The organism is Solirubrobacter deserti, assembly GCF_027587175.1.
Taxonomy (GTDB): Bacteria; Actinomycetota; Thermoleophilia; order Solirubrobacterales; family Solirubrobacteraceae; genus Solirubrobacter; species Solirubrobacter deserti.
Window position 1 is genome coordinate 1 of record NZ_JAPCID010000060.1, and the last position, 43,437, is coordinate 43,437.

The 43,437-nt window shown below is 72.5% G+C and carries 50 protein-coding genes and 1 pseudogene; 25 read left to right on the forward strand and 26 right to left on the reverse strand.

Translation table 11 applies throughout. The features are described 5' to 3' along the window. The 6 genes from OJ962_RS28920 to OJ962_RS28945 form a co-directional block, all read right to left on the reverse strand. Positions 1–484: hypothetical protein (locus OJ962_RS28920; protein ID WP_270006779.1), on the reverse strand; the 484-nt coding region annotated here is incomplete at its 3' end. A 104-nt stretch (positions 485–588) separates the two neighbouring features. After that, on the reverse strand, positions 589–1,053 hold the full coding sequence (locus OJ962_RS28925; protein ID WP_407697550.1) for a PIN domain-containing protein: 465 nt from the start codon (positions 1,051–1,053) through the stop codon (positions 589–591). Beyond that, positions 981–1,238 (reverse strand): type II toxin-antitoxin system Phd/YefM family antitoxin, encoded by a 258-nt coding sequence (locus tag OJ962_RS28930; protein WP_202953507.1) that lies wholly within the window; start codon positions 1,236–1,238, stop codon positions 981–983. Before OJ962_RS28930 ends, OJ962_RS28925 begins: the two co-directional genes overlap by 73 nt. A gap of 169 nt (positions 1,239–1,407) precedes the next feature. Then, complete coding sequence (locus tag OJ962_RS28935; protein ID WP_202953508.1) at positions 1,408–1,938, reverse strand: hypothetical protein; 531 nt, start codon at positions 1,936–1,938, stop codon at positions 1,408–1,410. 27 nt (positions 1,939–1,965) lie between these two features. Next, positions 1,966–2,265, reverse strand: a complete 300-nt coding sequence (locus tag OJ962_RS28940; RefSeq protein WP_202953509.1) for a winged helix-turn-helix domain-containing protein — start codon at positions 2,263–2,265, stop codon at positions 1,966–1,968. Then, positions 2,265–2,717 (reverse strand): hypothetical protein, encoded by a 453-nt coding sequence (locus tag OJ962_RS28945; protein ID WP_202953510.1) that lies wholly within the window; start codon positions 2,715–2,717, stop codon positions 2,265–2,267. Before OJ962_RS28945 ends, OJ962_RS28940 begins: the two co-directional genes overlap by 1 nt. A 235-nt stretch (positions 2,718–2,952) precedes the next feature. Between OJ962_RS28945 and OJ962_RS28950 the strand changes: the two genes are divergently transcribed. The 3 genes from OJ962_RS28950 (at position 2,953) to OJ962_RS28960 (ending at position 5,318) form a co-directional block, all read left to right on the forward strand. Further along, entirely contained in the window at positions 2,953–3,327 is a 375-nt protein-coding gene (locus OJ962_RS28950; RefSeq protein WP_202953511.1) for an RNHCP domain-containing protein, read from the forward strand. A 163-nt stretch (positions 3,328–3,490) separates the two neighbouring features. Continuing rightward, entirely contained in the window at positions 3,491–4,558 is a 1,068-nt protein-coding gene (locus OJ962_RS28955; protein ID WP_270006781.1) for a calcium-binding protein, read from the forward strand. 61 nt (positions 4,559–4,619) lie between these two features. Beyond that, the gene (locus OJ962_RS28960; RefSeq protein WP_202953513.1) at positions 4,620–5,318 is read left to right on the forward strand and encodes a dihydrofolate reductase family protein; all 699 of its coding nucleotides are present in this window, start codon (positions 4,620–4,622) and stop codon (positions 5,316–5,318) included. On the opposite strand, the gene OJ962_RS28965 is transcribed toward OJ962_RS28960, so the two are convergent. The 6 genes from OJ962_RS28965 to OJ962_RS28990 are packed head-to-tail and all read right to left on the reverse strand — an operon-like array spanning position 5,315 to position 13,001. Beyond that, a complete protein-coding gene (locus OJ962_RS28965; protein ID WP_202953514.1) occupies positions 5,315–6,499 on the reverse strand; it encodes an RNA polymerase sigma factor in 1,185 nt (394 codons plus the stop codon). The two genes, OJ962_RS28960 and OJ962_RS28965, sit on opposite strands and share 4 nt — an antisense overlap. Beyond that, positions 6,481–6,819, reverse strand: coding sequence for a YciI family protein (locus OJ962_RS28970; protein WP_202953515.1), 339 nt, complete (start codon positions 6,817–6,819; stop codon positions 6,481–6,483). Before OJ962_RS28970 ends, OJ962_RS28965 begins: the two co-directional genes overlap by 19 nt. A gap of 10 nt (positions 6,820–6,829) precedes the next feature. Further along, positions 6,830–8,398 (reverse strand): hypothetical protein, encoded by a 1,569-nt coding sequence (locus tag OJ962_RS28975; protein ID WP_202953516.1) that lies wholly within the window; start codon positions 8,396–8,398, stop codon positions 6,830–6,832. Continuing rightward, positions 8,395–10,815 carry an MMPL family transporter gene (locus tag OJ962_RS28980; RefSeq protein WP_202953517.1) on the reverse strand — a complete coding sequence of 807 codons (2,421 nt, stop codon included), beginning with the start codon at positions 10,813–10,815 and terminating at the stop codon, positions 8,395–8,397. Before OJ962_RS28980 ends, OJ962_RS28975 begins: the two co-directional genes overlap by 4 nt. Positions 10,816–10,851: 36 nt before the next feature. Then, the gene (locus OJ962_RS28985) at positions 10,852–12,183 is read right to left on the reverse strand and encodes a S8 family peptidase (RefSeq protein ID WP_202953518.1); all 1,332 of its coding nucleotides are present in this window, start codon (positions 12,181–12,183) and stop codon (positions 10,852–10,854) included. A gap of 41 nt (positions 12,184–12,224) precedes the next feature. After that, complete coding sequence (locus OJ962_RS28990; RefSeq protein ID WP_202953519.1) at positions 12,225–13,001, reverse strand: siderophore-interacting protein; 777 nt, start codon at positions 12,999–13,001, stop codon at positions 12,225–12,227. 23 nt (positions 13,002–13,024) lie between these two features. Between OJ962_RS28990 and OJ962_RS28995 the strand changes: the two genes are divergently transcribed. Then, positions 13,025–14,251: a PP2C family protein-serine/threonine phosphatase gene (locus OJ962_RS28995; RefSeq protein WP_202953520.1), complete on the forward strand. Its 1,227-nt coding sequence runs from the start codon at positions 13,025–13,027 to the stop codon at positions 14,249–14,251. Here the strand turns inward: OJ962_RS28995 and OJ962_RS29000 are convergent. Next, positions 14,229–14,558, reverse strand: coding sequence for a MarR family winged helix-turn-helix transcriptional regulator (locus OJ962_RS29000; RefSeq protein ID WP_202953521.1), 330 nt, complete (start codon positions 14,556–14,558; stop codon positions 14,229–14,231). The genes OJ962_RS28995 and OJ962_RS29000 overlap by 23 nt on opposite strands. A 70-nt stretch (positions 14,559–14,628) precedes the next feature. Between OJ962_RS29000 and OJ962_RS29005 the strand changes: the two genes are divergently transcribed. From OJ962_RS29005 to OJ962_RS29020, 4 genes are all read left to right on the forward strand, one after another. After that, positions 14,629–14,949 (forward strand): STAS domain-containing protein, encoded by a 321-nt coding sequence (locus OJ962_RS29005; RefSeq protein ID WP_202953522.1) that lies wholly within the window; start codon positions 14,629–14,631, stop codon positions 14,947–14,949. Positions 14,950–15,005: 56 nt separating this feature from the next. After that, entirely contained in the window at positions 15,006–15,644 is a 639-nt protein-coding gene (locus OJ962_RS29010; protein WP_202953523.1) for a hypothetical protein, read from the forward strand. A gap of 126 nt (positions 15,645–15,770) precedes the next feature. Further along, positions 15,771–16,085 (forward strand): hypothetical protein, encoded by a 315-nt coding sequence (locus tag OJ962_RS29015; protein ID WP_202953524.1) that lies wholly within the window; start codon positions 15,771–15,773, stop codon positions 16,083–16,085. Continuing rightward, positions 16,082–16,591 (forward strand): hypothetical protein, encoded by a 510-nt coding sequence (locus OJ962_RS29020; RefSeq protein ID WP_202953525.1) that lies wholly within the window; start codon positions 16,082–16,084, stop codon positions 16,589–16,591. Before OJ962_RS29015 ends, OJ962_RS29020 begins: the two co-directional genes overlap by 4 nt. Positions 16,592–16,795: 204 nt before the next feature. Here OJ962_RS29020 and OJ962_RS29025 read toward each other — a convergent pair whose 3' ends face one another. The 3 genes from OJ962_RS29025 to OJ962_RS29035 all read right to left on the reverse strand — a co-directional run bounded on the left by OJ962_RS29025 (position 16,796) and on the right by OJ962_RS29035 (position 18,387). Continuing rightward, positions 16,796–17,224, reverse strand: a complete 429-nt coding sequence (locus OJ962_RS29025) for a sensor domain-containing diguanylate cyclase (protein WP_270006782.1) — start codon at positions 17,222–17,224, stop codon at positions 16,796–16,798. 225 nt (positions 17,225–17,449) lie between these two features. Further along, positions 17,450–17,752 carry a hypothetical protein gene (locus OJ962_RS29030; RefSeq protein ID WP_202953527.1) on the reverse strand — a complete coding sequence of 101 codons (303 nt, stop codon included), beginning with the start codon at positions 17,750–17,752 and terminating at the stop codon, positions 17,450–17,452. Next, positions 17,749–18,387, reverse strand: coding sequence for an AzlC family ABC transporter permease (locus tag OJ962_RS29035; RefSeq protein WP_270006783.1), 639 nt, complete (start codon positions 18,385–18,387; stop codon positions 17,749–17,751). Before OJ962_RS29035 ends, OJ962_RS29030 begins: the two co-directional genes overlap by 4 nt. Positions 18,388–18,479: 92 nt before the next feature. Here OJ962_RS29035 and OJ962_RS29040 point away from each other — a divergent pair, with 92 nt between their 5' ends. Together OJ962_RS29040 and OJ962_RS29045 are read left to right on the forward strand one after the other, a co-directional pair. Beyond that, a complete protein-coding gene (locus OJ962_RS29040) occupies positions 18,480–18,914 on the forward strand; it encodes an Lrp/AsnC family transcriptional regulator (protein WP_202953529.1) in 435 nt (144 codons plus the stop codon). Next, positions 18,911–19,315, forward strand: a complete 405-nt coding sequence (locus tag OJ962_RS29045; RefSeq protein ID WP_202953530.1) for a GNAT family acetyltransferase — start codon at positions 18,911–18,913, stop codon at positions 19,313–19,315. The genes OJ962_RS29040 and OJ962_RS29045 overlap by 4 nt, the downstream gene beginning before the upstream one ends. Positions 19,316–19,514: 199 nt before the next feature. Here OJ962_RS29045 and OJ962_RS29050 read toward each other — a convergent pair whose 3' ends face one another. Beyond that, positions 19,515–19,865 carry a hypothetical protein gene (locus OJ962_RS29050; RefSeq protein ID WP_202953532.1) on the reverse strand — a complete coding sequence of 117 codons (351 nt, stop codon included), beginning with the start codon at positions 19,863–19,865 and terminating at the stop codon, positions 19,515–19,517. Between the two features lie 6 nt (positions 19,866–19,871). Then, positions 19,872–20,399: a TetR/AcrR family transcriptional regulator gene (locus OJ962_RS29055; RefSeq protein ID WP_202953533.1), complete on the reverse strand. Its 528-nt coding sequence runs from the start codon at positions 20,397–20,399 to the stop codon at positions 19,872–19,874. Positions 20,400–20,465: 66 nt separating this feature from the next. Between OJ962_RS29055 and OJ962_RS29060 the strand changes: the two genes are divergently transcribed. Further along, on the forward strand, positions 20,466–21,881 hold the full coding sequence (locus OJ962_RS29060) for an MFS transporter (RefSeq protein WP_202953534.1): 1,416 nt from the start codon (positions 20,466–20,468) through the stop codon (positions 21,879–21,881). Here the strand turns inward: OJ962_RS29060 and OJ962_RS29065 are convergent. Genes OJ962_RS29065 through OJ962_RS29075 form a run of 3 tightly spaced genes read right to left on the reverse strand, consistent with a single transcriptional unit; the run spans position 21,856 to position 25,833 of the window. Beyond that, positions 21,856–23,286 (reverse strand): Nramp family divalent metal transporter, encoded by a 1,431-nt coding sequence (locus OJ962_RS29065; protein WP_202953535.1) that lies wholly within the window; start codon positions 23,284–23,286, stop codon positions 21,856–21,858. The two genes, OJ962_RS29060 and OJ962_RS29065, sit on opposite strands and share 26 nt — an antisense overlap. Further along, positions 23,264–25,012 carry a bifunctional sugar phosphate isomerase/epimerase/4-hydroxyphenylpyruvate dioxygenase family protein gene (locus tag OJ962_RS29070; RefSeq protein ID WP_202953536.1) on the reverse strand — a complete coding sequence of 583 codons (1,749 nt, stop codon included), beginning with the start codon at positions 25,010–25,012 and terminating at the stop codon, positions 23,264–23,266. The genes OJ962_RS29065 and OJ962_RS29070 overlap by 23 nt, the downstream gene beginning before the upstream one ends. Next, positions 25,009–25,833 (reverse strand): shikimate dehydrogenase, encoded by an 825-nt coding sequence (locus tag OJ962_RS29075; protein ID WP_202953537.1) that lies wholly within the window; start codon positions 25,831–25,833, stop codon positions 25,009–25,011. The genes OJ962_RS29070 and OJ962_RS29075 overlap by 4 nt, the downstream gene beginning before the upstream one ends. Before the next feature lie 57 nt (positions 25,834–25,890). Here OJ962_RS29075 and OJ962_RS29080 point away from each other — a divergent pair, with 57 nt between their 5' ends. Genes OJ962_RS29080 through OJ962_RS29095 form a run of 4 tightly spaced genes read left to right on the forward strand, consistent with a single transcriptional unit; the run spans position 25,891 to position 28,650 of the window. Continuing rightward, positions 25,891–26,520, forward strand: a complete 630-nt coding sequence (locus OJ962_RS29080; RefSeq protein WP_202953538.1) for a TetR/AcrR family transcriptional regulator — start codon at positions 25,891–25,893, stop codon at positions 26,518–26,520. A gap of 11 nt (positions 26,521–26,531) precedes the next feature. Next, a complete protein-coding gene (locus OJ962_RS29085) occupies positions 26,532–26,774 on the forward strand; it encodes a hypothetical protein (RefSeq protein WP_202953539.1) in 243 nt (80 codons plus the stop codon). Positions 26,775–26,784: 10 nt separating this feature from the next. Beyond that, the gene (locus tag OJ962_RS29090; RefSeq protein ID WP_202953540.1) at positions 26,785–27,594 is read left to right on the forward strand and encodes a sulfurtransferase; all 810 of its coding nucleotides are present in this window, start codon (positions 26,785–26,787) and stop codon (positions 27,592–27,594) included. A 36-nt stretch (positions 27,595–27,630) separates the two neighbouring features. Further along, positions 27,631–28,650, forward strand: coding sequence for a GGDEF domain-containing protein (locus tag OJ962_RS29095; RefSeq protein WP_202953541.1), 1,020 nt, complete (start codon positions 27,631–27,633; stop codon positions 28,648–28,650). Here the strand turns inward: OJ962_RS29095 and OJ962_RS29100 are convergent. Both OJ962_RS29100 and OJ962_RS29105 read right to left on the reverse strand, forming a co-directional pair. Further along, positions 28,640–29,248, reverse strand: a complete 609-nt coding sequence (locus tag OJ962_RS29100; protein ID WP_270006784.1) for a trimeric intracellular cation channel family protein — start codon at positions 29,246–29,248, stop codon at positions 28,640–28,642. The genes OJ962_RS29095 and OJ962_RS29100 overlap by 11 nt on opposite strands. A gap of 14 nt (positions 29,249–29,262) precedes the next feature. Next, on the reverse strand, positions 29,263–29,982 hold the full coding sequence (locus OJ962_RS29105) for an alpha/beta fold hydrolase (RefSeq protein ID WP_202953542.1): 720 nt from the start codon (positions 29,980–29,982) through the stop codon (positions 29,263–29,265). 75 nt (positions 29,983–30,057) lie between these two features. Here OJ962_RS29105 and OJ962_RS29110 point away from each other — a divergent pair, with 75 nt between their 5' ends. The 3 genes from OJ962_RS29110 to OJ962_RS29120 all read left to right on the forward strand — a co-directional run bounded on the left by OJ962_RS29110 (position 30,058) and on the right by OJ962_RS29120 (position 32,902). Beyond that, positions 30,058–30,711 (forward strand): GntR family transcriptional regulator, encoded by a 654-nt coding sequence (locus OJ962_RS29110; RefSeq protein ID WP_202953543.1) that lies wholly within the window; start codon positions 30,058–30,060, stop codon positions 30,709–30,711. Between the two features lie 28 nt (positions 30,712–30,739). Beyond that, a complete protein-coding gene (locus OJ962_RS29115) occupies positions 30,740–31,378 on the forward strand; it encodes a hypothetical protein (protein WP_202953544.1) in 639 nt (212 codons plus the stop codon). A 105-nt stretch (positions 31,379–31,483) separates the two neighbouring features. Then, the gene (locus tag OJ962_RS29120; RefSeq protein ID WP_202953545.1) at positions 31,484–32,902 is read left to right on the forward strand and encodes an FAD-dependent monooxygenase; all 1,419 of its coding nucleotides are present in this window, start codon (positions 31,484–31,486) and stop codon (positions 32,900–32,902) included. 33 nt (positions 32,903–32,935) lie between these two features. On the opposite strand, the gene OJ962_RS29125 is transcribed toward OJ962_RS29120, so the two are convergent. Continuing rightward, positions 32,936–33,934: a metallophosphoesterase family protein gene (locus OJ962_RS29125; RefSeq protein ID WP_202953546.1), complete on the reverse strand. Its 999-nt coding sequence runs from the start codon at positions 33,932–33,934 to the stop codon at positions 32,936–32,938. 140 nt (positions 33,935–34,074) lie between these two features. On the opposite strand from OJ962_RS29125, the gene OJ962_RS29130 reads away from it, so the two are divergent. Both OJ962_RS29130 and OJ962_RS29135 read left to right on the forward strand, forming a co-directional pair. Further along, positions 34,075–35,064, forward strand: a complete 990-nt coding sequence (locus OJ962_RS29130) for a sugar phosphate isomerase/epimerase family protein (protein ID WP_202953547.1) — start codon at positions 34,075–34,077, stop codon at positions 35,062–35,064. Positions 35,065–35,079: 15 nt separating this feature from the next. Then, positions 35,080–35,943 carry an exodeoxyribonuclease III gene (locus OJ962_RS29135; protein ID WP_202953548.1) on the forward strand — a complete coding sequence of 288 codons (864 nt, stop codon included), beginning with the start codon at positions 35,080–35,082 and terminating at the stop codon, positions 35,941–35,943. On the opposite strand, the gene OJ962_RS29140 is transcribed toward OJ962_RS29135, so the two are convergent. Further along, entirely contained in the window at positions 35,917–36,849 is a 933-nt protein-coding gene (locus OJ962_RS29140; RefSeq protein WP_407697551.1) for an alpha/beta fold hydrolase, read from the reverse strand. The two genes, OJ962_RS29135 and OJ962_RS29140, sit on opposite strands and share 27 nt — an antisense overlap. Here OJ962_RS29140 and OJ962_RS29145 point away from each other — a divergent pair. Genes OJ962_RS29145 through OJ962_RS29160 form a run of 4 tightly spaced genes read left to right on the forward strand, consistent with a single transcriptional unit; the run spans position 36,811 to position 41,841 of the window. After that, a complete protein-coding gene (locus OJ962_RS29145; RefSeq protein ID WP_202953550.1) occupies positions 36,811–37,302 on the forward strand; it encodes a helix-turn-helix domain-containing protein in 492 nt (163 codons plus the stop codon). The two genes, OJ962_RS29140 and OJ962_RS29145, sit on opposite strands and share 39 nt — an antisense overlap. Before the next feature lie 43 nt (positions 37,303–37,345). After that, positions 37,346–38,662, forward strand: a complete 1,317-nt coding sequence (locus OJ962_RS29150; protein ID WP_202953551.1) for a M20/M25/M40 family metallo-hydrolase — start codon at positions 37,346–37,348, stop codon at positions 38,660–38,662. Continuing rightward, positions 38,655–40,304 (forward strand): AbgT family transporter, encoded by a 1,650-nt coding sequence (locus OJ962_RS29155; protein WP_202953552.1) that lies wholly within the window; start codon positions 38,655–38,657, stop codon positions 40,302–40,304. The genes OJ962_RS29150 and OJ962_RS29155 overlap by 8 nt, the downstream gene beginning before the upstream one ends. Positions 40,305–40,308: 4 nt before the next feature. Continuing rightward, positions 40,309–41,841 carry an SLC13 family permease gene (locus OJ962_RS29160; protein ID WP_202953553.1) on the forward strand — a complete coding sequence of 511 codons (1,533 nt, stop codon included), beginning with the start codon at positions 40,309–40,311 and terminating at the stop codon, positions 41,839–41,841. On the opposite strand, the gene OJ962_RS29165 is transcribed toward OJ962_RS29160, so the two are convergent. After that, a complete protein-coding gene (locus OJ962_RS29165; protein ID WP_270006785.1) occupies positions 41,838–42,785 on the reverse strand; it encodes a baeRF11 domain-containing protein in 948 nt (315 codons plus the stop codon). The two genes, OJ962_RS29160 and OJ962_RS29165, sit on opposite strands and share 4 nt — an antisense overlap. A gap of 70 nt (positions 42,786–42,855) precedes the next feature. On the opposite strand from OJ962_RS29165, the pseudogene OJ962_RS29170 reads away from it, so the two are divergent. Then, positions 42,856–43,437 (forward strand): annotated as a pseudogene (locus OJ962_RS29170) (hypothetical protein); the annotation flags it as partial.

The window sequence follows — 43,437 nt, forward strand, 5'->3', positions numbered from 1 at the left end:
TCGCCCGCGTGACGCGCTTGATCATGGCGTCGCAGCGGGCGACATCCCCGTCACGCTCGGCCACCAGCAGATCGACGGAGGGACCGTCGACGCCGTGCTGGCGGGCCAGCGCCAAGGCCCCTTCGGACTCGCCGCAGACGTACAACGTGTCCACCGCGATGGGAATGTCTTCGCGCCGTTGCAGCAGCTCCTCCAGGGGCCGCCCGCCCCACTCGCGCGCCGTCTCGAGGTCTCCGGCGAGTGCGAACAGTCCCGCCGTCTGTGTTCGCGAGCGACCGTCGCCGGTGCCGTAGTGCTCCTCCACGCGCCAGATCGCGTCGGTCGCGGCCTCTTGGAACACCCGGGATGCCTCGGCCGTCTCGTCCAGCCAGCGCAGCCCGCGGGCGAGCATCGCGAGTTTTCGCCACGTGGGGCGTTCAGCGGCGCCCGCGCGTGCCTCGGCGACCGCGGCGGTCAGCTCCTCCGTCGTCAGCGTCCACGCCATATCCGCAACCTAGATCGCGTCGCGCGCCCCGTCATGCCGTTGCGAGGACCGGCGAAACTCCAGTGGCCACCGCGTCCTCCCGACCGCTGCTTTTGCGTGACGAGCTAGTGCCGAGGAGCGACGCGATGCTTGACGGCTGGCAAGTCGTCGAAGGCATGCGAGTCAGTGGTGACCACGACGCGGGCGGTCGCGCGAGCGGTCGCGGCGATCTGGAGGTCGTGTGCTCCACGCGGACGCCCCGAACGGCGTGCGTGGGCGAGCAGGACGGCGTGTTGTCGGGCGATCTCGAGGTCGAAGCTGATGACGTCGAAGGTGGTCAGAATCGCCTCGACCGTTGCGAGACGCGCTGCCTTGCGCTGTTCGTCGGCGAGTTCGACGCCCACGAGCAACTCCGAAGCGGTGATCGCGGCAATCGCGATGTCCGCGTCGTCGGGCAGCACCGATGCGGGGATCGGCGGGCCGCGCTCGATCGCGATCAGCACACCTGTGTCGACGATCAGTCGTTCCACGGGTCCGCGGCGGCGGCGTCTCCCGCGAAGCGACGCAACTCGTCCAGCTCGTCTGCCCATTGATCGTCGGGCGGGTGCTCTGCGAGGATGCGCCGCAAGTCCGCCCCGGTTCCGCGACGGGCCGGTGCGATCGTCGCTACGGCACGTCCGCGGCGAACGACGGTGAAGGTTTCGCCCCGGTGCTCGACAGCGTCCAGGAGATCCGCGAAGCGTTTCGATGCCTCGGTGGCGCTGATCTCACTCACGTATCCGATTATCCGATTCGAGCTCGCGAAGTCAAGGCTCGACGCTCCGACCACTGACCCTTTGCGCGAGAAGCGCAGCGCGGCCTGCGGTGCTGCTCGTGGACGGGAAGCGCATGTCATTGACGCTCGTCGACCACGGCGGCTGCAAGGTCCCGACGCTGCGCGTGGCTCACGTGTCTTGGAGGCGGAAGCTGCGCTTGAAGGATCGGCCCGTCCAACGCAGCGTGCCGATCCGCAGCTGCGACGGACAGCAGTTCGCGTCGCCCGAGCCGTACTTGGGCTCGGTCGTCACGAGGCGCGTGCCGTTGGCTTCGAGCCGGAACGTGGTGTCGCTGAGGCGGCGGAAGACGATCCGCCACTGCGAGCCGCGCCGGCGCAGGACCACCCACGGGGCCGGCGAAGAAACCGTGCAGCACTGGTAGAGCAGCGCGCGGTCGGTCACGCCGTCGCCGTTGAAGTCACCGCAGAGCGAGGTGGAGGGGCGGCGGTAGATGCTGCTCGGCTGGGTGCCGGAGAAGACGCGCCGTAGGCCCCGGTCGGTGTTCAGGGCCCGCTGCAGGCCCGCCTTCAGCGCTGCGGCGTGGCCGGCCGAGCGCGAGCACGTCTCCCACGGCGAGGCGGCGACCGCGGTCTCGGGAGCGGCGGCGCAGAGGGCGAGGCCGATGACGGCGACCGCGGACCGGCGAGGGTGTGCGCGCATGCGCGTGCACTACCCGCTCGCCGCCGATCACACCGTGGAACGGGCGGCCGCGACGAGCCGCTCGAGCGCCGCCGCGTGCCGCTGGAACGCCTCGCGGCCCGCGCTCGTCAGGCGGACGCGCGTGCGGCGCGTGCCGGCCTCCCGGTCCTTGCGCACCTCGACGTAGCCGGCGCCGGCGAGCGCGGAGAGGTGCTTGGACAGCGCCGAGTCGCTGGTCTCGAGGCTGTCGCGCAGAAAAGCGAACTCGACCCACTCGGCCGGCGCCAACAGCGCGACGATCGACAGCCGCGCCGGGACGTGCAGGAACTCGTCGAAGTCGGGGTCCATCAGCGGTCCTGACGGCGCACGGCCGACGCGAACGCCGACCGGGTCAGCCGCGCGAGCCCGACGCTCAGCAATGCGACCGCGGCGGCGGCGAACGTGTTCGGTGCCGGCAGCTCGAGCGCCTCCGCGAGGGCGGGCAGGCCGGCGATGGCAGCGATGAGGGCGACCGACGCGCCGCAAAGCAGCGCCAGTTCGGCTGCGCTGCCGCGGCGCCGGACGGCGGCGCCGCGGGTGTGGACGATCGCCATGCCGACGAGCACCACGGCGGCGCCGAGGCTGACGATCGTGTCCCACGGGTCCGGCAGGTCGCGGGCGGCGACGACGACGAACAGCCCGACGGCCGCCGCGAGCACGGAGCGCCAGGCGAAGCCGTGGCGGACGTACTCGGCACGCGTGCGGGCCTGCATGCGCCGGATGTCGTCGAGGGACGTCTGGGGGTCGTACTGGGTGGCCATGGAATGCCTCCTGGTCCGTGTACTTGCCTGAGAGGAAAGTAGCACGACTTTCCTCAGAGGCAAGTAGGTCCGGCGGCTACCCGTACCGACGACTGTTCATCGGCTCTGTACCGTCCGGCGCGGTGAATGTATGAGAGCCGCCACGGAACAGACCACGTCGCGCCGCCCGGACTGAGTCCGGCCCTCGCGCGACGCCCCGTTTCTGTTCTGCGTTCACCGTTCGGAGGTACCCCCAATGTCGCGCGATCAGCGCAACCGCGGCCGTCGGCGCCTACCCGCCACGTTCCGCTGCCGTAACTGCGGCCTCGACGTCGGCACCTCGGCGCCGGGCACCGCGCACCGCAACCACTGCCCCAGCTGCCTGTGGAGCCTGCACGTCGACGACGACGTGCCGGGCGACCGGGACGCCGACTGCGCCGCCGCGATGGAACCCGTCGGCGTCAGCGCCCGCCGCAACGGCGAATGGGCACTCGTGCACCGCTGCCGTGGTTGCCGGACGGTTCACCTGAACCGCATCGCGGGCGACGACAACGCGCTCGCGCTGATGCAGCTGGCGGTGCGCCCGCTCGCCTCAGCGCCGTTTCCGCTGGAACGGCTCAACCAGCTCTGACCGCCCCCGGGCCGGCGTCACCGACGCCGGCCCAGCGCCGGCTCTCACCTGAGCGCCCGGTGGGGCGGGACATCCGCCCGCGATGGCCGCCGGTGCGGCGGCGTCTTTGAAGCACGACACCCAATCACGACGGCGCGCCATGGCGCGCCGAAGGAGAACTCAAGTGCTTCACAGCAACCATCGCAGGATCCTGCTCGGCCTCGGCGCCATCGCGGCGTTCGCATTGCCGGCCGTCCCGGCCCAGGCGCAGGTATCGGCCTCGGTCTCGTCCGGGGCGAACGTGCGCTGGGTCGGCGGCGACGCCGACAACAACGTGCGCTTCACGCTCAGCGGCAGCTCGATCATCGTCGACGACGTCGTGCCGCTGGCCATCGGCACCGGCTGCGCGCCGGTCGCCGGCGACCCGACCAAGGCCAATTGCGTCGCGCCCAAGGCCGGCAACGACTTCAAGGACGTCGTCGCGCTCGCGGGCCTCGGCAACGACCGCGTCGTCAACTCGTCCGGCGTGCCGATGCAGGGCAATGGCGGTCCGGGCAACGACACCCTGATCGGCGACCTCAAGGCCAAGGACATGCTCACCGGCTCGTCCGGCAACGACGAGCTGCACGGCCTCGGCGGCTTCAACGAGCTCGACGGCGGCACCGGCGACGACCAGTTGCTCGGCGGCGTCAGTCCGGACAAGATGAAGGGCGGGTTCGGCAACGACCAGCTCGACGGCGGCGGCAGCGACGACGTGCTCGACGGCGGCTTCGGCAGCGACGTCATTGACGGTGGTGCGGCCGGGATCAGCGTCAACGAGCGCCATGACCGGGTGCTCTACGGCGACCGCTCCGCGCGCGTCGTGGTCGACCTGACGCGGTTCGACGCGACCCAGGGCGAGGTCGGCGAAGCCGACACCATCCGCGAGATCGAGGACGTGGTCACCGGCAACGGTGGCGACAGCATCCTCGGCAACGAGTTCGCCAACAGCATCGACGCGGGTGCGGGCAACGACAGCGTCCACGGCCGCGATGGCCGTGACCAGATCGTCGGCGGCCTGGGCAGCGACTTCCTGCTGCCGTCCTCGCCGCCGAACCTGGTCATCCCGTTCGGTGCGGTGCCGGACGGCGACGTCGACGTCGTCGACTGCGGCGCCATCGGCCCGAACCCCGCCGATCCGGGCGACGTCGGGTTCCGCGTGCTCAGCGACGGCGACCTGATCCACGACTGCGCGACGGTGTTCAACCAGTAACGCCTACGCGCCACTTTCGGGCCGCCTGTCGATCCTCGGCAGGCGGCTCCGATTCCCTCGCATGTCAAAGGTCATCGCACAGCTCTCGATCTCCCTCGACGGCTTCTACGCCGGCCCGCGCGACGACGAGCCGAACTGGTTCAAGAGCACGGAGGCCGCGGGCTTCTTCCGCGTCACCCGCTGGGTCACCGAGGCCATGGCGTGGCGCGACCGCCAGCACCTGGCCGGCGGCGAGCAGGACGTGCACTCCGAGATCGTCGCGGAGTCCTTCGAGCGGCCCGGCGCGTACGTGATGGGCCGCCGCATGTTCGACGGCGGCGAGCGCCCGTGGGGCGAGGAGCCGCCGTTCCGCAACCCCGTGTTCGTGGTCACCCACCGCGAGCGCGAGCGGCTCGAGCGCCTCGGCGGCACGAGCTTTGAGTTCGTCACCGACGGCCTCGAGTCCGCGATCGAGCAGGCCCGCGCGGCGGCGGGCGGGAAGGAGGTCGCGATCGCCGGCGGCGGCACGATCATCAAGCAGGCGCTCGAGCTCGGCCTGCTGGACGAGATCGAGCTGCACATCGTGCCCGTGATCCTCGGCGCCGGCCAGCGCCTGCTCGACGTCGACCTCGACGTCCGAGAAGGCCTCGAGCTCGTCCCCGAGCGCACCGTCGCCACGCCCGAGGTCACCCACATCCGCTACCGCGTCGAGGGGCGCAAGCCGCTCGTCCTCGACGACCGCGGCGGCAAGTACCCGGGTCTGGGCGAGGAGACGGCCTAACGCAGCGCGGCGGCGCGGGCGGCGAGGTGGGCGCGTTCGGCGTCCTGCGTCGCCGCCGCGGCGGCCCGCTCGAAGGCGTCCGCGGCGCCGGAGCGGTCGCCGGCGCGGGCGAGGAAGTGGCCGCGGACGGCGTCCAGCCGGTGATCCAGCCGCGGGTCGCCGGCGAGCGCGTCGAGGGCGGTGAGCCCAGCCGCGGGGCCGTGCACCTCGCCGACCGCGACCGCGCGGTTGAGCGCGGTGACCGGGTTCGGGTGAACCGCGAGCAAGAGGTCATAGAGCGCGAGGATCTGCGGCCAGTCCGTGCCGGCCGCGTCCGGCGCCTCGGCGTGGACGGCGACGATCGCGGCCTGCAGCGCGTACGGTCCCGGCGGCCGTTGCGCGGTCACCGCGAACTCGGTCAACGCCACGCCCTCGGCGATCAACGCCGCGTCCCACAACGACCGGTCCTGCGCTTCCAGAGGGACCAATGACCCGTCCGGCGCGGTCCGCGCCGACCGGCGTGCATCGTGCAGCAGCATCAGCGCGAGCAGGCCCGCGACCTCGGCGTCGACCGGGCGCATGCGGCGCAGCTCACGCGCCAGCCGGATCGCCTCCGCGGCCAGGTCATCACGGCGCAACTCGGCGCCCGACGATGCCATGTGGCCTTCGTTGAAGATCAGGTACAGCACCTGCGCGACCTCCGCGATCGGCGGGTCCGGCGGGAGCCCGAACTCGACGCCCCGCAGCCGCGCCTTCGCCCGCACGATCCGCTGGGCGATCGTCGCCGGCGTGGTGAGCAGCGCGCGGGCGATCTCCTCCGTCGTCAAGCCGCCGAACGCGCGCAGCGTCAGCGGGATCTGCGCGGACGGGGCCAACGACGGGTGGCAGCAGAGCAGCAGGAGCGCGAGCGTGTCGTCCTCGTCCGCGGCCTCCTCCGCCACGACCGCCTCGCGCACGACCCGCTCCTCCCGCGCCGCCCGCGAGGCGTCCGCGCGCAGCCCGTCCACCAGCCGCCGCGACGCGACCGTCAGCAGCCACCCGAACGGGTGCTCGGGCACGTCTTCCCACTGCAGGTACGCCTCCAGCAGCGCCTCCTGGACCGCGTCCTCGCAGCGGGCGAAGTCACCGTGCCGGCGGATCAGCGTCGCGAGCACCCGCGGCGCGTGCTCGCGAAGCGCCGCGTTCAGTGCATCAGGCGCCACAGCTCGAGCGCGCCGGTGCTCCGGGTCACGCCCGGGTACTCGCGGGCGATCTCGAGCGCCCGCTCGTAGCTCTCGACATCGATCACGAAGTAGGAGCCGACGTGCTCCTTGACCTCGAGGTACGGGCCGTCGGACACGACGGGCGGGCCGTCGGTGCGGCGCACGTTGACGGGCGGCCCGAGCAGCCCGTTCGCCGTGACCAGCTCACCCGACTCGGTGAGCCGCCGGTTGAACTCGTCGACCGCGGCGATCACCTCCCGCCGGTCCGGGTCGCTGTTCCAGAGCTGTTCGTCGCCGTAGATCAAGGCCAGGTAGCGCACCGCCAGAACCCTACGCGAGCGCCGCGCCCAGCTCCTCGATCTCGTCCACGCAGCGGATGCCGAGCGCCTCCAGCGCGGGCCGCGCGTCGACCGGCAGCGGCCCGCCGTCGTCCTCGTTCAACACACCGCCGAAGATCACCGTCACGTCGGGCTCCAGCGCGCGCACCAGCTGCTCACCGAGCGTCAGCGCCCCGCCGTTGTAGGTCGCCACGATCACGGTGTCCGCGTCCTCGTCGGCAGCCGCGCGGGCGAGCTGCTCGGGCGTGATCGAGCTCGGCAGGACGATCACCTGCGCTCCCGCCTGGGGCAGCTCCCGCGCCAGCGCGTCGCGCACGACGTCGTGCACCTCCAGCGCCGCGAGCACGATCCGGCGCCCGTCCAGCCGCGGCAGCGAGCGTCGCGCCCGCTCGGCCACCGTCGCGACCACGCCCTGCTTCCACGTCTCCAGCCCGAGCAGCTCGCGCGGGGCGGGAACGCGGATCGCGCGCTCGAGCTCGACGGCTCCGACCCGGCGCAGCGCGAGCAGCAGCACGACCGGGTCGTCGACCTGCAGACCCTGGCCGGAGAACCACGCGAGCACGCCGTCCCGGAACGCCCGCGCGTACACGACCGCCTCCACCGCGCGCCGCTCCACCCACGCCCAGTCCAGCAGCGGCCCGCCGTGGCGCACCTCCGGCTCCAGGTCGCGCGCGAGCAGCTGCACCTCGAGGATCTCGTCCGCGCTGGGGATGCGCTCGGCCTCGGTGAGTGGCACCGGATTGATGGCGTGCCCGGTGGGCCGGCGCAGCTGGGTGGCGATGTCGATCATCACCGAGGTCGTCAGCGCCTCCAGGTTGCGTCCGCGGTCGCGCCCGTAGGAGACGGTGTCGCCGTAGATCATCGAGCCGAGCGAGTCGCCGTCGCGCAGGTGGTCGAGCGCGAGGCCGACGATCGCGCGGTGCGCCGGGTTCGGCACGAGCCCCCCGTAGCAGTGGGCGAGCCGCGCGCCGAGCAGGTTCTCGACCACGTGCAGCTCCAGCGCCGCCCAGCCGAGATAGCCGCCGTAGTGGCTGAACTGCATCGCGGGTCCGTCGTCCAGGTAGGAGTGCACGAGCCCGCCGCGCAACGCGCGGATGGCCTGCACCGTGGTCTGGGTGAGCGCGACGTCGTCGTAGCCGCCCGGCGGCTCGAACGCGAAGTGCTGACCGAGGTTGCCGATCGTGGTGATCCCGACCGCGAGCGCGGCCTGGGTGTTCTCGAGCCCGGCCGGCGTGCCGATCATGAAGTCGCCGAGGTGCGGCTGCGCGGGCGCGGCGGCGACGCGCGCCCAGTCGTCGGCGTCCAGCACCGGCCCGGTCTCCTTGGCGGCGCCGGAGCGCTCCGCCGCCGGCAGGCTCATCGCCCGCGACAGGCACAACCCGAAGCGGTCCAGGCGGTGCTCGCCGAGCCCGTCGACGATCTCGTCCAGCGCCTCCTCGGTCGCTTCCCACGAGCTGAGCCCGATGTGGGCGTGCCACATCAGCTCACCCGCGTCGCGGCGGTCGCGCTTGTACTCGGTCTCGGTCTCGACGCCGTGCCGAGCGCTGAACGCGGTTCTCACACCGGGACTTGTACCCGCTCCTCGTCGCGCGGTGCCCCGTCGGTCTTGGCGAGCGAGGACGGCCACCAGAACTTGGGGCCGATCAGCAGCGTCGCCGCGGGCACGAGCACGGAGCGCACGAGGAACGTGTCCAGCAGCACGCCGAACGCGACCACGAACCCGATCTCGGTCAGGAAGACGAGCGGCAGCGAGCCGAGCACGGCGAACGTGCCCGCGAGCACGATGCCGGCACTCGTGATCACGCCGCCGGTGACCGCGAGCGCGCGCAGCATCCCCTTGCGCGTGCCGTGCTCCCACGTCTCCTCCCGCGCCCGGGCGGCGAGGAAGATGTTGTAGTCCACGCCGAGCGCGACCAGGAACACGAACCCGAACAGCGGCAGCGACGGGTCTGAGCCGACGAACCCGAAGACGACGTCGAACACGAAGTAGGAGACGCCGAGCGCGGCCGCGTAGGACAGGATCACCGTCCCGATCAGCACGAGCGGGCCGACCACCGCGCGCAGCAGCACCATCAGGATCACGAACACGACGAGCAGCACGATCGGCGGGATCACGAGGCTGTCCCAGGCAGCGGCCTCGCGCACGTCGAACTCGACGGCGGTGGCGCCGCCGACGAGCGCTGCGTCGCCGACCGCCGCGCGGATCGGTTCGATCAGCTCGAACGCCTCGGTCGAGTACGGCGGCGGCTCGAGCGTGGCCTGGATCATCGTGCGACCGCTGTCGTCGCTCGCGACCGGCGGGCTGACCGTCTGCACGCCCGGCACGTCCGCGACCGCCGCGGACACGCGCTCCACGTCGGCGGCGTCCGCGACGATGATGTCCGTCGGCGCGCCCGACCCGGCCGGGAAGCTCTTGGCCAGCAGCTCCTGGCCCTCGATCGACTCGACCTTGGTGCGGTAGCTGTCGTTGGTCGTCAGGTCGGTGGAGAAGAACAGCAGGCCGAGGCACATCACGCCGAGCACGGCGATCGCGCCCAGGAACGTGCGCCGCGGGTTGACCGCGACGCGGTCGCCGACGCGCTTCCAGAAGCCGTGCGTCTCGTCCACGAGGTGCTCGTGCCGGACACGCCGCAGTTCGTACGGGGTGAAGACGCGGCTGTCGAGCCACGAGACGAGCGAAGGCGTCCCGAAGATGCGCCGGATCAGCGTGAGGACCAGCGAAAGCGGCAACAGCAGCGCGACGAGCAGGCACGCGCCCGCGGCCTTGCCGAACGCGGCGACGCTCGACCCGGACAGTTCCTCGCCCGCCGGCCGCGTGTCGGGCGTGTGCGGGACGAAGGGCCAGAACGCGCGCCGCCCGAAGATCAGCAGCAGCGCCGGCAGCAGCGTCAGCATCGACAACGCGGCGCAGAACACGCCGAGCGCGCCCAGTGGACCGAGCCCGCTCGTCCCGTTCACGCGCGCGATCGACAGGCAGAACAGCGCCGCGATCACCGTCGCCGCGCTCGCGAACACCGCCGGGCCGGCCGAGATCAGCGCCGCGCGCATGGCGGCGTACTTGTCGACGCGGTGGTGCATCTCCTCGCGGTAGCGCGCGACGATCAGCAGCGCGTAGTCCGTGCCCGCGCCGAGCACGAGGATCGACATGATCGCGCTTGACTGGCCGTTGATCGTCACGCCGGCCTCGGCCAGCGCGTAGCCGAGCGTCTGCGAGAGGAACTCCGCGAACAGCACCGCCGCGAGCGGGATGAAGAGGAACACCGGCGACCGGTAGATCAGGATCAGCAGCACGATCACCAGCAGCGTCGCCGCGAACAGCAGCGTGCCGTTGATGTTCTCGAAGACGCTGATCGCGTCGGCCGCGTAGCCCGCGCCGCCCGTGATCTTGACCTCGAGCCCGCCGCCCGGGTCCGACACCGTCTCGCGCCAGAAGTCGACCGGGTCCAGGATCGTGCTCGACTCGCCGTCACCGCGCAGGTAGGCGAACACGAGTGCGGCCTTGCCGTCCATCGAGCACACCGGGCCGACGAACGGCGCGTAGCCGGACGGCTGGCCGGGAATCGGCGTCACCGGGGTGCCGCACCCCTCGGCGGGCGGCGGCGCGTCCGGCGGCGGCTCGCCCTGCTGCCCGCCCGCGGCGGCGGTCGCGCCGTCGGCGACCACGCCCGGGAAGCGCTGAGCGGTCAGCGCCTCGACGTCGGTGACGATCTTCTGCCTGTCGGCGGCGGTGAGCCCGCTCTCGCGCCGGTAGAGGATGATCGCCGGCGCGAGCTCGCCGCCCTGCAGCTCCTCCGCCGCGGTCAGCGCCTTGGTCGACTCCGCGTCCCCGGGCAGGAACGAGGTCGACTCGTTCTCCTGCGCGGCCGTGTACTTCTCCGGGATGCCGAGGCCCACCGACGTCCCGATCACGACGAGCCACAGGACGAACACCAACCACGCGGCCCGGGATGTGGCGACGGCGGCGAAGCGCTGGCTCACGCCCCGATCATCGAGGCGTGAGCGGTGCGTGTCAACTCATCGGAACTCGTCGAGCAGGCGCGCGTACGGGAACGGGGCGAGACCGGAAAGCGGTGCGCTCACGTGCAGCTTGTGGGACGCGTCGGCGGCCGAGAGCAGGCCCGCGCGGGTCATGGTGCGGGCGATCATGGCGGCTGCGATCGGCGTGGAGAACGACGTGCCGTCCCATTCCGCCCAGCCCTCGAACGTGATCGACGGGTCGCTCTTGCTCGGCGTGGGGCCGGTCGCGACCTTCGTCGTCTCGCGCGCGAAGGTGGACTGCAGGCCGGCGCCGCGGGCGACGAGGTCCACCCAGTCGCCGTAGTTGCTGAAGGAAGCGGGCGCGAAGACGCCCTCTCGGTCCTCGATCGCGCCGACGGACACGACCGGGCCGAACGCGGCGGGCCAGAACGGGCGCTTGTCTGCGTGGTTGCCGGCGGCCGCGACGACGACGCGGTGCTTGTTCTGCCACGCCTGCATCGCGGTCGCGATCGCCATCGGCGGCTGGTTGCCCTCGGTGTAGCCGCCGAGCGAGAGGTTGACGATGTTGACGTCGGCGGGCAGCTGGCTCATGGCGGTGGCGACGGTGAGGTCGTCGCCGACGCCGTGGGAGTCGAGCACCTTGACGGCGTAGATCGAAGCGGCCGGCGCGACCTGGCGGATCAGGCCGGCGATGAACGTGCCGTGGCCGGACTCGTTGTCGCCGTAGCCGTCGCCCTCGACGTCCCAGACGTCGTCGGAGAGGGGCGCGCGCTGAACGCTGCGCAGCCACTCGTGCTCGAACATGCCGGTGTCCAGGACGGCGATCTTCGCGCCCTTGCCGTCGCCCGGCAGCGCGCCGCGACTGGGCAGCTCCTTCGGCAGGCTCGCGAGCTCGACCGACGAGCCCGGGCCGCCCTGGATGCGCGGCTCGCCCATGAAGTTGATCGCGTCGGTGGAGGTGATCGACTCGCCGACGAAGACGTGGTTGGGCGCCACCCGCGCCGGGCCCTGCGGCCGGTAGGCCGTGGCCGTGCGGACCTTGGCGATCGTGTCGAGGACCTCGCGCGCCGCCGTCTCGGGCTTCTCCGGCGCCTTCTGGAACAGCGTGATCCCGTACGCGCGCGTGTCGGTGCGCTTCCAGCCGCTGCCGGTCAGCACGCGCCCGACGTCGATCGCGTCACCGGGCGCGACGAGGATCTGGCCCGGCCGCAGCAGGAACGAGTTGTTGTCGTCGGCGTTGACGGCGACCTGCTGCGGGTTCCAGTTCGCGGGCAGGCTCGCCGCGAAGGCGTTGGCGGCCAGCGCGGCGCAGGCCGCGGCGAGGATGACGACCCAACCCACGAGGGCACTGACGCGATAGAGGTTCACGCCGCGCAGCCAAACCGATCCGGTTTGGCTGTTCCTTGGGGTTAGCTTGCGGCGACGTCGGCTTCGACGAGGCGGGCCCACTCGGCCTTGTCCTCGCGCCAGCCCTCCTCGGTGCGCTTGAGCTTCCAGTAGCCGGAGATCGACATCGCCGCGGGATCGAGGCCGCGGTCGGCGACGAGGTGCCGGCGCAGGTTGCGGACGCTGCTGGCCTCGCCGTGCACGAAGACGTGGCCGCGGCCGTCGGGAAGGTCGAGCGCGGCGACCGTCTGCGCGAGCAGCTCCGGCTCCTCACCGGGCGGCGCGGAGCGGTGCACGTAGGCGAGGCGCAGGTCGCCCGGCGTGTCCAGCGGCTGCTCCTCCTGCGGCCCGTCGACCTCGATCACGACGTGGACGGGCGTGCCGGGCGCGATGCGCGGGAGTGAAGCGGAGATCGCGGGGATCACGCTCGCGTCGCCGGCGAGCAGGTGCCAGTCGGCGGCGGGATCGGGCGTATACGCGCCGCCGGGGCCGAGCAGGTCGAGCTCGTCGCCGGGCCGGGCGCGCCGGGCCCAAGGGCCGGCGACGCCGACGTCGCCGTGGACCACGAAGTCGATCGTGAGCTGCTGGTGCTTGGCGTCCCACTCGCGGACGGTGTATGTGCGCGTGCGGGTGCGCTCCGGGGCCTGCGGGTCGGGGAGCAGGAGCTTGACGTAGTGGTCGGTGAACTCGCCGGGCGCGAAGCCGTCGAAGGCCGGGCCGCCGAGCACGACGCGCACCATGTGGGGAGTCACGTGCTCCGTGGAGACCACGGAGACGCGCCGGGGAACGCGGGGAGGCATGCCATCGAGGGTACGGTGGACAGGTGAGCGAATGGTCGGCCTTGGAGCTCGTGGGCAGCACCGTCGGGCGCGTGCGGCGGACGCTCGCCCTCGACACGGCCGAGGGCGACCCGGCGCTAGACCGGCTGGCGCGGCTCGCGTCACGCCTGCTGGGGGCGCCGGTCGCGCTCGTGTCGCTCGTGGACGTGGACGAGCAGATCTTCCCGGGGCGGACCGGGGTGGAGCTGCGCTCGACGCCGCTGTCGCACTCGTTCTGCAAGATTGTCGTGGCCGAGCGCTCGGTGGTGACGACCGCGGACGCGCGGGAGGATCCGCGGTTCTCCTCGAACCTGGCGATCCGCGACCTGGGCGTGATCGCGTACGCGGGCTGGCCGCTGCTGACGGCGGCGGGGGAGGCGCTGGGGGCGCTGTGCGCGATGGACACGCAGCCGCGTCAGTGGTCGGCGCAGGACGTCGCGACACTGCACGACCTCGCGGACGCGGCGGTCGCCGAGCTGGAGGGCCGCGCGGCGCGGATCCTGGCCGAGCAGGCGCTCGCGCGTGAGGCACACACCGCGGCGACGCTTCAGCTCGCACTGCTCCCGGACGCGCTGCCCGAGGTGCCGGGCGTACACATCGCGGCCCGCTACGCGCCCGCCGAGAACCTGATCGGCGGGGACTGGTACGACGCGTTCCGGCTGCCCGGAGACCGGGTGGGCGTGGCGATCGGGGACGTCGTCGGGCACGGCATCGAAGCCGCCGCGACGGCCGTGCAACTGCGCAACGCGCTGCGCGGCGCGGCGCTCGAGGACCCGTCTCCCGGGTCGGTGATGGGGCGGCTGAACGACCTCGCGCACGAGGTGCCGCTGGCGGCGTTCAGCTCGGCGGCCTACGGCGTGCTGGACCTGGCCGCCGCGACGTGGACGTGGGCGCGCGCCGGCCACCTGGCGATGCTGATGCGGTCCGCGGCGGAGACCGCGTTCGAAGTCGGGCCGGAGGGCATCCTGCTCGCCGGCGATCCGGTCGGCACCGTGTACGCGACCGCCACGCACGTGGTCGGGCCGGGGACCACGCTCGTGCACTACACGGACGGGCTCGTCGAGCGGCGCGACGCCTGGGCCGAGGAGCGCACGGAGCAGCTGCGGTGGCTGGTCGAGCACGGCCCGGACGATCCGGATCCCCTGTGCCAGTCCCTGATCGAGCGCATGGTGCAGCCGGGCGCGACCGACGACGTCGCCGTCGTCGCCGTCACATTGACGGCTCGACCATGACCTGCTCGCGCCGCTCGGCGCTCGCGCCGGTCGGGAGCAGGACGCCGAGCAGCGAGCTGAGCTCGATGTCGCGCTCGTTGGGCAGCGCGACCTTCAGGTCGGTGCGGACGAGGTACTGGTTGCGCCGGCCTTCGCGGCGGCGATGGACGTAGCCCGCCGCGATCAGGTCGGACACGATGCGCTGCGCGGCGCGCTCGGTGATGTCGATGCGCGTGGCGATGTCGCGCATCCGGATCTGCGGGTCCTCCGCGATGCACAGCAGCGCGAGGCCGTGGTTGGTCAAGAAGCCGAAGGGCGCGATGCCCAAGAGGGTAGCGAAGCGCCCGCAAATTCATGAAATGCGATACGCGACCGAAATGTCGTGTATGGTGTGGGGCGTGACGGTCATCCCACACCCCGGGTTCGACGCTCGGACGCGCCAGGACGGGGTCGGCACGACCCTTGCGCTGTCCGGGGAGCTGGACTGCGCGACGGCCGAGCTGGCCTACGCCGAGGTCAAGCTCGCGGCGGCCGTCGCTCACGAGCTGACGATCGACCCGCGCGGCCTCACGTTCATGGACGCGGCCGGGCTGCACGTGCTGCTCTACGCCCGCGAGCAGTTCGCGCGGCTGTCGATCGTGCGCGGCAACGCGCACGTGGAGCGGCTGATCGAGCTCGCCGGGCTCAGCGCGCGCTTCATGTTCGTCAGCGCGCGATAAGGATGCTCTGAGGCAACTCCCAGCCGGTGCTCAGGGTGGGCGCCGATGCTCGGAGCATGTCCAAGAAGAAACTCATCGCCGGCGTCGCCACCGTGGCCGTGCTCGCCGGGGGGTCGGCCGCTGTGGCCGCGACCACGACCGAGCGCAAGGCGGAAGAGCAGGCGTTCCTCGCCGACGCGGCGAAGCGCCTCGGCGTCTCGTCCGAGCAGCTGACGTCCGCGTTGACCGCCGCGCAGGATGCGCGGCTGGCCGCCGCGGTGAAGGCGGGCACGCTGACCCAGGAGCAGGCCGACGCGATCAAGGCGCGCCGCGCCGCCGACGGCACGCTGCTGGGGATCGGCCGTGGCGGACCCGGCGGGCATCGCGGCGGCGGTGGCCCCGCGCTGTTCGCGGATGCGGCCAAGGCGCTCGGCATCACCGAGGACGCGCTCGAGACCCAGCTGCGTGACGGCAAGACGCTGGCGCAGATCGCGCAGGCCGAAGGCAAGACGCTCGCCGACGTGACGGCGGCGGTCAAGCAGGCCGCGGTCGCGCGCCTGGACGCCGACCTGAAGGCCAAGCGCATCACCCAGGCCCAGCACGACGAGGCCGTCGACCGCCTCGACGAGCACATCGAGCGCCTCGGCGACGGCAAGTTCCGCGGCGACCGCGGCGCCGGCCCGCGCAGCGACGTCACCCCGACCCCGACCCCCTAGACCTCGCCCACCCCGGCGCGAGCCGCTGAACCTAAAGAGGGACTGTCCCTCTTTAGGTTCGGCTCCCCAGGTTGTTCTCAGGGAACTCCAGGCTCGCTCTTACGGGGACGGAGGACCCTGAACGCCATGGACAGCACCCTTTCCGCGCCGGCCGAGCGGCGCCGCGCGAACCGCCGCGTGGGTGCGGCGGCGCTCGCCGCGTTCCTCGCGCTGATGCTGCTGGCCGCCGTGCGCGGCCCGGCCGAAGCCGCTCCCACCACCACGGACCCGAGCTTCCCGGGCCGGACACAGCCGGACGACGACGGGTTGCGCCCGCGCCGCGACGGCGGCGGGGGCCGCGGCTTCGGCGGCCCGGGCGGCGGTGGCGGGTTCGACGGCGGTGGCGGCCGGACCGCTCCGGCCCCGAGCGCCCCGAGCACCGGCGGAGGCGCCACGACATGACCGACCTCTTCCAGTACGCGTCGAGCGCGGCGCTGCCCGTCGCGATCGTCCTGTTCGTCCTGGCCGCCAGCGCCCGCGGCGTCTTCTGGGCGCAGATCGACGACCGTCGCTGGGTGAAGGTCGCCCGCCGGTACCTCGCGCCGCTGAGCACCTGGGCGGTGCTCGGCTTCATCACCTACGCCCTCACGCTGACCGCGGCGGGCGAGGCCGCCGCGGCGCCGCTGGCGATCGCGCTCGTGTTCGGCGTGGCCGCCGCGGTGCTCCGCCTCGAGGACGAGGACGCGCCGGCGACGGCCGGGGGCGAAGAGGCACCGGCGCGCGGCGAGTCCGCGCCGCGAGCCGTCGCGCCCGCCGCGTCCGCGCAGCGGCGCGACTCGTCGCCCGCCTCAGCGGCGGCGGTCTCCCACCCGCGCGACTCGTCGCCCGCGCCAGTCCCGCGTCCCTTCGACGGGCCCGGCGAGGCGCCGGCGCCCGGCGGGCTCTGGGCGCGGCGACCCGCGGACTAGCGGCCGCGCTTGCGGCGTACATCGCGCGGTCGGCGCGGTCGAGGGCGGCGCGCACGTCGTCGCCGGCCTCGGCCAGGGTGGCGCCGACGCTCGCCGCCAGCGGGCGGCGCTCACCGCCGTACTCGGCGGGGTCGGGCCAGCGCGGCCTCGATGCGCTCGACGACGAGCTTGAGCACCTCGTTGCCGGCGTCGTGGCCGAGCGTGTCATTGATGGTCTTTGAAGCCGTCGAGGTCGATGACGATGACGAGCACCTCGCAGCCGCGGCGCATGCGCCGGGCGAACGCGTGGGCGAGGCGGTCGTCGAGCATCGTGCGGTTGAGCACGCCGGTGAGGGGGTCGTGCGAGGCGGCGTGGCCGAGCTCGGAGGCGGCCTGACGCAGCTCGAGCAGCGTCGCGACCTGCTCGGCGAGGTCGTCCAGGCGCGCGATGCCGTCCTTCGAGAGCTCGCGCGACGTCGTGTCCCACGTGCACAGCGAGCCGATCACGCTGCCGTCCGCGGCCCGCACCGGGGTGGAGGCGTAGAAGCGCACGGGCTCGTCGCCGCCCACGAACGACGAGTAGGAGAAGCGGCTCTCCTGGGTGGCGTCCTGGCACACGATGCGCTGCTCGCCGTCGACGACGAGCCTGCACATCGAGTCCTCGCGCGGTGCTCGCCGAGCGGCGCGTCGGTCGCGGCCACACGGTGCTGAGAGACGTCGTCGATCAGAGCACGGCGGCGGCGCCACCGCCGGAGATGAAGCTCGCGACGCGGGTGAGCGCGGTGAGCGCGGATCACCGGCGCGGTCGAGCGCGGCCAGGCGCTGGATGGCCTGGACGCGGCGGGTGGCGGCGTTGGACACGACCAACAGCTTGACGCTTCACCAGCCCAGAGCGTGCAGCGCCGCCGCCGTGCCGCCCGCGGCCAGCGCCACCAGCAGCAGCGGCACCTTGCGCCAGACGAGCACGGCGGCCACGAGCAGCGCGGGCGCGCGCCCGTCGACCACCAGATGCTCGCCGTCTCCGAACACCTGCACGGCGATCAGCCCCGCGATCACCGGCACCACGAGCACCTCGAGCCGTTCGCTCAGCGCCGCGTCCGGCGCGCGGCTCGCGGCCACCGCCCCGACGGCCTTGAGCGCGTACGCCGCCGCGCACAGCGCCAGCACCGCCGTCCAGCTCACGCCCGCCTCCGCAGCATCAGCGGCAGCGCCGCCACCACCGCCGCGATCACGGGCACGCCCGCCGGCGCCGCCGGCACCAACAGCAACGCGATGCCCGCGCCCGCCAGCGCGCACGCGAGCACCTCGCGCGAGCGCACCTGCGGCACCAGCAGCGCGAGGAACACCGCGGGGAAGATCGCGTGGAGCCCGTAGCTCTCGGGCGCGCCGAGCACGCCGCCGGCCAGCGCGCCCGCGAGCGTCCCGGCGTTCCAGCACGCGAAGATCGTCAGCGCCGTCAACACGAAGCCCCGCCGCCGCTGCGCCGGATCGCGCTGCGCGTGCGCCATCGCGGTCGACTCGTCGATCACGAGGTGCGCGTCGAGCGCGCGCCGCCAGCCGGCGCGGCGCAGCACGCTCCCCAGCGACAGCGCGTAGATGCCGTTGCGCGCGGCCAGCAACACGGCCGGGGGCAGCGCGGCGGCCGCGCTCCCGCCCGCGCCCATCACCGATACGAACATGAACTGCGACGCGCCCGTGAAGCACACGAGCGACATCACGCACGTCTGCAGCACGCTGAAGCCCGCCGCCACCGACAGCACGCCGAACGACACCGCGTAGACGCCCGTCGCCAGGCCGATCGAAACCGAGTCACGCAACAACCGATCCACAGGCAACATTCTCGCGCGCGGAGCTGGTGCAGGATGGCAAATCAGCTCCACCAAGACACGCGGTATGGCAAGATCAAGGCGTGGATCGCCTTGACCGCGCAATTCTCGACCAGCTCGTGGAAGACGCCAGCCTCGCGAACGTCGACCTCGCCGACCGCGTCCGCCTGTCGCCGAGCGCCTGCCTGCGCCGCGTCCGCGCGCTGGAACGCGCCGGCGTCATCCGCGGCTACCGCGCCGATGTCGACCCCGCCGCGCTCGGCAGGGGCTTCGAGGTCGAGGTCATGATCGAGCTCACGCACAAGGATCGCGCGACCGTGGAGGAGATCGAGCGCCGGATCGCGGACATGGAGGAGGTCGTCTCGTGCCGGCGGCTGTTCGGGGTCCCCGACTACCTGATGCACGTCGCGGTGCGCGACGTCGAGGCCTACGAGGCGTTCTACATGTCCGAGCTGGCCGAGCTGCCCGGCATCGGCCGCGTCTCCTCGCAGTTCACGATGAAGCTGGTGAAGGGATGATCCGGCCGCTCGCCGCCGGCGACCGCGAAGCCGCCGTCGCCCTCTGGCACGCGTGCGGACTCACGCGTCCGTGGAACGACCCGCACGCGGACTTCAGCCGCGCAGCCGAGGGCCCTTCCTCCGCCGTCCTCGGCGCGTTCGAAGACACCACCCTGATCGGCAGCGCGATGGTCGGCCACGACGGCCACCGCGGCTGGGTCTACTACCTCGGCGTGCACCCCGAGCACCGCCAGCGCCACCTCGGACGCGCGCTCATGGACGCCTGCGAGGCGTGGGTGCGTGAGCGCGGCGTCCCCAAGATCGAGGTGATGGTGCGTGGCGACAACGCGGCGACGCGCGGCTTCTACGAAGCGCTCGGCTATGGGCTCGAGGACGTCGTCGTCTACTCCCGTCGGTTCTAGACGCGCAACGTCACGTTCCGGCGCAGCGTGCGCGGACCGTGGTGTGGCCACGGTCGAGCGAGCGCGTCGCGTCGCCAGCGTCACCGTTCGGCCGCGCAGCTTCGCCGTCACCTCCACCCGCACGCGCGACGAGCTCGCGGCGGGAGAGGCGTCCATGCACGCCCGCCCGTGTGCCCCGTCGGACCGGTCCCGTGCTAGGTCACAGCTCGTTCACAACGCGGCGGTGCACGAGCACGACGTCGGGCTCATCCTGCAGTGCCTGCAGGTAGCGGCGGCCGAACGCGCTTTCGGGGTCCGGCTCCTTCACCAGCGCGCGCACCCGCTCGATCGCCGCCTCGGCCGCGGGGCCGTCGTCGTCCGAGTAGGCCGCGTCGAGCGCCGCGATCGGCTCGAACAGCTCGTTGATCCAGCTGAAGCGCAGGTCCTGCGTGGCCGCCTGCAGTAGCTGGCCGGGACTCATCCGCCCGCTGATGCGCTCGACCTGGCGGCGTTGATGGTCGAGCAGAAGGCGGTGGAGCTCGAGCAGCGAGTTGCGGAGTTCAGCGGTCATGCCCGCTCAGGGTCGCAGGCCGCGCAGGATGACGTCGACATGGCGGTCCGTCATCGCGGCCGCGACCATCCGCAGCGCGATCAGCAGGTCCAGCGCGTCGAAGTCGGGGCGCAGCTGGCCGCGGGCCTGCGCGCGCTCGACGATCGGCTCGACGATCGCGATCGCCGGCTCCCGCAGCCGCGACAGCGTGCCGGCCACCGCGGGGTCGCGGCGCAGCGCGTCGACGAGGCCGTGATGCCCGCGCTGCTGCACCGCCGCCTCGCGGAGGAACGTCGCCAGCACGTCCTCGCTCTCGAGCGCCGCATCCCGCGCCTGCGCGAGCGGCTCGAGCAACTCGTCCAGCACGGCTGCGACCAGGTCGTCCTTGGTGGGGAAGTGGCGGTAGAGCGTCGCGACGTTGAGCCCCGCGTCGGTCGCGATGTGGTTGACGCTGGCACCAAGACCCTCCTCGCGGAACGCGGCGGCGGCGGCCTCCAGCAGGCGCTCGCGGTTGCGGGCGGCGTCACGGCGGCGCGGTGAGAGATCCGAAGTCATGACTGCGGTTGCGTGCTACCTTAGCGCCCGCCAGAAAACGCAGTCATCACTTCGGTAAGGGTCTTCATGGAACAAGAGAGCCGCCAGGCGCCCGGGCGTACGTTGGCCATCCTCGGGGTCGGCACGCTCGGCTTCGTGCTCGCGCAGACGACGGTCATCCCGGCGCTGGGCGAGATGCAGCGCGAGCTCGACGCGTCCGCGAGCGGGATCGCGTGGATGGTCACGGCGTACCTGCTCGTCGCGTCGATCGCGACGCCGATCTGCGGCAAGCTCGGCGACATGTTCGGCAAGGAGCGCTTCCTTGCCCTCTCGCTCGCGGCGTTCGCGGTCGGGTCGGTCGTATGCGCGTTCGCGGACTCGCTCGGCCTGATGATCGTCGGCCGCGGCCTGCAGGGGCTGGGCGGCGGCGTATTCCCGCTCTCGTTCGGGATCATCCGCGACGAGTTCCCGGCCAACAAAGTGCCGACCGGCATCGCGCTGCTGGGCGCGATCGCGGCCATCGGCTCGAGCATCGGCCTCCCGCTCGGCGGCGTGCTCGTCGACGGCCCGGGCTACCACTGGATCTTCTGGGTGAGCGCGATCATGGGCGTGGGCGCCACGATCACGACCCACAAGTTCGTGCCCGAGTCGCCCGTGCGCACGCCGGGCCGCGTGGACTTCGCCGGCGCGCTGATCCTCGGCGCCGGCCTGGCGATGCTGCTGATCGCGATCTCACGCGGCGCGGACTGGGGCTGGGACTCCGCGCAGACGCTCGGCCTGATCGCCGGCGGCGTGCTCGTGCTCGTGTTGTTCGGCGTCTTTGAGGCGCGTCACAGCGCGCCGCTGGTGAACATGCGCACGCTCGCGCGCCGGCCCGTGCTCACCACCAACGTCTCGACGCTGCTGATCGGCTCGGGCATGATCGGCACGTTCGTGCTCGTGCCGCAGCTGGCGCAGCTGCCGGATGCGGGCGGCGACACCGCGGGCTTCGGGCTGTCCGCGACCGAGGCGGGCCTGCTGCTGGCGCCGGGCGGCATCGCCTCGTTGCTGCTCGCCCCGCTCGTGGGCAGAGCGGGCGAGCGCGTCGGCTCCAAGCCGCCGTTCTTCCTCGGCTGCCTGGCCACCGCGGGCGCGCTGCTGGGCATGGCGCTCGCCCACGGCTCGCCCGCGATCGTGATCGTGTGGTGCATCATCCTGAGCGCGGGCGTCGGCGCCGCCTTCGCGTCGATCCCGAACCTGATCGTCGGTGCCGTCGAAGCGCGTGAGACGGGGGAGGCGACCGGCGTGAACACGATCGTCCGCAACATCGGCTCCGCCGTGGGCGCGCAGCTCGCGGGCTCGATCATCGCTTCCCACGCCGTCGCCACCGGCGTCGAGGACGCGGGCTTCACGACCGCGTTCCTGCTGTGTGCCGGCGGCGCGGTCATCGCCGCGGCGTCCGTGCTGCTGATCCCGGGACGCCGCGGCGAGGGCGTGTTCACACCAGCTTCTTCGCCTCGTTGATCGCGACGATGATCGTGCAGGTGCCGAGCAGCAGCACCGACAGCGCGAGGATCACGCGCCGGTAGCCGCCGAGCCGGATCTCCTTCGGCAGGAACCTCCGGTTCGTGATCAGCAGCAGGATCGTGTAGACGGTCATGATCGCGCCGCCCATGACGGTCGAGATCGTCAGCAGCACGAGCGGCTGGTCGAAGCCGAACAGCAGGATTGCCGAGCCGAAGACGATCATCGTCCACACGACCGTGAAGTACAGGCGCGACTCGGACCACTTCGACTCGCGCGTGTGCAGCACGTCGGCGACCAGGCGCGACACGTAGTCGACGATCCCGAGTGCCGCGGCGAACAGCGAGAGCGCGCCGACGGCGAGGAACATCGTGCCGAACCAGTTGCCGACCGCGCCGTCGAGCACGGAAGCCTCGAGCGAGATGAAGTCGAAGCCGGACGAGTCGGGCAGGTCCGGGTTCTGGAAGACCGTCGAGTAGGCGAGCAGCGAGAAGACGCAGATGGTGACCGTGGCGACGCACGCGAAGGACACGAACTGCTCGGTGTTGGCCGCCTTCCACCATGCGCGCCAGCGGCTCATGTTGGCCTCGTCAGTCGGGAACGAGAGCCGCTCGGCCTCCGGCGCGGCCTCCTCCTGACCCGTGATGGGGGAGACGATGCGCGGGACGTACTTGCCCATGCCGAAGCCCTTGTCGCGGATCCAGTTCGACTGCACCAGGTTGTTCGCGCCGCCCGCGCCGGCGGCGGCCAGCGCGCCGACGAGGATCGCCAGCTGGATCTCGCCCGGGAACGTGCCGAAGCTCGTCACCACCGCGGTCGAGTCCTCCCACGCCGTGGCCTTGATCGCCGCGAAGATCGCGATGACCATGAAGGCCAGGATCGCGCCGACCTTGATGAACTGGAGCTTCTCGACGGTCGTGTAGACGACCGGCGACGCGGTCAGGATCACGCCGATCACGAACAGGATCCCGATCGCGATCAGGTTCGGGTCGCCGCCGCCGACGGCGAACGTGAACACGGTCGCGGCGGACGTCGCCCAGCCGGGCCACATTGTCGCAAGGATGGCGCCCGCGGCCAGCACGCCGCCCCACGGCCGCCACAGGCGCTTGAACGCGCCGATCGCGGTCTCGCCGGTGGCCAGCGTGTAGCGCTCGATCTCCATGTTGATGAAGAACTGCACGGCGACGCCGACGATGGCGGCCCACAGGAACACGAGCCCGGCCTGCGAGGCGATGTACGGGAACAGGATGTACTCGCCGCTGGCGACGCCGACGCCGACCAGGATCACGCTCGGGCCGAGCAGCTTGCGCAGCGGCGGTGCGTCCGGCAGTTGGCGTTCCTCGGAGCGCTCTCCTCGCCCGAAGCGTCCTGTCTCGACAACTTCAGGCGCCAGCACCTTCTGCATGTCTCTCTCCTCCGGTCTGTGCGGCCATGCGCACGGGTGAGTTCAGGGCGCCGTAGCCGCGGTAGCCGCCGCGGCGTTCGAGCACCTCGAAGAACACGCGCCCACCGAGGCGGGCGGTGTAGAAATGCAGGAGCTCTCCCTCGGGCGTGCGGTCGTAGAGCACCCCGAGCTCCCGCAAGGGCGCGGTGTCGATGCCGAGCCGCGCCTCCAGGTCGTCGTAGTAGTTGTCCGGCACGGCCAGCAGCGGGACGCCGCGCTCGCGCATCGCCCGTGCGGCGGCCAGCGCGTCGCTGGTCGCGAACGCGACGTGCTGCAGCTCGCTGCGCTCGCGCGTGCTCGCGAGCGCGGGCACGTTCAGGACCACGCGCACGTCGCCCGCCGCGTACGCGCGGCTGCGCACCAGCCCGTCCGGCGCGGCCAGCTCCGCGCTCGCGCTCGGCTCCAGGGCGAGCACCGAGCGGTAGAACAGCCCGGCCTCGTCGAAGGCCTCGAACGGCTGGGCGAGCGTGATGTGGTCGATGCGCTCGATCGGCACGCCGTCGCTCTCGGCCTCGCCGGTGGGCAGGAAGTCGTCCAGCCAGTCAGGGCCGCAGAAGAAGACCGCGGTGCCGTCGGGGGCGGCGACCGCCGTCAGGTCCGCCTCGCCCGCGCCGCGCCGGCGCTCGACACGGGGCGCCAGCAGCGCCTCGGCGCGTGCGGCGCTCGCATCCGGGTCGCTGGAGTCGACCGCGATCGCGACGACCTCGGGATCGTCCTCGCCGACGCCGTGGTTGAGCACCACGCGGATCTCGCCGTGCTGGAACAGCTGCACGGGTTTGGAGCGGTGCGGGCCGACGTGCGCGAACCCCATCGCGCGCAGCAGGTCCTCGATCTCCGGTGAGTCGACGCCGATCTCCACGAACGCGAACCCGTTCAGCGCGGCGGGCTCCGGCAGCGGCTCGTCCTCGAGCAGGATCAGCGACCGCATCGCGTCGATCGCGGTGCGGCACGGGTCGGCCTGGCGGAAGACGTCGTTGAAGACCTCGAGGCTCAGCGGGCCGCTGTAGCCGGCGGCGAGCACGCGTGCGAGCAGTCCGCGCACGTCCAGTGCCCCCTGGCCGGGGAAGCAGCGGTAGTGGCGGCTCCACTGGAGCACGTCCATGCTCAGGAACGGCGCGTCGGCGAGCTGGAGGTAGAAGATCTTCTCGCCCGGGATCGCATCGATCGTGTCCAGCGACGTGCCGCGGCTGAGGATGTGGAAGGAGTCCAGGCAGGTGCCGAGCGCGGGGTGGTCGGCACGCTCGACGATCCGCCACGCGTGGTCGTACTCGCTGACGTGGCGGCCCCACGCGAGCGCCTCGTAGGCGATCTTCAGCCCACGCGCGTCCGCGCGCGAGGCCAGCTCGAGCAGCTGCGCCGCCGCGAGCGCGTCGTCGTCGATCGCGTGCGGTGAGACGTTCGAGCAGACGAGCATCGTCGGCGCGCCGAGCGCCTCCATCACGTCGAACTTGGCTTCCGCGCGGCGGAAGTCCGGCTCGGGCATCGCCTCGAAGTCGCGGAACGGCTGGTAGAGATCGATCGTGAGCCCGCGGGCGTCGGCGAGCGCGCGCACCTCGTCCGGGCGCAGCGGCGAGTTGATCAGGTCGGCCTCGAACAGCTCGACGCCGTCGAAGCCGGCGGACGCGGCCGCGTCGAGCTTCTCGTCGAGCGTGCCGCTCAGGCACACGGTGGCGATCGAGCGCTTCACCGCGCGCTCACCGGCTCCACCAGCGTGGCGAAGTGGCGCAGCATGCGCTCGCGGTCGGGCTCGACGCCCGTGAAGCGCTCGAACGCGCCCGCGGCCTGCATGACCGCCATGCCGCCGCCGTCGAGCGTACGGCAGCCGAGCTCGCGCGCGCGCTTGACCAGCTCGGTCTCCAGCGGCCGGTACACGACCTCCGCGACCCACAGCTCGGGGCGCAGCAACTCCTCCGGCAAGGGCAGGCCGGGATGCGCGGCCATCCCGGTGGGGGTGGCGTGGATCAGCCCGTCGGCGTCCTGCACGGAATCGAGCGCGCCCGTGCGCGCGCCGAGCCGGTTCGCCAGCGCCGCTGCGCGCGTGGAGTCGACGTCCACGATCACCAGCTCCCGCGCGCCCAGCCGCAGCGCCGCGTGCGCGACCGCGGAGCCCGCGCCGCCCGCGCCGAGCACCACCACCTTGCCGAGCCGGGCGTGGGGGAGCCCGCGCCGGAAGCTCTCCGCGAACCCGCTCGCGTCCGTGTTGTGGCCGATTGCGCGGCCCGCTCGAAACACGACCGTGTTCACCGCGTCGAGCGCCGCCGCCTCCGGCGAGAGCTCATCCAGGAACGGGACGACGTCCTGCTTGCACGGATGCGTGACGTTGACGCCGCTGAAGCCGGCGGCCCGCGCCTGCTCGAGCAGGGCGCCGAGCTCGCGGCCGTCGATGTCGAGCAGCCGGTACTCGTAGTCGAGCCCCTGCGCGGCGGCCTCGGCCTCGTGCAGCGCGGGGCTCAGGGATGCGTCGATGCCGGCCCCGATGAGGCCGACGACATGGTCTCTCTCCGCCATAATGTACGAACTAGTACGTTACATACCCGCTCTTGGATTTGTCAACATCCGCAGGTGATGGCCGCTACGCAGCCAGAGCGCTCACGGGACCGGGATCGCACGCAGGGCGAGATCCTCGAAGTGGCGACGCGGGAGTTCGCCGAGCACGGCTACAGCGGGGCGCGCGTGGACGAGATCGCGGAGCGCACGCGGACCACCAAGCGGATGCTCTACTACTACTTCGGCTCCAAGGAAGGGCTGTTCGTGGCGGTCCTGGAGCAGGCCTACGCGGCCATCCGCGCCGCCGAGCAGACCGTCGACGTCGACCATCTGGACCCGGTCGCCGCGATCCGCGCGCTGGCCGAGCTGACGTTCGACCACCACGAGGCGCACCCGGACTTCATCCGGCTCGTGAGCATCGAGAACATCCACCGCGGCGAGCACATGGCAGAGTCGCTGGCGGCGATCAACGCACCCGCCGTCGAGCGCATCGAGCGCATCCTGCGCGCCGGCCGTGAGGCGGGCGTCTTCCGGGCCGACGTGGACGCCGTCGACCTGCACATGCTGATCAGCTCCTACTGCGTCTTCCGCGTCGCCAACCGCCACACCTGGCAGGCGCTGTTCGACCGCGACCTGCTCGCCGCCGACCGTCGCGACGGCTACCGCACGATGCTCGGCGATGTCGTGGTCGCCTATCTCACGGGGTAGGTGAGGCTGCCATGACCAACGAGCAGAAAGGGCTGGCCGCGCTGGGCGGGATCGTCGCCATCGGCGTGGGGTTCTTCGTCGCCAAACGGGTGCGCGGCGGCAGCGGCCCGCGCACGTGGAGCTGTCAATGCGGCAAGACGTACGAGGTGCAGGGCCTGGACCGCCATCGCGTCTACTCCGTGCCCCAGGAGGGTCCGGTGGTCGGGCGCGAGTGCGTGGATTGCGGCGCGCCGCTTCCGACCGGCCACGAATAGGATCGCCGCCATGCGCGTGCTGATCGAAGCCGACGAGCTCGCTGCCCTCCTCGACGACGTCACGCTGCTCGACGTGCGCTGGAAGCTCGGCGGTCCGCCCGGACACGGCGAGTACCTGCAGGGCCACATCCCCGGAGCGGTGTACGTCGACCTGGACACCGAGCTCGCCGCGCACGGCGCGCCGACCGACGGCCGTCATCCGCTGCCTTCGCTGGAAGCGCTGCAGGCGTCCGCGCGGCGCTGGGGCGTGCGCGCCGGCCGGCCCGTCGTGGCCTACGACGCGACGGGCAACACGGCCGCAGCGCGCGCCTGGTGGCTGCTTCGGTGGGCGGGCGTGCCGGACGTCCGGCTGCTCGACGGCGGCCTCGCCGCCTGGTCCGGGGAACTGGCGACCGACGACGTCGTGCCCGAGCCGGGTGACATCGAGCTGCGCGGCGGTGCGCTCCCGCTGGTCGAGCTCGACGACGTGCCGAAGCTGGCCGAGCGCGGTGTGCTGCTGGACGCGCGCGCCGGTGAGCGCTACCGCGGCGAGGTCGAGCCGATCGATCCGAGGGCCGGCCACATCCCCGGCGCCCGGAGCGCGCCGACGACCGAGAACCTCGCGCCGGACGGCCGCTTCCTGGCACCCGACGCGCTGCGCGAGCGCTTCGCCGCGCTCGGCGCCGACGGCTCGCGGTTGGTCGGCGTCTACTGCGGATCCGGCGTCACCGCGGCACATGAGATCGCCGCGCTTGCGATCGCCGGCGTCGACGCGGCGCTCTACCCGGGCTCGTTCTCGCAGTGGAGCAACCACGAGCACCTGCCGGTCGCGACGGCGTAGCTCCAGCTCGGCCGTGTGCGGCCGATCACTCGAGGGATGGATGCGCGGCCGACATGGCTCTGCCCCGATCTCGCCGCGCGCGAGCGCCTGCTCGACATGGACGAGCGGCTGCGCCGTCCGCGCGTGGCGGCGCTCGGCTTGCTCGGCGCGTGCGTGCTCGCGGCGCTGCCGTATCTCGGCTGGCGACCGCTCGTGCTGCTGCTGTGCGCGGTGCTCGTGGTCGTCGTGGTCGGCCGCGTCGCGCGGCGGTTGCCGGCGCCGGAGTACGGGCTCGCCCTCTCGTGGGCGTTCAGCCAGATCATGATCGCGACCGCGATCGCGACCACCGGCGGCATCCGGAGCTTCGTCTTGAGCTGGCTCGTCGTCCCGCTCGTCACGCTGCCGGCGCGCTTCGGCGCGCGCGGGGTGGTCGCGGGCGTCGGGTTCGCCGGCGTGCTCGTGGCGGCGATCGCGCTGCTGGTGCCCGTGAGCGAGCCGCTGCCGCTCTGGTACGCGACCACCGCGATGCTGGCGACGTTGTTCAGCGTGGCGATCCTGCTGCTCGCGCTCATGCGCTCCGACGTCGACCACCGCACGGAGGCCGTCGTCGACGGGCTGACCGGGATGCTCAACCGGCGCGCGCTCGAGCACCGGCTCGAGGAGCTGCGCGCCCAGGCGGCGGTCAGCGGGCAGTCGATCGCGGCGATCGCGGCCGACATCGACCACTTCAAGCGCATCAACGACGAGCACGGCCACGCGCGCGGCGACGCCGTGCTGGCGGAGGTCGCGCAGCGCCTGCGCGGCGGGCTGCGCGCGTTCGACCTCGCCTACCGGCTGGGGGGCGAGGAGTTCCTCGTGCTGCTGCCCGGCGCGGACGTGCGCGAGGCGACGGCGCTCGCCGACGAGCTGCGCGCGAGCGTCGGCACCGCGCCGATCGACGAGCTCGACGTGACCGTCTCCTTCGGGGTCGCCGCCACGGGCGGCGGGGCGTTCAACGGCGCCGAGCTGCTGGCCGCCGCCGACGCCGCGCTCTACGCGGCCAAGGCGGGCGGCCGGGACACGGTCGTCACCGCCTGAACGCCGTCGGTGCGCGCCAGTGGCGGTGCAGCGCCAGCGCGCGGGTGCCGAACACGGCCACGGAGACGATCGCGCCGAACAGCGGCTCGTAGGCCTCCAGCTCCCACGCGACGGCGACGCCGATCGCGCCGGCGAGTGCGGGGACGGCGTATAGCTCGGAGTCGCGGCGCACCAGCTCGGGCGTCTGGCGCGCGATCACGTCGCGCGCCACGCCGCCGCCGACCGCGGTCGTGACGCCGAGCAGGACGGCCGCGATCGGCGCCAGGCCGAAGTCCAGCGCCTTCACCGTCCCGGCGACGCAGAACAGGCCGAGCCCGGCCGCGTCGAACAGCAGCAGCGTGCGCGGGATGCGGCCGAGCTCGGGGTGGGCGACCGCGGCGACGGCGGCGGAGGCGAGCGCGACGGCGAGGTACTTCCACTCGGCGAACGCGAGCGGCGGGGTGTCGCCGAGGATCAGGTCCCGCAGGATTCCACCGCCGAGCGCGGTGATCACCGCGAGGATGGCGATCCCCACGATGTCGAAGTCGTGGCGGATCGCCATCAGCGCGCCCGAGATGCCGAAGACGAAGACGCCGGTCAGGTCGAGCGCGGTGTGCACGCGGGGATTCTGGCTCAGACGGCGACGGCTTCGGTGCTCGCCCGCACGGCCGCGTCGACCAGCTCGGCGACGGCCACGGGCTCGGACACCGTGACGGCGTGCGAGGCGTCGATCTCCACCGTGGTGGAGCCGGCGCGCTCGGCCATGAACCGCATCGAGTCGGCCGGGATGGCGAGGTCCTGCAGCGTGACCATGGTCCAGGACGGGATCGCTTTCCAAGCCGCCTTCGTGGCGCGGTCCTCGAGCGCGGCGGCGGCGATCGGCCGCTGCGTGGCCGCCATCAGCGCGGCCGTCTCGGGATCGACGTCGGCGGCGAAGATCTCGTTGAACCGGTCGGGCTGGATGTAGAGGTCGGTGCCGCCGGGGAACGGGACCGCGTCGAGCACCTCGCCGAGTCGCGCCCCCGGGAACTTGGCCGCGAGCTCACCGGTGCTCTCGCCGGCATCGAGGTTGAAGCTGGCGATGTAGACCAGCGCCTTCACGTTGGGCGCGCCGTCCGCGGCCTCGGTCATCACCGACCCGCCGTAGGAGTGGCCGGCGACGACCACCGGGCCTTCGATGCTGTCGATGACGCTGCGCAGGTACTCGGCGTCGGGCTGGAGGCCGCGCAGCGGGTTGGCGATCGCGATCACGCGCTCGTGGCCGCGGCGGTGGAGCTCGGCGATGACGCCGTTCCAGCTGGCGGACTCGGCGAAGGCGCCGTGGACGAGGACGATCGTGGGTGAGGCGGACATCGGTGCTACCTCCGGGCTGCTTGAAGTTGAAGTGCAATATATCGCACTTCAGGCGACGACTGTCAAGCTTCCGGGATGCCGATCCCGGACGACGCGCCACCCGTCATCGAACGCCGGCTGCTGCGCGACGACGTCTACGGGCGCTTGTGCGACGCGATCGTCGACGGCACGTTTGAACCGGGCGAGCAGCTGCGCGACGTGGAGCTCGCAGTCTGGCTCGGGGTCAGCCGGACCCCCGTGCGCGAAGCGCTGCTGCGGCTCGCTGAAGCCGGGCTGGTGACGCTCGCGCCCGGCCGGTCCACGACGGTGAGCGCGCTCGACCCGCGCACCGTTCGCGACGCGCGCGACGTGGTCGCCGCCATGCACGAGGTGGCCGTGCGCGAGGCGGTCGCCGCGCTCACGGACGAACACCTCGACGCGATGCGCGAGGCCAACGCGCGCTTCCGGGCCGCGGTGGAGGCCGGCGACCTCGAAGCTGCCCTCCGCGCGGACGACGACCTGCACGGCGTACCCGTCACGGTCGCCGCCAACCGCGCCCTGCGCGCCGTGCTCGACCAGTTCTCACCCGTGCTGCGCCGCGCCGAGCGACTGCGCTTCTCGGCGAGCGACGGCCGCGCGGCGGCCGATCGGCACGACGAGCTGATCCGCCTCTGCGCGGCCCGGGACGCCGAAGGCGCGGCGGCGGTCGCGTTCGATACGTTCCATAGCCTGCCCATCACCGAGACGTGAGGAAGGGAGGCGGGGCATGTTCGCGAGCATGAGGCGCTACCGCATGCGGGCCGAGCGGGCGGACGAGTTCATGCGGCGCGTCGACGAGTCGTTCGCCGATCAGCTCGCCGCGCAGGCGGGGTTCGTGTCCTACGTGCTGATCGACTGCGGCGAAGGCGACGTCTTCACGCTCAGCATGTTCGCCGAGGCGGCACAGGCGGAGGCGTCGCGCGCGCTGGCGCAGCGCTGGACCGAGGAGCAGCTCAAGGACATCGAGTTCACGCGCTACGAGGCGATCCACGGGGCGAGCGCCGTCAGCCGGGCCGCGCCCGGCATGCTCGAGCCAAGTCGCTTCGGCGGCGCGCGCAAGGCCGTGAGCATCCGGCTCTACCGCGTGCGCAGCGGCACGGTGCCGGAACTCCTGCAGGCCGTCGACCGGGCGTTCGCCGACCGGTTGCAGTCGCTCGAGGGCTTCGAGGCCTCACACCTGCTCGACTGCGACGACGGCGAGCTGCTGTGGATCAGCGTGCTGCGCGACGAGCAGGCGGTGGACGCTTCCGAGGAGCAGGCGCTCGCCTTCATGCGCTCCGAGCTGGCGGAGTTCCGGCTCGAGCGAGAAGTGGCGATACGCGGGGAGATCGCCGTCAGCCGGGCGAATTCGGTGCTGCTGGAGCCCGCTCACGCGTAGCCGGCTGCCCCCGCCACAACTAGATTAGACCGCATAGGGGGGCTTGATTCAAGCCCCCGGGTGTGCCCAATAATCGCTGGCCGCAAGCGACGAAAGGGCGTACAGATGCATGCGGTGGCGATTGTCGGCAGCGGTCCGGCGGGGATGATGTTGGCGGCCGAGTTGGCTCTCGCGGGGGTCGAGCCGATGGTGTTGGAGCGGCGGGCGACGCCCGAGCTGGAGAGCGCGCGCTCGGGCGGGCTGCAGGCGCGCACGATCGAGGTGCTGGACCTGCGCGGCGTGGGTGAGCGGTTCGTCTCGCAGGGCCAGGCGGCCCAGGTCGTGCACTTCCCGGTGCCGTTGGACATCAGCGACTTCCCGTCGCGCCGGCCGTACGGGCTGGCGTTGTGGCAGAACAAGTTCGAGGCGATCCTGCGTGAGTGGGTGACCGAGCTGGGCGTGACGGTCGAGCGCGGCTGTGAGGTCACGGGGCTCACGCAGCACGACGACGGTGTCGACCTGGAGCTGGCGGGCGGCCGGACGGTGCGGGCGCAGTACGTCCTCGGGTGCGACGGCGGCCGCAGTGCCGTGCGCAAGCTCGCGGGCATCGAGTTCCCGGGCTGGGACCCGGCGAGCAGCTCGCTGGTGGCCGAGGCGAAGATCGCCGACGAGTCCGAGGTCGGCAACCTGCGGCGCGACGACAAGGGCGTGTACGCGATCGGCAAGCTCGACGACGGGTACGCGCGGATGGTCGTGCGCGAGGACGAGCTGGGGCGCACGTCCGACCCGACGCTGGAGGACCTGCGGGGAGCGATGATCGCGGTGTGGGGCTCGGACTTCGGTGTCCACGAGCCGCGCTGGATCTCGCGCTTCACCGACACCTCCCGGCAGGCCGCGAACTACCGGGCCGGGCGCGTTCTGCTGGCCGGCGACGCGGCCCACGTCCACTCGCCGGTCGGCGGCCAGGGCCTGAACACCGGCGTGCAGGACGCGTTCAACCTCGGCTGGAAGCTGGCGGCCGTGGTCAAGGGCGAGATGCCGGACACCCTGCTCGACAGCTACCACGACGAGCGTCACCCGGTGGGCGCCCGCGTGATCCAGCAGACGATGGCGATGACGTCGCTCAACCTCGGCGACCCGCGCAGCCTCGCGCTGCGCGACACGATCGCGGAGGTGATGGCGTTCGACGAGCCGCGCAGGTTCATGGCGGGCGCGCTGTCCGGGCTCGACATCCACTACGACCTCGGCGAGGGGCACCCGCTGCTCGGCCGGCGGATGCCCGACCTCGAGCTCACCGGCGGCGGGACGGTGTACGAGCTGCTGCACACCGCCCGGCCCGTGCTGCTCAACTTCGGCGGCGCGCCGCTGGAGGCGGGCGTGCGCGTGGTCGACGCCGCATACGACGGCCCGTGGGAGCTGCCGGTGATCGGGGAGGTTGCGGCGCCCTCGGCCGTGCTCGTGCGCCCCGACGGGCACGTCGCGTGGGTCGGCGAGGACGGCTCCGACGCCGGGCTCGCCGACGCGGTCACCCGCTGGTTCGGATGACCGCGTCCTAGCCGCCTGCGGTCGGCGCGGCCTCTACGGCCGCGCCGGCCCGTCGGCCGACACCTCGCGCGGGCCCACTTCCCGGTAGCTGAAGTAGCCGATCTCCGCCGTGCCGTCGCGCATGAGGTCGACGATCGCGATGCCGGGCGGGGTGTCGCGGTAGCCCGGGTCGCCCTCATCCCACCAGTTGCCGCTCACGGCGCCGCCGCAGGCGAAGCGGACGGTGTTGTAGGTGATGTCGTCGCGCACGTGGTTGTGGCCGCTGAGCGCGAGCCGCACGTTCGGGTGGTCGAGCAGCAGCTCGTTGAGCTCGGGCAGGTCCGAGTGGACGCCCCAGCCGCCCGGCACGCGGAAGGAGCCGTCGGGCTGGCGCAGCGAAGCGTCCGTGAACGGCAGTGCGGTGTGGATCGGGATGTGCGTGACGAGCACCACGTGCATCCAGCGCGGGGTGGCGGCGAGCTCGCGGCGCAGCCACGCGGTCTGCTCTTCGCCCAGCCGGCCGACGTACCCGCCGCCGCCCGTGAGCTCGATCGAGTCGAGGACGATCAGCTTCCACGCGCCGAGCTTCCACGCGTACCAGCTCGACTCGAGCCCGTACTCCTTCAGCGTCCACGCCTTGCCCGCGAGCGGGTCGCCGCTCGAGCCGGGACCCGTCCAGCAGTCATGGTTGCCGACGACGTGCGCGACCGCCGTGCGGATGCCCTTGTAGACGCGCTGGTGCACCGCCCACTGCGCGGCGGTGTCGGCCTTGTTGGCGTACAGCGCGTCCATGATCGCGTCGCCGCCCTGGATCACGACGTCCGGCCGGTAGGCGAGCCCGAGCGCCAGCGCGCGCTTGGTCAGCGCCTCCGAGCGTGGGACGCCCGGCGTGACGTGCGCGTCGGTGAAGTGCAGCAGCCGGACGGCGCCACGGCGCCCATGCCAGCCGCCGCCACCCGTGGCGAGCGCCTTCGACGGTGTGAGCGCGAGCGCGGCCGATGCCGCTCCCGCGCCGGCGATGAAGCGACGGCGGGTCGTGTCGCGTGTGGACAAGAGGAGCCTCCCGAGTTCCCATTGACCGCGGAGACGCTACGCCGCCTCGGCGCGCGCGATGTTGCGCAGGCGTGACTCACCGTCTCGCCTGTGAGACGTGCCGGGTTACCGGGGCGGCCGCCGGGGCAACGCAGAACACCATGAAGCAGTCATTCATCCGCGGCGTCGTCGCCGCCACGCTCGCCGTCGGCGCGAGCGTCGGCGTGGCCGACACCGCCATGGCGGGAGGCAAGCAGGGCCATGGCGGCCGCGGCGTCCCCACCCAGCAGATCAACGTCCAGCTGTGGACGTTCGCCGAGTACATCGGCTTCGAGCCCGGTCCGGCCGCGGTCCAGCGCACCGAAGAGGTGTTCGCGAAGCTGCGCTCGTACGGCTACCGCAACGTCGAGCCGTTCTCGACCAGCGGCCTGAGCGCGCAGGAGTACCGCGCGCTGCTCGACAAGTACGGCCTCAAGGCGCCCGGTCGCCACGTGGACGTCGGTCACCCGGCGGCTCCGCAGAACGTCGACCAGATCATCGCGGACAACAAGATCCTCGGCGTCAAGTACTTCGGCTCCGGCGGGACGCCCAACGACGACCTCGAGACCGAGGCCGACTGGGTCGCGTACGCCAAGTACCTGGACGAGGTCGGCGAGAAGGCCCGGCGCGCGGGCCAGACGCTGATCGTCCACAACCACAACTGGGAGTTCGAGCGGGTCTTCAACGGCCGCACGGCCTACGAGATCCTCGCGGCCAACACGTCCAAGAAGAACGTCGCGTTCCAGCTCGACCTCTACTGGGCCGTCCAGGCCGGGCAGGACCCCGTCGCGCTGCTGCAGCGCTACGGCAAGCGGATCCAGTTCTTCCACGTCAAGGACCGCCGGGCCAGCGACGGCCGGATCGAGATCGTCGGTCGCGGTCACATCGACTTCCCGCGCATCTTCGCGGCCTCCAAGGGCCAGATCCGCTACTACACGGTCGAGCACGACCCGCGCTTCGGCGACGCCACGTTCAACCCGTTCGAGGCCGCCGAGGTCGGCTTCGACTACCTCGACAGCGTGACGTTTGCGGGCAAGCGCCACGACCGCGGGCGCGGCCATGGCCACGGCGACCGGGACGACCGCCCGGGCCGGGGGCGCGGCCGCCACTAGTCGTACGCTGGGGGCGTGCGGATCGCGACCTGGAACGTCAACTCGGTCAAGCAGCGCGTCCCCCGGCTCCTGCCGTGGCTCGATGAACGCCGACCCGACGTCGTCTGCCTGCAGGAGACCAAGCTCACCGACGAGGCCTTCGGAGAGCTCCTGAACGAGGAGCTCTCCGCTCGCGGGTACGAGAGCGCCGTGTACGGCGAGGCGGCGTGGAACGGCGTCGCGATCCTGTCCAAGGTCGGGCTCGAGGACGTCGTCCGCGGCATCCCGGACGGCCCCGGCTTTCCCGAGCCGGAGGCCCGCGCCGTCAGCGCGACCTGTGGTGGCGTGCGGTTCACCTGCGTGTACGTGCCCAACGGCCGCTCGCCCGGGTCCGACCACTACGAGTACAAGCTCAAGTGGCTCGCGGCCCTGAAGGACATGGTCGCGGCGGGGCCGGAAGCGGCGGTCGTCCTCGGCGACATGAACATCGCGCCCGCGGACGACGACGTCTTCGACCCCGACGCCTACATCGGCCAGACGCACGTCACCGGGCCGGAGCGGGAGGCGCTGACCGCGCTGCAGTCGGTCGGCCTGCGCGACGTGATCCGCGAGCGCTGGCCCGACGAGCGTGTCTTCACGTATTGGGACTACCGCGCCGGCATGTTCCACAAGGACCTGGGGATGCGGATCGACCTGATCCTCGCGACCGGTCCAGTCGCCGAGCGCCGGGCCGCGGCCTGGGTCGACCGCCAGGCGCGCAAGGGCTCGGGCCCCAGCGACCACGCGCCCGTGATGCTCGACCTCGACACGGCGCCCGACGGCGACATCGGCCCGATGGTCCCGCCGCCGTCGGCCAAGCCCGCCAAGCGCGGCTCACACCGGCTGCCCCAGGCTCCGTAGGAAGTCCTCGAGGAGCGCGTTGACCGCCTGCGGGCGTTCCTGCTGGACCCAGTGGCCGCAGTCGGGGATGACGTGGCCTTCGGCGGGCATCCACAGACGGGTGCTGTCGCGTTCGCCGGTGATGAAGATCGAGGGCACGCGCAGCTCGTCGAAGGCGGCCAGGTCCTCCCAGTCGCGGACGAAGTTGCGGTAGCGGTTCAGTGGGCCGGCGAAGCCGCCTCGCTCGAAGGCGGCGACGATGGCCTCGAAGTCGTCCACCCAGGCCGGCAGCGCTGCGTCCGGGAGGTGCATCGGGTTGCCGAACCAGCCCGGCGTGCCGTCGGTGAGGGCGGCGTAGAAGCGGCGCAGCCAGCTCTCGATGTCGGCTTCGATCTCGCGCTGCGCCGCGTCCGTCTGGAAGTGGGCGACGTAGAAGTCGGGCGGGAACGCGGGCGGCGTGTCCGCGCGCGGCTGGTACGGGACGCCGAGCAGGGCGACCGCCGTGAAGCGGTCCGGCCGCACCTGCGCGGAGGCGGCGGCGATCGGGGAGCCCCAGTCGTGGCCGACGACGACGGCGGTGTCCGCCTCCAGCGCCTCGAGCACCGCGACGTTATCGGCGACGTGCGCGAGCATCCGGTAGGCCTCGACGGCGTCGGGCTTGAGCGAGTCGCCGTAGCCACGGACGTCGATCGCCACCGCGCGGTAGCCGCCGGCGGCGAGCGCGGGCAGCTGGTGGCGCCACGCCCACGCGCCTTCCGGGAAGCCGTGGATGAGCAGCACCAGTGGCCCTTCCCCCTCGATCACCGCGTGGATGTGCCCGCCGGGTACGTCGATCTGCATGGCTCGAGGGTGGAGGCGCGCGCCGCGCCTGCCAAGCTCGTTGCCGGAATGGCAATCGAGGACCGGGTGCGTGCGCGGCTGCGGCAGGCGCGCTTCGAGCGCGGGCTCTCGCTGGCGGAGCTGGCAGCGCAGGCCGGCATGACCGCGTCGACGATCAGCCGGCTGGAGACCGGCGCGCGCCGGCTCACGCTCGCGCAGGTCGAGCGGCTGGCGGACGCGCTGCAGCTGCCGGTCGAGGCGCTGCTCGTCGGCGGCGAGCCCGAGCCGGCGCGGGACGGCCGAACGTGGTGGCCGGTCGGCCCGGAAGGCCCCGACGGCCCGCGCGTGTACCGCGTCGTGCTGCCGGTCGAGGAGCCGGTCCGTCACCAGCACGAGGGCCACCAGTGGCTGCACGTGCTCGACGGCACGGTGCGGGTGCTGGTGGGCGCGTCGGACCGGCTGCTGCGCGCGGGAGAGGCGGCGGAGTTCTCCACCTGGGAGCCGCACGCGCTGGTCGCGGTCGACGCCCCGGCCGAGGTGCTGATCGTCTTTCGTCCCTAGCGGGTGATGCCCACTCACCCCGCTGCGTCAGAGGGTGCGCCGCATGGCGCACGTGGGGCTGGATCTCAAGCAGGACCTGGCCGAGCTGATCGCGATCCCGTCGATCTCGCCCGCGCCGCTCGGACCGCTGCACGACGCGTTCGAGCGCGTGAAGGCGCTGTTCGCCGGCGCCGGCGTGCAGGACCTGCGCGCGCTGGAGCTGCCGGACACGGCGCCGGTGCTGGTCGGGGAGATCCCCCCGCCGCCCGGCGCCCCGACCGTCCTGCTCTACAGCCACTACGACGTCGTGCCGGCGGGGGACGAGGCGCTGTGGACGTCGCCGCCGTTCGAGCCCGTCGAACGCGACGGCGCGATCTACGGCCGCGGCAGCGCCGACTCGAAGGCGAACATCGTCGCGCACGCCGGTGCGTTGCAGGCGTGGGACGGGCGGCCGCCGGTCGGCATCAAGCTCGTCATCGAAGGCCAGGAGGAGGTCGGCGGCGGCGCGCTCACCACCTATCCGCCGACGGCGCCCGAGCTGTTCGCCGCCGACGCGATGCTGATCGGCGACATGGGCAGCGTCCGGCCGGGCGTGCCGACGCTCACCGTCGCGCTGCGCGGGATGGCGATGGTGACCGTCGAGGTGCGCACGCTCGACGGCGCCAAGCACAGCGGCCAGTTCGGCGGCGCGGCGCCCGACGCGCTGCTCGCCGTCCTGCGGGCGCTCGCCTCGCTGCACGACGAGCACGGCGACGTGGCGGTCGAAGGGCTGCGGCGCGACGAGTGGAACGGCGAGTCCTACTCCGACGACGAGTTCCGCGCGCTGGCCGAGGTGCGCGACGGGATGCCGCTGATCGGCACGGGCGGGCTCGGCTCGCGCGTGTGGTCGGGACCGGCGATCACGGTCACGGGGATCGACGTGCCGAGCGTCGAGAACGCGCTCAACGCCGTCTCGCCGTACGCGCGGGCGACCATCAACCTGCGCGTGCATCCCGAGCAGGACGCGGTGCAGGCGCAGGCGGCGCTCGTCCATCACCTCCGGGCGGTCCGCCCGTTCGGTATCGAGCTGGAGGTGAGTGCGGGGGCGACGGGCAACGGCTTCGCGGCGGGCACCGGCGGGCCGGCGTACGCGGCCGCCCGAGCGGCGATGGTGAAGGCGTGGGGGATCGAGCCGGTGAGCGCCGCGGGTGGTGGGTCGATCCCGCTCGTCAACGCGCTCGCAGCGGCGGCACCGCACGCCGAGATCCTGCTCGTGGGTGCGACGGACGGCTACGCGAACATCCACGCGCCCGACGAGCGGGTGCTGATCGACGAGCTCGAGCGGGCGGTCGGGTTCGAGGCCGCGTTCTTCGGCGAGCTCGCGGAGCGCGCGCGTGGCTGACATCGCGGTCGCGCCCGCGGCGCCGCGCATGCAGCGCGCGCTCGACGGGATCGAGCGGATGGGCAACCGCATGCCCGATCCCGCGATCCTGTTCCTGTGGCTCTGCCTGGGCGTGATCGTGCTCTCGCAGGTGCTGGCCTGGTTCGACATCTCCGCCACCTACGAGGTCGTCGAGCCGCCGCCGGTGCCGGGTGAGGAGACCTACTACGGCGGCTCCAGCGACCCGGTGTACGTCACGCCGTACGAGCACGAGCCGGCCGAGAGCTACGAGGTGCGGCGGCAGACGACCGAGGTCGAAGGGCTGCTCACGGGCGACGGCGTGCGCTTCCTGTTCACGTCGTTCGTCGACAACTTCCGCAACTTCGCGGCGGTCGCGATCATCCTCGTGGTGATGATCGGCGTCGGCCTCGCGGAGGCCGCGGGGCTGATCGGCGCGCTCATCCGCAGGCTCGTCGCGGTCGCGCCCGCGTCGACGCTCACCTTCATCATCGTGCTGCTCGGGATGATCTCCAGCATCGCGTCGGACGCGGGCTACATCGTCCTCATCCCGTTGGGGGCGGTGGCGTTCAAGAGCGTCGGGCGCAACCCGCTGGCGGGCATCGCGGCGGCGTTCGCGGGCGTCGCGGCGGGGTTCGGCGTCAACTTCCTGATCACGCCGCTGGACGGCGTGCTGACGGAGATCACCAACGACGCGTCCGGGCTGGTCGCGCCGGACATGCGGATCGACCTCGCCGCGAACCTGTACTTCGGGATCGTGTCGGCGCTGTTCGTCACGGTCGTGCTCACGCTGGTGACCGCGCGGCTCGTAGAGCCGCGGATGCCGAAGTGGAACGCGGCGGACGAGACGGTCCCGGACGAGCCGGAGCCGGTCGTCGACAAGGCGGCCGAGGCGCGCGGACTGCGCTACGCGCTCTGGGCCACCTTGGGGGTGGTGGCCGTGATCGCGCTGCTGACCGCGATCCCGGGCGCGCCCCTGCAGCATCCCGAGACCGGTGACGTGATCGGCGACTCGCCGTTCATGGACAGCCTGATCGTGATCATCGCGGTGATCTTCCTCGCCGCGGGATTGGGCTACGGGCGCGGCGCGGGGACGCTGCGCACCAGCGCCGAGATCCTGTCCTCGATCACGAAGTCGTGGGCGGGGATGGCGTCGCTGCTGTTCCTGTTCCTGCTGATCGCCCAGTTCATCGCGTACTTCTCGTACTCGAACATGGCCGAGGTGGCGGCGGTCGGCCTCGGGGACGTGCTCGAGCAGCTGGACATCGGCGCCGTGTGGCTGCTGATCGGCTTCATGCTCGTGACGATGGTCGTGGACCTGATCATGCCCGCGGCGATCGCGAAGTGGGCGATCCTCGCGCCGATCTTCATCCCGCTGCTGATCCGGCTCGACGTGACGCCGCAGACCGTGCTCGCCGCCTACCGCGTCGCGGACTCGCCGCTGAACGTGCTCACGCCGCTGATGGCGTACTTCCCGCTGATCGTGGTGTTCGTCCAGCGCTACCAGCGCGGTGCCGGGATCGGGACCGTGGTGTCGCTGATGCTCCCGTACGTGGTGATCCTGTCGATCGCCTGGATGCTCTTCTTCGTGGCGTGGTACCTGGTCGGGATCCCGCTCGGCCCGGGAGCGCCCGTGCACCCGTAGCGGCATGGACGACAGCACGATCACGTTCGTCGTGCTGGGCGCGACCGTGCTGTTGTTCGTGGTGGACCGGCTGCCGGTGGCGGTCGTGGCGCTGCTCGTCCCGCTGGCGCTGTGGGCGACCGGCGTGCTCTCGCTCGAGGACGCACTGGCCGGGTTCGGGGACCCGACCGTGCTGTTCATCGCGGCGCTGTTCGTGGTCAGCGAGGCGCTGGAGGCGGCGGGCGTGACGGCGTGGGTGGGGCAGCAGCTGGTGGCGCGGGTGGGCGGTTCGCGCGTGCGGCTGATCGTGTTGACGATGGGGCTGGCGGCGGGGCTGACGGCCCTGCTGAACGTCAATGGCGCGGTGGCCGCGCTGGTGCCGGTGGCGGTGGTCCTCGCGGTGCGCACACGACATTCCCCCTCGCAGCTGCTGCTGCCGGTCGCGTTCGCGGCCCACGCGGGGTCGCTGCTGGCGCTGACCGGCACGCCGGTGAACGTGATCGTGGCCGAGGAGGGCGGGTTCGGGTTCTTCGAGTTCGCACTCGCCGGGGTGCCGCTCGTGCTCGGGACGGTGCTGATCGTCCTGCTGTTCGGCGAGCGGCTGCTGCCCTCGCGCACGCCGCGGTCGATCGCGCCCGACTTCAGCGGCCACGCGCGGACGCTGGTGGAGCAGTACCAGCTCGACCACCCGGAGGACGCGTTGCTCAACCGCCGCAGCGGGGTGGCGGAGGTGGTCATCCCGCCGCGCTCGGCGCTGGCCGGCGATCGGGTGTTCCCGGGCATGGTCACCCCCAGCGGGGACCTGGTTGTGCTGGCGGTGCAGCGGCGTGGGGAGGACGTCGGGCCGACCGCGCTGAGCGAGGGCGACACGCTGCTGCTGCAGGGGTCGTGGGACGCCCTGGATCGTGGCCTGGACGAGCTGCTCGTGGTCGACGAGCCGGAGCTGGTGCGGCGCGCGGTGCCGCTCGGCGCGGGCGCGGGGCGGGCGCTCGGCGTGCTGGCCGCGATGGTCGTGCTGCTGGCGAGCGGGTTGGTGCCGGCCGCGGTGGCGGGGCTGCTGGCGGCGATGGCGATGGTCGTCCTGCGCGTGCTGACGGTGGAGGAGGCCCAGCGCGGCGTGTCGTGGACGACGGTCGTGCTCGTCGGCGGGATGATGTCCCTGTCGGCCGCGATGGTGGCGACCGGCGCGGCCGGTTCGCTCGCGGGACTGCTGGTGGACGTGGTCGGCGACCTCGGGCCGCACGCGTTGCTGCTCGGCCTGTTCGTGCTCACGGCCGCGCTCGGGCAGCTGATCTCCAACATGGCCACGGCGCTGATCGTGATCCCGGTGGCGCTCACGGCGGCCGCGGACATGGACGTCGCGGCCGAGCCGGTGTTGATGGCCGTGGCGGTCTCGGCCGCGGCCGCGTTCCTCACCCCGGTCGCGACGCCGGCGAACCTCATGGTCATGGAGCCGGGCGGCTACCGCTTCGGCGACTACTGGAAGCTCGGCCTGCCGCTGCTCGTGCTGTTCGGCGTGGTCGCGGTGCTGTGGGTGCCGCTGATCTGGCGCTTCTAGACCGCGTACCGCAGGAGCGCCGCGGCCGTGGTGCCGTGCGGGACGTCGTCGCGCCGGACGGCCAGCACGCGCCCGCCGGAGGCGATCACCCGGCGGGCGATCTCGTCGACGTCCTGGTCCCCGTCGGTGTCGATGTCGACGAACAGCGTGTCGACGGCGCCGAAGGTGGCGGCGCGGGCGACGTCGGAGAGGTCGGTGGCGGCGCGGCCGCGCGACTGCCACTCCTCGAAGCGGGCGCGCAGCGCTTGCAGCTCGCTCGCGTACAGGTCGTCGAGGATGGGCCGCGCGGCGTTGGCGAGCTCGAGCTCGGTCAGGTGCTCCGGGTTGCCGGAGATGCCGCCCACGAGCAGCGCCGGGTAGCTGTTGGTGGCGCGGTAGAGCGAGTTCAGGGGCTCGGCGGCGGCGAGGATGAGCGGCAGGCCGACACCGGCGAGCGTGGGCTGGAGGGCGCGGTCGACCTGGCGCGCGTAGCGGAGCGGCTGCTCGGCGATCACGGCTTCCTCCAGGCCGGCGACCTCGATCGTCGACGGCGGGACGTCGCCCGCGACCTCCACCAGGCGGACGGCGTTCGCCGACAGCGCGAGCACGAGCGCGGCGTGCGGGAACGTGACGGCGCGCAGCAGCGGCTTGACGTGGAAGCGGTCGTCGACCACCACCACGCTGGAGAGGCGGTTCGGGAGCCGGAAGCTGCGCAGGCTGGTCGGCGTCGCGAACACCGCGAGGCTGTGCGCGAGCAGGGACCACGCGACGAAGTCCTCGGCGAAATCGTCGAGCAGCTCGTTGGCGGGCGCCTGGGCCGCGAGGTTCTTGAACTCGATCCGCGCCTGGTCGGCGTCCTGCGGCAACGGGCTCGTGGGCAGGTAGATGGTCACGCAGTCCGGCCCGCGCGTGTCGAGCAGCGTCGCGAGTTGGGCCGGCGTCGGGATGTCGATGTGAAGCGCCACGCGTGCCAGGTTCGCGGCCGCGCGGGTGAGCGCGCCTCGTCCGCGCCGGGTGAGGCGTAGCGTTCGGGCCATGCGGAGTGCGGTGTCCTGGCTGGCGGCGGTGGTGGCGGCGATCGCGCTGCTCGTCTGCATCGTCGCCACCTTCGCCACGCGTGAGGTGTTCGACGCGGACCGCTTCGCCGCGCACACCGAGGCCGCGCTGCGCACGCCGGCCGTCAGCGAGGAGGTCGCCCGGCGCCTGACCGACGCTGTGATCACGGCCGAGCCCGACCTCGTCGCGGTACGCCCGTTGGTGTTGGGCGCGGCCGAGGGCGTCGTGCGCAGCTCCGCCTTCGGCGCGGTCGTCCGCGGCTCGGTGCGCGACCTGCACCGCTCCGCCTTCGACGCCGAGGCGGGCACGATCACCCTCACGGTCGCCGACACGGGCCTGCTCGTGTCGGAGGCCTTGGAGCGCCTGCGGCCCGACCTCGCCGCGCGCATCCCGGACACCATCCGCGTCACCCTGACCGACACCGCGTCCGGCCCGCCGCTCGAGCTCGTCAAGGCCGCCGAGAACGTCCGCTGGCTCGCTTGGTTCGCGCTCGTCGTCGCGCTGCTCGCGGGCGCCGCCGCCGTGCTCGTCGGCCCGCGCGGAGAGCGGGCGGCCGCGGCC

Bases quoted from the DNA above. Each gene is read 5' to 3' on its own strand.
- OJ962_RS29020 (WP_202953525.1), top strand. From the start codon at position 16,082: ATGACCGACCTCTTCCAGTACGCGTCGAGCGCGGCGCTGCCCGTCGCG.
- OJ962_RS28960 (WP_202953513.1), top strand. From the start codon at position 4,620: ATGTCAAAGGTCATCGCACAGCTCTCGATCTCCCTCGACGGCTTCTAC.
- OJ962_RS29025 (WP_270006782.1), bottom strand. From the start codon at position 17,224: ATGTGCAGGCTCGTCGTCGACGGCGAGCAGCGCATCGTGTGCCAGGAC.
- OJ962_RS29055 (WP_202953533.1), bottom strand. From the start codon at position 20,399: ATGACTTCGGATCTCTCACCGCGCCGCCGTGACGCCGCCCGCAACCGC.
- OJ962_RS29095 (WP_202953541.1), top strand. From the start codon at position 27,631: ATGGATGCGCGGCCGACATGGCTCTGCCCCGATCTCGCCGCGCGCGAG.
- OJ962_RS28925 (WP_407697550.1), bottom strand. From the start codon at position 1,053: ATGGGCAGACGAGCTGGACGAGTTGCGTCGCTTCGCGGGAGACGCCGC.
- OJ962_RS29150 (WP_202953551.1), top strand. From the start codon at position 37,346: ATGGCGCACGTGGGGCTGGATCTCAAGCAGGACCTGGCCGAGCTGATC.
- OJ962_RS28945 (WP_202953510.1), bottom strand. From the start codon at position 2,717: ATGGCCACCCAGTACGACCCCCAGACGTCCCTCGACGACATCCGGCGC.
- OJ962_RS28990 (WP_202953519.1), bottom strand. From the start codon at position 13,001: ATGCCTCCCCGCGTTCCCCGGCGCGTCTCCGTGGTCTCCACGGAGCAC.
- OJ962_RS29090 (WP_202953540.1), top strand. From the start codon at position 26,785: ATGCGCGTGCTGATCGAAGCCGACGAGCTCGCTGCCCTCCTCGACGAC.
- OJ962_RS29010 (WP_202953523.1), top strand. From the start codon at position 15,006: ATGTCCAAGAAGAAACTCATCGCCGGCGTCGCCACCGTGGCCGTGCTC.
- OJ962_RS29065 (WP_202953535.1), bottom strand. From the start codon at position 23,286: ATGCAGAAGGTGCTGGCGCCTGAAGTTGTCGAGACAGGACGCTTCGGG.
- OJ962_RS29050 (WP_202953532.1), bottom strand. From the start codon at position 19,865: ATGACCGCTGAACTCCGCAACTCGCTGCTCGAGCTCCACCGCCTTCTG.
- OJ962_RS29115 (WP_202953544.1), top strand. From the start codon at position 30,740: ATGAGGCGCTACCGCATGCGGGCCGAGCGGGCGGACGAGTTCATGCGG.
- OJ962_RS28940 (WP_202953509.1), bottom strand. From the start codon at position 2,265: ATGGACCCCGACTTCGACGAGTTCCTGCACGTCCCGGCGCGGCTGTCG.
- OJ962_RS29075 (WP_202953537.1), bottom strand. From the start codon at position 25,833: ATGGCGGAGAGAGACCATGTCGTCGGCCTCATCGGGGCCGGCATCGAC.
- OJ962_RS29160 (WP_202953553.1), top strand. From the start codon at position 40,309: ATGGACGACAGCACGATCACGTTCGTCGTGCTGGGCGCGACCGTGCTG.
- OJ962_RS29105 (WP_202953542.1), bottom strand. From the start codon at position 29,982: ATGTCCGCCTCACCCACGATCGTCCTCGTCCACGGCGCCTTCGCCGAG.
- OJ962_RS29130 (WP_202953547.1), top strand. From the start codon at position 34,075: ATGAAGCAGTCATTCATCCGCGGCGTCGTCGCCGCCACGCTCGCCGTC.
- OJ962_RS28950 (WP_202953511.1), top strand. From the start codon at position 2,953: ATGTCGCGCGATCAGCGCAACCGCGGCCGTCGGCGCCTACCCGCCACG.
- OJ962_RS29080 (WP_202953538.1), top strand. From the start codon at position 25,891: ATGGCCGCTACGCAGCCAGAGCGCTCACGGGACCGGGATCGCACGCAG.
- OJ962_RS29045 (WP_202953530.1), top strand. From the start codon at position 18,911: ATGATCCGGCCGCTCGCCGCCGGCGACCGCGAAGCCGCCGTCGCCCTC.
- OJ962_RS29120 (WP_202953545.1), top strand. From the start codon at position 31,484: ATGCATGCGGTGGCGATTGTCGGCAGCGGTCCGGCGGGGATGATGTTG.
- OJ962_RS29085 (WP_202953539.1), top strand. From the start codon at position 26,532: ATGACCAACGAGCAGAAAGGGCTGGCCGCGCTGGGCGGGATCGTCGCC.
- OJ962_RS29110 (WP_202953543.1), top strand. From the start codon at position 30,058: ATGCCGATCCCGGACGACGCGCCACCCGTCATCGAACGCCGGCTGCTG.
- OJ962_RS28935 (WP_202953508.1), bottom strand. From the start codon at position 1,938: ATGCGCGCACACCCTCGCCGGTCCGCGGTCGCCGTCATCGGCCTCGCC.
- OJ962_RS29145 (WP_202953550.1), top strand. From the start codon at position 36,811: ATGGCAATCGAGGACCGGGTGCGTGCGCGGCTGCGGCAGGCGCGCTTC.
- OJ962_RS29015 (WP_202953524.1), top strand. From the start codon at position 15,771: ATGGACAGCACCCTTTCCGCGCCGGCCGAGCGGCGCCGCGCGAACCGC.
- OJ962_RS29060 (WP_202953534.1), top strand. From the start codon at position 20,466: ATGGAACAAGAGAGCCGCCAGGCGCCCGGGCGTACGTTGGCCATCCTC.